Raw genomic sequence first — 56933 nt, 5'->3', positions numbered from 1 at the left:
GCGCCCTATAATATATCCGCCTAAAGGCCGTATTAAAAAACGCAGTGCAAATATCCCCCAAACCATTTCTGTCGCTTGCTCATAACCTAACTTTGTTAGCTCAGCGCTCAAATAAGTTGATATTGCAGCAAAAACAGCAATATCATAGTATTCGAGTGCATTACCTGCGACGGCACCAAACCTGAATTTCCATTTCATCTTTTTATCCTTATCATCCCTAAGATTTCATACATCAGCTATCTTATACATTGAAAATTAAGGATAATTGACTAAATTTTCTAAGCAGGCGAGTGTAATTCCATTTTCTTTTAATGCACTAAATAAGCCACTTGAAGAAGCATGAGGGCAAGAAAGTTTCTCTTTAATCCTTTGAATTCGTTTGTGTTCACACACCTCTGAACATCCCTGCACATAGCTAATTTCTTTTACTTTACAATGAGATAGCAGCATTCTTATTGTAATAATTTCTTTTCGAGTAAAGCGAATATTTCCAAAACGCATATACTGGTGAATATCTAAAATTTCACTTTCTAAGTCATTAATATTGTTCTTACCTTCTATTGGTATATCTAAACGACTTCTTAATGGTAAATAATTTTCATCACTTTGTTTCCATACTCCGTGAGTATAATCAGAAATAATAGGTCGGCATTTATATATTGCCATTATATCTTTTATCGATAACTTTCGTTTAGAATTAATTGACGTAATTTCATATACACTTCCATATTTAGCACAAAAATCCACTTTTAGTTTACACTTATCTGTTCTTAATAAGGTGTTCATATATTCTTTTGAGTAGTTACTCCAATACTGTATCCCTGTCGATAGCCGCTCACCAATCACTTTATCCAAATCCGCATCCCAATACATCAAAACCCAATCATAATTACTCGATGCAGTATAAACCTGCCTATTTAAAATATCTACTTTTGAAAAAGACAAGTCAATATCATTCCAATCAAAATAATTAGAAAAAGTATTTTTTAAACCTGAACATGTTTTTTCCAAGAGTTCACTCTTAACATCCATAATAATTCCTTTTAATATAATTAAATGTTAATAAAAAAATAATAACCAAGGATATATATCACTATCACAGAATAAAAAACATTCAAAGTATAATTTAATAATAGTATTAAAAAAAGAAAATAAAAAATACAGTAATATTATTCTTAAAACTACCAAGCATTATTCAACTAATAACACTGGAGATATTATGAAAAAAGATTGGCACCCTGCTGATATCATTGCGGCAATAAAGAAAAAGGGATCTTCTCTTTCCGAAATATCACGTTCTGTTGGCTTAAATTCATCCACATTGAACAACGCACTTTCAAGACGCTGGCCAAAAGGAGAAAGAATTATTGCTGAATTTTTAGGTATCACGCCGGCTGAAATTTGGCCATCTCGCTATCATGACCGAGACCAAAAGGACTAAAAAATTTATGCCTGATGATGTATCCAAAAAGCAGTAAAGGCGGATGGCTTATTACCTCACCCGCCTGTTTTTATATTAAATCATTAACTCGACACTTTGAGCCCAATTAACCCAGTGATAATCAAGGCAAGGCTTAATAAGCGGAACATATTGGCGGATTCACCAAGGAAAATAATCCCAACAATTGCTGTACCCACTGCACCAATCCCTGTCCAGATTGCGTAAGCCGTTCCGACAGGTAAATCACGCATTGCATAGGCTAATAACCCCATACTGGCGATAATCGCGATAATGGTAATAATACTGGGTGTTAAGCGTGTAAAACCGTGAGTGTATTTTAACCCTACAGCCCAAACCACTTCGAGTAAACCTGCAAATAAAAGGACGATCCATGCCATGGTCGTTGCTCCCATGAATAACTCGGGGCCGTCCCCATAATTGAATGACGTGATTCAGGTCGTCCTGAATACGTGTGATGTGTCTCTCATTATAAACATTCGCCAGCACAGACTCAAGCAACGAAAAATAACAAATAAGCGTAAATTAACAATCTTATTTAACCTGTTTATTCTGTTTTTCGCCAATAAGCATCATTGTCATCGCACTGCGCGCCTAGCAAAGGTAAAGTAGGAAATCTTATCGAGCCTATTCATCGAGAAAATAGAATGAGTTTCAAAGACATATTACTTGCCCTCTGTGTGGTAATCATTTGGGGCGTTAACTTCGTGATTATCAAACTGGGTGTAACCGCGCTTCCCCCATTACTTCTTGGGGCATTACGCTTTGTTTTTGTTGCCTTTCCTGCCATTTTTATTTTCAAGCGGCCTAAAATTCCGTTCAAATTATTATTGCTGTACGGCTTGACCATCAGCTTTGGCCAATTTGCCTTTTTATTCTGCGCTATCCGCGTTGGTATGCCCGCAGGGATCACCTCCGTTATTTTGCAATCTCAAGCCTTTTTCACCTTATTGCTTGGGGCCATGATTTTAAAAGAAACACTACAACCAACGCATTTTATTGGCATGTTTATCGCTATCGCAGGGTTGACCGTGTTAGCCAATGGCGCAACTGCGGGCGGATTAGATGATATCCCAATGCTCGGTTTAGCCTTCACATTAATTGCTGGTTTATCATGGGCTTGTGGGAATATTACCAACAGAATTATCATGCAACACGAAGGCACAGAAAAATGCAGTGCTTTGTCACTCGTGAGCTGGAGCGCATTGATCCCCATTATTCCATTCCTAATTAGTTCATGGATCCTTGAAGGTGAAGATGCCATTGTCGACGGGTTATCTGGCTTTAATTGGTCTGTATTCGGTGTGATTTTGTATTTGGCGTATTTATCCACGTTTGTCGGCTATGGCTTGTGGGGCGTACTGCTCGGGCGCTATGAAGCATGGCGGGTTGCACCATTTTCATTATTGGTGCCCGTGTTCGGTTTAAGCAGCAGCGCATTATTCCTCGGTGAGCACATTAATGGCATACAAGTTGCTGGTTTAATTTTGATCATGTTCGGTCTTATTACGACGCTTTTTGGCAAAAAAATCATCCAACGCTTAAGACACGCCTAAGATAATGCATTTGATTACCGACGGTTTTTCGCTTTCGGTAATCAATGCTCTCACGTATTTTCGCCCGCTGACTTTCTTTTCCCCCTCCAGCATATAATACTAATTAAAAACCAGAACCCAGATAATCAGCCAATCAATTGGCTATTCGCTAGTCGAAAACCAAATAAAATCCAATAAATAATCTTAGATTAGTGATATTCACTGCAATTATCGAATTTATCTCAGATTTCAATTAGGTGTCTCGTTTTAGCTACTTTTTCTTTCACTTAACTATGGCTATATCTTCCTCAGTTTTACTTAAATAACTAATATCATTCATTGAACAGATGGGGATGGCTATGGGTAAACAATTTATTTGGATTGCGCTCGCTCTGCTCGGTGCTTTTTCACTCGGTTACATCGCCTTATATCGTGGCGAGCAGATTAATGCGCTGTGGATTGTGGTAGCAGCCGTGTGTATTTACTTGATTGCATACCGCTATTACGGGCTATTTATTGCAAAAAAAGTTCTGCAAGTTGACGAAACGCGTATGACTCCCGCAATTCGTCATAATGATGGATTAGATTACGTTCCAACAGATAAAAAAGTATTATTTGGTCACCATTTTGCGGCGATTGCAGGTGCAGGCCCTTTAGTTGGCCCTGTGCTTGCTGCGCAAATGGGTTACCTGCCGGGTATGCTGTGGTTACTTGCTGGGGTAGTATTAGCAGGCGCCGTTCAAGACTTTATGGTGCTGTTTGTTTCTACGCGCCGTGATGGTCGTTCGCTTGGCGAGTTAGTCAAAGAAGAAATGGGCAATACTGCTGGTGTGCTGGCGCTAATTGCCTGCTTTATGATCATGGTGATCATCTTAGCGGTACTCGCGATGATCGTGGTAAAAGCCTTAACTCACAGCCCTTGGGGAACCTACACGGTCGCCTTTACCATTCCACTGGCGATTTTTATGGGGATTTATACCCGTTATATTCGCCCAGGTCGCATTGGTGAAGTGTCTATTATCGGGCTTGTGTTCCTTGTGTTTGCGATTATTTCAGGTGGATGGGTTGCTGAAAGTGAAACATGGGCACCCTATTTTGACTATACCGGCGTGCAATTAACGTGGATGTTAGTCGGATATGGCTTCGTCGCTGCCGTTTTACCCGTTTGGTTGCTGCTTGCACCACGTGACTACCTTTCGACATTCTTAAAAATCGGGACCATTATTGGCCTCGCAATTGGTATTTTAATTTTAAATCCGAACCTGCAAATGCCATCACTAACGAAATATATTGATGGTACAGGCCCTGTGTGGGCAGGTGATTTGTTCCCATTCTTATTTATTACGATTGCTTGTGGGGCAGTTTCTGGCTTCCACGCACTGATCTCTTCCGGTACAACGCCGAAAATGTTAGCCAATGAGAATCAAGCTTGCTTCATCGGTTACGGTGGCATGTTAATGGAGTCATTTGTTGCCATCATGGCATTAGTCGCCGCGTGTGTGATTGACCCGGGTGTCTATTTCGCCATGAACAGCCCAATGGCGATGTTAGCACCAGCAGGTACCGAAGATGTGGTCGCATCTGCCGCGCAAGTAGTCAGTAGTTGGGGCTTCCAAATCACCCCTGAGCAACTCAATACCATTGCCAGCGAAGTAGGTGAAACCAGTATTATCTCCCGTGCCGGTGGTGCGCCAACGCTTGCCGTTGGGATGGCCTATATTCTGCATGGGGCGCTTGGTGGGCTGATGAATGTCGCCTTCTGGTATCACTTTGCGATTTTATTTGAAGCCCTGTTTATCTTAACCGCTGTTGATGCAGGAACCCGTGCAGCACGCTTTATGCTGCAAGACTTACTGGGTGTTGTTTCCCCATCGCTAAAACGGACAGATTCCTTACCCGCAAACTTGATTGCAACTGCGCTGTGTGTGCTCGCGTGGGGATATTTCCTTCACCAAGGCGTTGTTGACCCACTCGGCGGTATTAATACCTTGTGGCCGCTGTTTGGTATCGCAAACCAAATGCTGGCAGGTATGGCGTTAATGCTATGTGCTGTGGTACTGTTCAAAATGAAGCGCCAAAAATACGCATGGGTTGCTCTCGTCCCAACGGCTTGGTTACTGATTTGTACCATGACCGCTGGCTGGGAAAAGACCTTCAGTGAAGATGCCCGTGTTGGTTTCTTAGCTGTAGCGAATAAATTCCAAGCGATGATTGATAGCGGTAATATTCCAGCACAATATACGGAATCTCAGCTCACACAGTTGATTTTCAATAACCGTTTAGATGCTGGCTTAACGATTTTCTTTATGATTGTTGTGGTTTTACTGGCTCTGTTCTCCATCCGCACCGCGCTTAAAGCGTTAAAATCAAGCGAACCAACCGCGAATGAAGTGCCATACGAGCCAATGCCAGCCAACTACGAGGAAATCGTGGCCAATACGCGCCATCATTGATTTTTGCGGAAAAGCTTGTCACTGTTTAGGACATATACTCTTTCTCCAAAATAATTCACGTTGGAGCAAGGCGGCAAAGAAGATAATCCCTAGGAGCATACGCCAGTATGTGACTAGGGTTAGCGAATGAAGCCAACGCAGCAACAGCGTGAAGTATGAAGGAGAAACTAGGAGCATACATAACAGTATGTGACTTGGGTAGCCGAGCGCAATCAACAACGCTGTAGCGCGAAATATGAAGGAGAAAAAAATGTTTGGAAACTTAGGAAAAGCCGCAAAATACCTCGGCCAAGCGGCAAAAATGATGGTCGGCGTTCCAGACTATGACAACTACGTCGCCCATATGCAGCGGACTCACCCCGATCAAACTCCGATGACTTACGAGGAGTTTTTTAAAGAACGCCAAGATGCACGTTATGGCGGAAAAGGTGGGTTTAAGTGCTGTTAGGCCTAAAAAAGAGGCAAAAAAAGCCGTGGCACTCGACCACGGCTTTTTATTTTTAACGATCCCGTATAGGATACGCCATTATTTTACGCGTGAAACGTATTCGCCTGAACGAGTATCAACACGGATAACTTCACCGATCTGAACAAACAGTGGAACCTTAACAACTGCGCCAGTGCTCAGTGTTGCAGGTTTTCCGCCGGTACCTGCGGTATCACCTTTCAGGCCTGGGTCAGTATCGGTAATTTCTAACTCAACAAAGTTAGGTGGAGTTACCGCGATAGGACGACCGTCCCACAGTGTTAAAATACATTCTGCTTGGTCAACTAACCATTTCGCGTTATCGCCAACGGTTTTTTCATCCGCTGCTAACTGTTCGAAAGTTTCGTTGTTCATGAAATGCCAGAACTCACCGTCGTTGTACAGGTAAGTTAAGTTCATATCCATGACATCTGCGCCTTCAACAGAATCAGTAGATTTAAAGGTTTTTTCCAACAGTTTGTTAGAAATCAGTTTACGGATGCGCACACGTGCGAACGCTTGACCTTTACCCGGTTTTACGAATTCGCTTTCTAAAACGACACAAGGCTCGCCATCTAACATGATTTTAAGACCTGAGCGGAATTCATTGGTACTATAAGTAGCCATGGTGATCCTCTAATTTATAAACTAAAAATGGCATAGCCAAAAAATGGTCGATATTGTAACTCAAAATACCTCATCCAGAGAAGTCTGGATACAACAACTTGCTGAAGCAATCACTAATCCAGATGAATTGCTGCAAATACTTAACTTGGAAAATCATCTTGCTTCGCAAGAAGGCCGTGAGGCACGCCAATTATTTCCATTGCGTGTCCCTATGCCATTTATCTCACGAATGAAAAAAGGCGATCCACTAGACCCGCTGTTATTACAGGTATTAACTGCAAAAGCTGAGTTTGATGTACATCCTGGTTTTTCTACCGACCCGCTGGAAGAGCAGGATAATGAGATCCCAAGCTTACTGCATAAATACCACAACCGCGCATTACTGCTCGTTAAAGGTGGCTGTGCAGTGAACTGTCGCTACTGTTTTCGCCGGCATTTTCCTTATGAAGATAACAAAGGAAATAAAAATAACTGGTTGATGGCTGTGGATTATATAAAAAACCACACCGAACTCAATGAAATCATCTTCTCTGGTGGTGATCCGTTAATGGCAAAAGACCATGAACTCGATTGGTTGATTAGCCAATTGGAGGATATTCCCCATATCAGCCGGTTGAGAATTCATACGCGTTTGCCTGTTGTCATCCCAGAACGGATCACGGATGCATTATGCGAGAGACTGGCACGCTCGCGCTTGCAAGTCATTATGGTCACGCATATCAACCACGCTAATGAGATTGACGAGGCATTCACCAGATCAATGCAAAAGCTCAAAAAAGCGGGTGTGACATTATTAAATCAAAGCGTTTTACTACGCCAAGTGAATGATAACGTGACGGCGCTGATGAATTTGAGCAATGCCTTATTTGACGCAGGGATTCTGCCTTACTACTTGCATGTACTGGATAAAGTACAAGGTGCTGCCCATTTTTTGGTCAGCGATATCGAAGCGCGCCAATTGATACAACAATTATTGAGTAAGGTATCGGGATATCTCGTACCTAAACTTGCACGGGAAATTGGTGGAGAACCTAGCAAAACGCTGCTTGACCTCAATTTAAGGCAGAGCTAATCAGCAAAACGCCCAAATAATAGTTATTTGGGCGTCGCTAATTCATTTTAGGGGCATTTATAGACTTGGCCAACCATTTTGCTGTCTAGCGGGATAAAGCTAGATAACACGGTTTCACTAGGGCTCGTCGCGCCGAAAATTACATTTCCGCCCATTTCAGCCGCTTTATTGCGTAAATCATTCGCAGCGCTGCGCATGGAGCTAGATTCATTATTTACGCCACTCAACCAGTTGCTTTGTGTCCCTGCAACCTGACCGAGAAGTTGGCAATCACTTCCAGGTTGATTCTCAACAAAACGAACTTGTGAGCCTGCCGCAGTCAAGTTAGTTGACGTTGAACAACCCGCTAAAAGCAGTAATGCAGCAGCACCAAGCAAGACTTTAATTCGCATGTTTTCCCTCATTTTTCATTGTGTTTTTGCAGCTGGTTTGAAAAATTATTAGCCTAATACGGTATTGATAGCAATCTATCATAAATCGCTAGGAGGTGATCCGCATACTGCGTCACAATTGCCGCACATCACCAGCCGAATAGAGTCTACCACAAATTAATCAAGAACCTGCCCTATTCTTTGCTAATTCAAACCACTTACCTTACGTTAAATATAACCCGCTAAGCAACGTTGACGCAAAAATAAATCGCCTATCACATCAAATAGGCATTCATTCTAGGTATTTATTGTTTCCAATAAAAAACCGGCACGACGAGATAAACTCACCGTACCGGTCTTATTCAGGCAATATCACGAATTATCGTGATTGGCGCGTGATGTTTGCCAAATGGCTTACATCATACCGCCCATTCCACCCATGCCGCCCATACCAGCGCCACCTAAGTCAGGTGCATCTGATTTTGGCAGGTCAGTGATCATCGCTTCAGTGGTGATCATCAGGCCTGCGATAGACGCTGCAAATTGCAGAGCAGAACGCGTAACTTTAGTTGGATCCAAGATACCCATGTCGATCATATCGCCATAAGTATCAGTTGCTGCGTTGTAACCTTCGTTACCTTTAGCCGCTTTAACGTTGTTAACCACAACAGAGGCTTCTTCACCTGCGTTAGCAACGATTTGACGCATTGGCGCTTCCATCGCACGCAGAGCAACACGGATACCAACGTTTTGTTCTTCGTTCTCACCAGTCAGAGCTTCCAGTTTCGCTGCAACGCGAACCAGCGCAGTACCACCACCAGCAACAACGCCTTCTTCAACCGCTGCACGAGTTGCGTGCAGAGCATCGTCAACGCGAGCGCGTTTTTCTTTCATTTCAACTTCAGTTGCTGCACCGACTTTAATGACCGCAACACCGCCAGCTAATTTCGCTACGCGCTCTTGCAGTTTTTCACGGTCGTAATCTGAAGAAGATTCTTCGATTTGTTGACGGATTTGAGCAACACGGCCTGCGATCGCCTCTTCTTCACCGATACCATCAATGATAGTCGTGGTGTCTTTGTTGATCACGATACGTTTAGCTTGACCTAAGTCTTCTAATGTCGCTTTTTCTAACTCCATACCGATCTCTTCAGAGATAACAGTACCGTTAGTCAGTGTTGCGATATCTTGCAGCATTGCTTTACGACGGTCACCGAAGCCCGGTGCTTTAACCGCTGCCACTTTGACGATACCACGCATGGTGTTAACAACTAATGTTGCCAGCGCTTCGCCCTCAACATCTTCAGCGATGATCAGCAGTGGTTTGCTTGCTTTCGCAACGCCTTCTAATACTGGCAGTAATTCACGGATGTTAGAAACTTTTTTGTCAACTAACAGGATGAATGGGTTTTCTAACTCAACTGCACCAGTTTCTGGTTTGTTGATGAAATAAGGAGACAGGTAACCGCGGTCAAACTGCATACCTTCAACCACATCCAGCTCATCTTCCAGACCTGTACCTTCTTCAACAGTGATAACGCCTTCTTTGCCGACTTTATCCATTGCTTCTGCGATTAAACGACCAACGGTTTCGTCAGAGTTTGCAGAAATAGTACCTACCTGTGCAATCGCTTTGGTGTCTGAACATGGAACAGACAGTGCTTTCAGCTCTTCAACCGCAGCAACAACCGCTTTATCAATACCACGTTTCAGGTCCATTGGGTTCATACCCGCAGCAACCGCTTTTAAGCCTTCAGTGATGATAGCTTGTGCTAAAACTGTCGCAGTTGTTGTACCGTCACCCGCAGCATCGTTTGCTTTAGAGGCAACTTCTTTAACCATCTGCGCACCCATGTTTTCGAATCTATCTTCTAATTCGATTTCACGTGCAACAGAAACACCGTCTTTAGTGATAACTGGTGAGCCAAATGATTTGTCTAAAACAACATTACGGCCTTTAGGACCTAAAGTTACTTTAACTGCGTCTGCCAGAACATTCACACCACGAAGCATTTTCGTACGTGCATCACTACCAAATTTAACGTCTTTAGCTGCCATTATCTCTTTCCTTCAAATTCTTTTCGTTCGTTGAGAAGTTTTAAGTGAAAATTACGCTTCAACAATTGCCAGGATGTCGCTTTCGGACATAATCAGCACTTCTTCATTGTCGATTTTTTCAGCTTTCACGCCATAACCGTCGTTAAAAATAACGATATCGCCAACTTTCACATCCAGCGCTTTAATTTCGCCATTTTCGAGGATGCGGCCTTGGCCTACTGCCAGAACTTCACCACGCGTTGATTTGCCTGCCGCAGTACCGGTCAGAACAATGCCACCCGCAGATTTAGATTCTACTTCTTTACGTTTAACGATAACACGGTCATGCAATGGACGAATTTTCATTAATAGTTCTCCTATAAATAAAGTCCACACTAGGTAAAAGGACGATACCAGCATGTCTTAAATAAACTAGTACCATGTTTGAGCAGATTGGGGCTAGACCTTAGGACTTCAAGGGGGGAGATAAAAAATTTTTCATTTTCATCTCCCTATAAATATAAAGGATTTACGATTTCGGACGATCGTCTTTATCTGATGAGTCTGATTTATCTGTATTATCAATGGTAAAAGATGGGTCGTCTTGCTTACGTTGGAATTCCCCATCAAACGTATTACCGCTTTGGTATCCACCATTTCTTGGTTGATTAAAGCCCGCACCCGGTTGGTAAAAACGAATATGTGGAATTAGTCGCATCACGATAAGTTTTTGTACTGGTGGAAGTAATAACAATAAACCAATAAAGTCAGTGAAAAACCCTGGCACGATGAGCAAAAAGCCCGCTAGAACGAGCGCAACACTTTTGATCATTTCCGCCGCAGGGCTTTCACCAGACGCTAATTTCTGTTGGATTTGCAGGACATTTTTCATACCTTGGTTTTTCACCAAAGACACCCCTAAACAGGATGTTAAGACCACCAGAATCAGCGTCATCAAAACACCGACTTCAGAAGCCACTCTGACAAAAATGACGGATTCAATGTAAACGAGAATACATATCAGAATTAGTGGTAACCAGCGCACAAGTTCTCCTTTATTTCAATAAGCTATCAACTATTTTACGCCCCTCGGAAAACCTTTGTGAACTGCATCTAAGAGACAACTATCAATATTCGCTTTTTTCTTTAGTATAGCCATAATAATTGGGGCAAAGATAACGCTTTTCAACTCACTATTTTTTTTGATTAACCAGACTTATCTGTGACGAATATCACACAATGAAAAATCTGTTGCATAAATCAAACTATATAGTGATCTAGGTTCAAGGCATTGTTTCATTAAAGGCATATCATCTACCCATAAATCAGTAGATCATAATGCTGATAACGTAGTAGAAGGTGTTAATCGCTTGTAAAGTTTTATTTTACAATATTAATCACCTGTGAAGTTTTGTTTTTACGATATATGGATTTTTAAAAAGCGCATAAACGGACAGTAACTGTAATCTAATTAAGAAGGTTCTCATGTCAAACAATACTCGTATCGAAGAAGACCTGTTAGGTAAAAAAGAAGTTCCAGCCGATGCCTATTATGGTGTTCATACTCTGCGTGCGATTGAAAACTTTTATATCAGCGACCGCACTATTAACGATGTCCCAGAATTTATTCGTGGCATGGTTATGGTTAAAAAAGCGGCGGCTTTAGCCAACAAAGAACAACACACTATTCCACGTAACATCGCGGAAACCATCATCAAAGCATGTGATGTTGTTTTAAATGAAGGCAAATGCATGGACCAGTTCCCTGTTGACGTATTCCAAGGTGGTGCGGGCACATCACTGAATATGAATACCAATGAAGTCCTTGCTAACATCGGTCTTGAGCTGATGGGTCATAAAAAAGGTGAGTATGAATTCTTAAACCCAAATGACCACCTGAACAAAAGCCAATCCACTAACGATGCATACCCTACCGGGTTCCGTATCGCAGTGTATAACTCTGTACTGAAGTTAATTGAATCTGTTGAATACCTGAAAAAAGGCTTTGAAGCTAAAGCTGAAGAATACAAAGACATTCTGAAAATGGGTCGTACCCAGTTACAGGATGCCGTTCCAATGACCGTCGGCCAAGAATTCCATGCTTTCGCTACTCTTCTGAAAGAAGAAGAGAAAAACCTGAAACGCAGCATCGAATTACTGCTCGAAGTTAACTTAGGCGCAACTGCTATCGGTACAGGCCTGAATACCGCACCAGGTTATTCAGAACTGGCAGTGAAAAAATTAGCAGAAGTCACTGGTTTACCATGCGTTCCTGCGGAAGACTTAATTGAAGCAACTTCTGACTGTGGTGCTTACATCACTGTTCACGCGGGCTTAAAACGTCTGGCAATGAAACTGTCTAAAATCTGTAACGACTTACGTCTGTTGTCTTCTGGTCCTCGCGCAGGTCTGAAAGAAATCAACTTACCTGAGTTACAAGCAGGTTCTTCTATCATGCCAGCAAAAGTTAACCCAGTTATCCCTGAAGTGGTTAACCAAGCGTGTTTCAAAGTTATCGGTAACGATATCTGTGTAACAATGGCAGCTGAAGCAGGCCAATTACAGTTAAACGTAATGGAACCTGCAATCGGCCAAGCGATGTTCGAATCTATCTCTCTGATGAGCAACGCATGTCGTAACCTGCAAGAAAAATGCATCAGCGGCATTACTGTGAACAAAGAAATCTGTGAAGCGTTCGTCTTTAACTCAATCGGTATCGTCACTTACTTGAACCCATTCATTGGCCACCATAATGGTGACATCGTGGGTAAAATCTGTGCAGAAACTGGTAAGAGCGTACGCGAAGTTGTTCTTGAACGCGGTTTACTGACTGAAGCTGAGCTGGACGATATTTTCTCTGTTGAGAACTTAAAACACCCAGCTTATAAAGCAAAACGTTTTGATGACTAAAAATTTATGTTTATCATAAATAATACTTAAAAATAAAGGCACGCCTCTCATCAGAAAGCGTGCCTTTTTTGATTAATGCACACACAAATAATTAACATAACAGTTTCATAATTTTAATTTTCATTTTGTCGAGGAGTAAACACTATGTTAGCCGTAGAATTTATTATTGTTCTGCTGGCCATTTTTTTGGGGGCCCGTCTTGGTGGGATAGGTATCGGCTTTGCCGGTGGCCTTGGTGTACTGGTACTCGCTGCAATTGGCGTGAAACCAGGGACCATTCCATTTGACGTTATCTCCATCATCATGGCTGTTATTGCCGCTATCTCTGCAATGCAAATTGCTGGCGGTTTAGATTATTTAGTTGCCCAAACAGAAAAATTACTGCGCCGCAACCCTAAATACATCACCATCCTTGCGCCAATCGTGACTTACTTTCTAACACTTTTTGCTGGTACAGGTAATATCTCTTTAGCAACACTGCCTGTTATCGCAGAGGTCGCGAAAGAACAAGGTGTTAAACCTTGCCGTCCATTATCAACCGCCGTCGTTGCCGCTCAGATTGGTATTACTGCATCACCTATTTCCGCTGCGGTTGTCTATATGGCATCAGTGATGGAAAACCCTGCAATGATGGGCGCTGGCAATACTGTTAGCTACATCACCCTGCTAGGGATTTTACTACCATCAACCTTCCTTGCGATTATGTTGATGTCATTTATTATTTCTTGGACGTTCAACTCTAAACTTTCTGATGACCCAATCTACCAAAAACGTTTAGCAGAAGGCTTAATTGAACTGCGTGGTAGCCAAGTCAAAGAAATCAAACCAGGTGCTAAATCTTCCGTCCTGCTGTTCTTACTCGGTGTTATCGGCGTTGTTTGCTACGCTATCATCAATAGCCCAAGCTTAGGGATTGTCGAAACACCATTAATGAACACCACCAATGCGATTTTGATCATCATGCTGACAGTCGCAACGTTGATTACTATCCTTTGCCGTGTCAATACCGATGCAATCCTGAACTCCAGTACCTTTAAAGCAGGTATGAGTGCATGTATCTGTATCTTAGGTGTTGCTTGGTTAGGTGACACTTTCGTACAGCACAACCTTGAGTGGATCAAAGCCACTGCGGGTGACTTAATCCACGAACATTCTTGGATGCTAGCGGTTATCTTCTTCTTCTGTTCTGCACTTCTGTATTCACAAGCAGCAACAGCAAAAGCATTGATGCCAATGGCGTTGGCTTTAGGTGTTAGCCCACTGACAGCGATTGCATCATTCTCTGCGGTTTCAGGCCTATTTATTCTGCCAACTTACCCAACACTGGTTGCTGCGGTACAAATGGATGATACTGGTACTACACGTATTGGGAAGTTTGTCTTTAACCACCCATTCTTTATCCCAGGTACCATTGCCGTCGCCTTAGCCGTTACGTTCGGCTTCCTGTTCGGTGGAATGATACTCTAGCCCTAATTCATTCGATTGAGTAGACTAAAACCCGTGAAATCGTTCACGGGTTTTTTATTGTCACGTGAATGCCAATAATCAATATAAAACCTGAGAAGAACATTCTTCAATATTATTGAATATTCACATTGCAAATTTAAATTTCAATTCAATAAAATATGTAAATATATAAATCATAGCCATCATATATATATTCAAAATGCCAAATTCAGATATAAAACGTGAATAAAAAAAACAAATCTTTCTAATGAAACATTTATATTAATAACCTCAATATAAGTGTAACAATCAATGAATATATTGATTAAAATTCAGTGTAATCCTGCAAAAATCGCCAAAAAACAACGCAAATTATAAAACCAGAAAATGATAAAATTGAAATATATAAATCCAACAACTTCAAAAAAAACCAGAAACACCAAAATATACCCCCAAAAACCGAATAAATCATACTCTTTTATTGTGTATTGAAAATAGGTGTCATCTATTAATAATCACAAATCCATCCGCCATAAATATTGGTAATACGACACTCACCCTTGTCTAATAGGTATTAGAAAACCATTCAGGTTCTCTTTTAAACCCGTTATACGAGCGCTAAATATAGAATAATTTATTAATTAAAATAATTTATCTCGTCAACATTAATTTATTTGGAGGAGGAATGTTAAGTACTCAACGAAATGATAATACCGATGTTTCCATTTATATTGGAACTTATTTAAAACGCCGTAGAAAAGCCGTTGGTTTAACAGGTGCGCAATTAGCATCACGGTTAAGTATTAGCCAACAGCAAATTTCTCGTTACGAAAGGGGTAAAAATGCCATCACCATACAAGGTTTGTTGGATATTTTACAAGCCCTTGAGCTAAGAAAGCACGATGTCGATGATTTTATGAAGAAAATTTTTCAATTTTATTATATCGATGTTGCACTAGAGGCAAAGTTGATTAACTAAGGCTCCAATCTAAATTTGAAATAGCGCATTAATTTAGGTTCAGGGGGGATAATTCCCCCTCCTGTATTTCATGTTTAATATCATTCTATTTCATAAAAAGTGACAATTCCCCAAGCTACGTACCTTCCCTATTGATATCTTACTCGCAAAGTAAACCGCTATAATTCAGCATTGATCATTGCTATGATGAAAAAAATAGACCTCATGGTGATGGAGTTCACAATGCCTATCCAACGCGAAACGATTTTAAGCCATGCATTAAACCAATTAGAAATTCAGGGTTTATCCGCATCAACAGAAAATTTACTCAGTGAAATTGAATCTGATTTTTCGGCTATTCGCCAATTTTGGCCTGATGATGAAGCACTTGTTTATGATTGCCTACGTTTTCACGGGCAGCAAATTGAAATTTGGCAGCGCCAAACCCTCCTAGATGAAGCACTGAGCCCACATCAGAAGCTAATGGCACGTTACCAACAGCTATCAGAGAAAGTGAGTGAGGGACGTTTCCCAGGCTGTTTATTTATCTCTGCCTGTAATTACTACCCAGATTCAGAGCACCCAATTCATCAGCTTAGTCGTTTGCAAAAAGAAAATTCATTCAACTTCACCAAAGAGCTATTAGATGAGCTCGATATTGAAGACTCCGAACTTGTTGCCAATCAAATGGAGTTGGTACTCGAAGGGTGCTTAAATCGGTTGTTAGTCCAACGTGACATTCAAGATGTTGAAACAGCACAACACCTTTCTGAAGATATTTTGACGATTGCGTTATGCCGGAAAAAAGGTGCGCTAAGCTAAAAAAGCATCATTCGCGCGTTAAACCACCACCTTTTGCTGAAAAAGAAAACACTCAGTAAAAAAATGCGTTTTTTTATGAAAAACTCATTGACGCAAACCGCTGAATACGGTTTAATGCGCCCCGTTGCCCGGATAGCTCAGTCGGTAGAGCAGGGGATTGAAAATCCCCGTGTCCTTGGTTCGATTCCGAGTCCGGGCACCACCTTATTATCAACAGACGTCAACCGACGTCTGTTTTTGTTTGTAAAGCCCGCTAAAATCAACACTCTCCCAAAGTTTCAACTCAACTGAATTCTACTCGATTCTACCCACATCAACCCAATTGCGTGGGTACAATTGCGGGTATACACTAGTTCGATAGAATTTTGTACCCACTTTATCTCTCAGGAAGCTCACTATGGCACTGACTGACGCTAAAATTCGGGCGGCTAAACCCGATGTGAAATCCTATAAATTAACCGATGGTGCAGGTCTGCACTTATTGGTTCACACTAATGGTTCTAAGTACTGGCGATTACGCTACCGCCATTTAGGTAAAGAGAAAACCTTAGCCTTGGGTTTATACCCTGATGTCTCTTTATCAGAGGCGCGTTTAAAACGTGATGAAGCAAGAAAATTGATTGCTGACGGTATTGACCCGTGCGAACAAAAACGTGTGGCTAAAGCAGCTTCTGATGCTAATCTCTCTTTTGAAACCATCGCAAGACAATGGCATGCCAGCAATAAAAAATGGTCTGAATCACACAGTGAAAAGGTTTTAAAGAGTTTGGAGTCGCATGTCTTTCCTTATATTGGATTACGCGATATCACTACCCTCAAAACCCCTGACCTGCTTATTCCTATCCGTGCGGCAGAAAGTAAAGAGATTTATGAGATAGCTGCGCGTTTACAGCAACGTATCGCTGCTGTTATGCGTTATGCGGTGCAATCCGGTATTATTGGTTATAACCCTGCTATTGATACCGCAGGGGCTGTAACGACTGTACAACGCCAACATCGTCCAGCTCTTAACCTTGACCGTCTACCTGAACTCATTGCCCGTATCGATGCTTATAAAGGGCAACCCGTCACTCGCCTAGCCGTGATGTTAAATTTATTAGTGTTTATTAGGTCAAGCGAACTTCGCTATGCGCGTTGGTCTGAAATTGACTTCGATAAAGCCTTATGGACTATTCCTGCTCAGCGAAAGCCTATACCCGGCGTTAAATTCTCATACAGAGGCGCTAAAATGCGCACTCCGCATTTAGTTCCCCTTAGCCACCAAGCCATCACTATACTGAAAGAGATTTGGACATGGACGGGTGAACATGAATTGATCCTAACGGGCGCTCATAATCCCTTTAAGCCTATGAGCGAAAATACGGTCAATAAAGCCTTACGTGTGATGGGCTATGATACGAAGACTGAAATTTGTGGACACGGTTTTAGAACGATGGCGTGTAGTTCATTAGTTGAATCAGGTTTATGGTCGAAAGATGCAGTAGAACGTCAAATGAGCCACCAAGAACGTAACTCAGTGAGGGCTGCTTATATTCATAAGGCAGAACATATTGATCAACGCCGATTAATGGTGCAGTGGTGGGCAGATTACTTGGATGCTAATCGGGAACAAACGATTTCGCCATTCGACTTTGCAAAGTTGAATAATCCAATGAGTCACTAAAACTTTAGCCATGTCATATAGGAGATCCATTTTCAATACGAGGAGTCGAATACTACGGTAGTATGCCGACTATATCGATTCATTGCGAAATGGTGGAAATATTCTTCATGGGAATTTTAATCGCCAAAAAGCATAGTCATTAATCACTATATCGTAATACGTCTTATTCAATATCTATACACCACTAAAAGCCCCTGTCCTCACGGACAGGGGCTTTTTTGCTTTTTAATCAAAATAAAAGGAAATCATGATGGAAAATTACATTTGTTGCCCTGTATGTGACTCAACCCGTATTCGTGAACGTCATATAGGGAAAAAGACAGGAGCTGTTGCTGGTGGCGTATCAGGCGCACTAGCTGGAGCGTCTATCGGCTCTGCTGTTCCTGTTGTAGGGACGATTGCTGGTGCTGCGGTAGGCGCTCTATTTGGACGTTTAGTAGCTGGAGCTACTGCTGGGGCTGTGAGTGGTTCAGCTTTAGATGGCGTGGTATTTGATCGTTATGAATGTATCGAGTGTGAATACACGTTTGATTGATAGCCATAAGTTAACGGAAGCCCCTGATGGGGTTTCATATCTTAGGAGTCTGTGAGTCTGAACTGACCCTAGTTTATTGGACAGGGGCTTTTTTCGTTTTAACTCGCGCAAATTGAGATCATGATAGAAAGCATAACATGTTATCGGGATTGTAAAGCGACTCATTATCCTGCTCTAAAACGTCATTAATCATTTTTAAAGCGAGTTGTCTGTTTTTCAGCTGATTGGCTTTTTATATCAATATTATCTTCTAAAGGGAAATAGATCCCTTTATCAAAATATCACCATTAATTAAATCACAATACATCAATAATAGGACACGAATATGCGTATAACAGCGACGGCTTCCCCATGCCTAAAATCGGGGATTATCTCTGTTTTTATCACGAATTTAGGAAAATATAACGAAGGTGAACTGGTTGGTGAGTGGCTTGAACTTCCGGCAACATCAAAAGAGATCGAATACTGTTTAGCCCGTATTGGTATTGATGGCATTCACTATGAAGAGTATTTCTTGACGGACTATGAGTCCTCAATTGATGGTATTTCTTCCTCAATTTCAGAATACAGCCTTTTAGAAGAGCTGAATGCGTTAGCGACTCAATTAACCATGTTATCGCCTGATGAAATTGACCTTTATCAGGCAGCTATTCAAATCGGTTCTTCAGCGAATTCAATCCATGATTTAATTCATTTAGCGGATAATTTAGATTCTTTCCAGCAATTAGCGGGAGTCAATAATGAATATGATTTAGGTTATTACTGGATAGAAGAAAGTGGTTGTTATGATTTAGCACAACTTGGTCACTTATTACATTATTTTGATTATGAACGCTATGGGCGTGATGTTTGCCTTGAACAAGGGGGGATTTTTCACAGTGGAGGATATGTTTATCATATAGGTGGGTAGATAGGGTAACAGAATGAGAGTCAAGCCGCTTTCATCCCTTAAGGCGGGAAATAAAGAATATCATGGTACCCCAATGAAATCCATAAGCTAGAACGTTAATCAAACTAAACCCTACTTTATGCCATCTTTACGGATATCCGTAAAGATGGCATAAATGTGCTGCACATAATATTTGGGGCTGTCCTAGATAAGGTTTAAATTTTACCTCTAACTATCTGTTTTAGCATAGTTAATTATTGTTTTGCACTAGGTGTGTTAAATCGGAGCCTGTAGATAATTTTGTGTAAGTCACCCAGATGTTATTTACAGGTGGTCATTGATCCGACCATCGAAGTGGATCATAAACCAGTTCATTGCGGAACGCCAATTTTGTATCGGCATAGTCCACTTTTGTGATGCGTTCATGACGGTTAAGTAAATGACTTTTTTTACTGAATCATCTGATGAAAATATTTTCCTTTTTTTCGTTGTATGGCGAATAACGCTATTTAATGATTCTATCGCATTTGTCGTATAAATCGCTTTGCGTATATCAGCTGGATAATCAAACAGGGTTCTTAAATTAGGCCAGTGTTGATGCCAAGACTCTGCTATTTTCGGGTATTTTTGTTTCCATTGTTCAGCAAATTTATCTAAAGCAGCAAGTGCAGATTCTTCTGTTGGTGATTGATAAACTGTTTTTAAACCGGAAGTGACTGCTTTATAGTCCTTCCAACTGACAAAACGTAGGCTATTTCTCACCATGTGCACAATACATAGTTGGATGTTAGTATGAGGAAATACTGACGCAATCGCTTCGGGAAAGCCTTTTAAACCATCCACGCACGTGATTAAAATATCTTGTACACCTCGGTTTTTGAGCTCAGTCATTACGGATAGCCAAAATTTAGCCCCTTCAGTTTGGGCAATCCATAATCCCAATAGCTCTTTTTGACCGTCAAGATTAACGCCTAATGCAAGATAAACTGATTTATTTATTACTGTTGAATGCTGACGTACTTTAACCACAATACAATCGAGATAAACAATCGGATAGAGTGATTCGAGAGGTCTATTTTGCCACTCAATGACTTGGTCAATAACCGCATCTGTCACTTTGCTAATTAAAGATGCGGAAACATCGGCATCATACATCTCTTTGAAAAAAGACACTATTTCTCGGTTGGTCATGCCTTTTGCATACAAGGAGAGTATTTGCTCATCTATATGGGTCATGCGAGTTTAGTGCTTTTTGATAAGCTGAGGTTCAAAGGAAGATTGACGATCTCTGGGAACCTCAATTAATAGGGTACCATTTTCCGTTTTGAGCGTCTTTTGACTAAAGCCATTCCGAGAATTGTCAGCCACAGTTGGGTGATTTTTGTCATATCCAAGATGTTCAGAAAGTTCAGCATTTAATGCAGTTTCGATGGTGAATTTTTTCAGCAGAGATGAAAACTCATTGAGATCCTTCTCATTTTTAATATTTTTAGCCAACTCTGACGCGAGCGCTTTGATAATATTTTTGTCCATTAAAGTACCTTCTTTAGTTTAATCAATAAGATAATATAAAAAGGGTACTTACACAAAAATTAGGACAGTCTCGCTGACAGCTTGCCGTGGATCAAAATACGGAGAGATAACCTCAAATATACTCCACCGATTTGAGCGCTTATAACTCCTCTTCCGAAATTAATGCCTCAAAAAAATCGCCAACGTGAATATTCAGTACATTTAGGCATAAGACTAACGTATCCAGATCAATTTTATTAATCCCACGTTCATAACGGTGTATTTGCTGCGCACTTCTCCCCCCCGATAATTGTGCTAACTCAAGCACCGAATACCCTGCCTTTCGCCTTAAATTCCGAAGTTTTTTTCCCGCAAGTACCGCATATCTATTTTTAGCTATCATCAACGTGACTCCATTCAAAAATGTTCATATTACTGGCTAAAAAGTACTGTTCTGTGAATTAATTACCCTCATGTACGTGCATTTACGAACGCCGCGTAGACGGCTACCCCGAACAACAAGAGAAGAAAAATGAGGAGCCAACACTGAAGCACCTTTAATAAGGCAATAAATCGCTTCTTCAACTTCACCATCGCCTCCTCACAATGGCATTGTCAGGCAAAAATCATCCTCTTAGCTCGCGCCTGATAACATCTCACGGTATCTCCCTGCTAAAAACCCATTTACGCCTGAGCTTTTGGTTTCAAGCCGCGCTAAAATCTTATTTCAACCTTGCAGGTAAGATACCGCACACCCCATATCTGCCGCCTAAAGAATCTGATATTTTATGCTGTGCACTACCGTATCCTCTAGCGACTCTACTGACTACAGAGTTGTACAAGGGATTATCATGCAACATTCGGTGTTAATTTTTGCATTGAATGCCTTTGGTCGCGAGAAAACTAACGTATACCCCAGATTTTAGGCAAACATATTATCAAGCAGGTTTAATCACAAAGGCATACTGCTCAGACGTTTTTTGAGTGAACACTCTTTGTGTTTCATTATCATGAATTGCGAATCCCCTCCCCCCAATAAGGCATGAATAGAAAAGGGGGGAAGAGGTTACAGCCCCCACTTCTCGAATAAAAAGGCGGGAGAAAAATACCCCAGACTCCCACTGACCACTTAATAGGCCCAAATTGCAGCATCCATTGAGAGCGGGTATGTTCCAGGAGAAAGCGTCGTGCCCATCCCACGAAGTCGGATAGAGCCAACAGCGGTCATTAACCCTTGATCACACACACGCCAGCCCCCTTCTGTTGAGGAGGTTGAAAAAGTACATGTCCCCTCTGGATGTGTGACTATTTTTACAGGGATAGTCTGGGCTGAGTTTGTCTTATTGGTCGCAATGCCATGAGTGACTGTTGACTCAACCGGTGATTTCATCGTTGTTGGGTTAAACCTAAATGCTAAGGTACCTACCGTAGTCGATGCATTCCAATTGGCAAGAGTTAACTCAGTGCTATATTTTCCCGCCAAGATAGATGGGCTCGGCTCAAGCGTTAGTGTTGTGACACCGGTCGTGTACACCACAACATTATTCCGTGCCGTCGCCACCAAACTGGACTCGGCAGCCCAGCTTGGCATTGCACTCAGCAAGGCCAAAGCGCCCAACCCTGCCGCAACTACGATTGCCTTAATATTTTGCATACGCCCCCCATTATTTATCTTCATCATGGTATCTGCCCCCATCAGTATAACCAAGCCACAGCATCTATCGCGATGGGGTAAACCCCACTTGAGACGGTCTGAGTTGCGAGTGTAGTTACAGTCCCTTTATATTCCTGGATACCTTCACGAAAAACCTTCCAGCCATTTATAACTTCTGTATTACCTTCTGCCATTATTACAGCCAATGTCTTTGTTGAATCACTCGTATTGACTAGAACTCGTGAAGCTGGAGAGCCTGTTCCATAAATGCGTCCAACAGTAGGATTAAAACGGATTGCCAATGTTCCCCCGGTCACTTTAGCCTCATATGTGCCGACAAGTTGTCTCGCAATGCCGAGATATTCTCCGGCCAAAAGCGTACCGCTGGGCACAAAACTAATGGACGCCTCCGCCGTTCCCTGCACTTCTAAATCCCGTGTCACCGTCCGGGTCGTCCCTGCAACCACGCCCGCTGCTTGCGCCACCTCTGTCACCAATGCCGCCGACAACACAGCAAGCAACGACAGTCCCCCCAAGGCTAACTGCCGCTTCGTTATACGTAAACTCATTGTGTGTTCCCCTTAATGTTCACTAAAACCCCCACACTACCGTATCAATCCCAACCCGATAAGTGCCCGCCAACACCTGTTGACTCTGCCACAAATTCACCACCCCATTGGCCTCGCTGACGCCCTCCGGACACACCATCCACGCATCACTCACCCGAGCATTCGCACACTCACTGCTCACCAAGACCACATGGATACTCTGAGCCGGGTTCGCAATGGCTGGTAACCGCCCCACTGATGGCTGTGCCGGTTCGGCCTGCTCCACTAGCTCCGGTGTTAACCGATACGCCACTGTCCCCGCCGTCACCCCCGCCTGCCACTCCGCAATGGTAAATCCCGCCGGGTGCTGCCCCGCCAATAACCGAGCCTTCGGGTTAACCGACAGATACGCCGTCCCCGATAAGTGCACTTCCAATGGCTCCGTACTCGTCACCGTGGTGCCCTCCAACGTCGCCGCCAGTGCAATCGGGGCTATCAACAACATCCCCGTCAGTATGGCCTCGCTCTTCAATTTCACGTGCCCTCCTGCTTAAAACGCCCACACCACCGCATCGACCGCCACCGCGTAAGTGCCGCTTTGCAATGTCTGGATTTTTCCCGGCTGCGTCACTATCGTTCCACTCGCCGCCGTCACCCCCGCGGGACACACTCGCCACATCCCCGATAACGTCGTTGAACCACAGCTATGCACCATCTCAACTTCAATCACTCGCGTGCGCTCGGGATTCCAAATAAAACCGTTCAAATACGTCGGTGTAGAGTATTGATTAACAATCGACGGGTTTAACCGAAAAGCCAACGTGCCTTCCGTCACCTCCGCCTGCCAGTTCGCCAGCACAAATCCCCCGCTGTACTCCCCCATCAAAATTCCACTACGCGGAGATACCGAAACACTGGCACTGCCCGTGGCGGTGAGCGTCAACGTATCCTGCCCGGTACCAACAGCACTTTGTGTTTCACTCTGTGCCGAAAAGGCCAGACACATCAAGCTCGCCACCATCAGTGGACAACCTAACAACGTGTTGTTGCACATGCGCTCATCTCCTGTCCCTGCCGAGGCAAAATGCGCGCCCTTAATAGGCGCGCAGGGATTACTGCCCTTTTATCTATCCAAGTAACGGATTACTGCATCCAAACAGCCGCATCCAGTGCCACTCGATAAGTGTCTGCGGCGATAACTTGCTCAGTACCCGTAGTACGAATTTCAATGTCTAACGAAGCTGCACCCGCATCAGCAACCCACCAATCTGGGTGAGAAATTGACTGTGTCGCTGTTGCCGTAGACACCACATCCAGTTTGTTAGCCGCAACCTGGGTCCCCGAAATCGTACGCTCCAGTGGCGTTCCACGCTGTACGCTGGCATCCGGCGTCCAACGATACGCAATATTGCCCGCTGTCGCTGTCGCTTGCGCATTCGCAATCACCAAGCTGCTGAATTTACCGGCAACCAAACCCGTCACAGGGGTAACAACGATGGTCGCTGCCCCTGTCCCAGAAAAGACCACATCCCCTGTCCCCGACACAATATCGGATACCGGTGCCGCATTCGCCACACCCATGCTACCCGCCACTAATAAGGCCGCTGCCGAAATACGTACCATCTTTGTCATTTTATTCATGACTAACTCCCATTTATAAATTAAATATGCATCTATTGTTATGCATCGACTATCTGACTCCTTGCCCTCATCCTGAATTTGAAAGGCAAGAAGCAGTCAGAGCTTGTCCCTCGACAAACCGAAGACACACTCTTGTGGAAACCGTATTCTCACGGTGCCCACAACAACCGTCTAAAAAACCCACCAACACAGAGCTTAAACCTCCCGTTGGTGGGAAGAACAACACCATAACGACTGACTTCCCTATCGTGTATATTCCCTATCACTAAGAGAGAGAGTGATAAACACGGTTATCTGCCTGTGTGACTTACAGCGACTTATCCCTTTTGCGCCTAACGAGCGATTACAGGGCTAAACTCAAGGTTCCAACACCACAGCATTAAATTTCAGTACCCACGTATCAACGGGTAGGGTTTGCGCACCATCCACCTCCACTTCAAACGCATGTTCCTGCGCTGTGGTGTGGACTATAACTCCCCGCCCCGTCTGTGTATCCGGTTGCCACCCTTTGCCAGTCAACCGGATATCTAACGGATTACCTCGCGCACTGCGTAACCGATAACGGTGTGCTTGCCCATTCAGTTCCCCGTCATGCCACACCCGGAATCCCTGGTGGCTCTCACTGTAAATGACGCGTCCTTGCGCGATGAGTTTCCCATCCGTTAACGCCCCTGCACTCAAGCCATTAAGCGACTGCACCATGACCTGCGGGCTCTCTGCCGCGTAAGCCATCAAGCTGAGCCCCATCAGCAACAAGCTGGCACAGCAAGCCTTGCGGGTCGTTGATATTATTCTGTTCACGTTATTCACACTGTCCTCTCCCCATTACCGACACATTTGGCGCATTACATACATCCCCACTGCGTCCTTTTCTGCCGGTAAGGTGTAACTCACTCGGCACGACCCATCGGCCCATTTCACCGTTAAATTTCCCTGCTCAGGTAAGCCCGTCAGGTAAACCTGTCCCTGCTCCCCCACCACTCCGGCGCCCACACTGTCTATATCTAAAACTGTCAAGGCGCCATACGGAACGGGACTGCCATCCACGCGGTGTAACGTCATCAATGCCCGCCCCCCAATTCGGGTGGAGAAGACTGCCGGCACAACAGCGCCTTGTGTCGGCACAACGTTGGTGTCCGTTTGGGTCACTTCCGCATCATCGGGTAATTCCGACGGGTTCAGTGACACCCGGTTCTCCTGATACGGTGTCAAATACGACAAGGTGGTGTACCCCCGAGAGTCTGTTTTCACCCCCGGCCAACCGCCGACTGATACCCCCGAGGCCCCCGGGGCTTCCACCAATGCCACGGTATCCCCCAAGCTCTGTCCAAACGTCACGCCTTTAGCATGTGCCACTATCCCACCTGACGCATCGAAAGCCACCTGCTGGCGCGCTTCACTCTGGCTGTAACTGCCTCCCACCTGCCCGTATTTTCCAGTCCAGGCCAACCGGGTGGTCACATTACTGCGGTCATTGCTCGGTGCATCAGGGCGATAACGCTGACTCACATCCCAATAAAGCTGGCGGTCAAAAGCACGACCATTCATCCCCACCTCATGGGTATCACCCCCTTCTGATGGAGCGGTATACTGATACACCACGTTCGTCGAATTCCCGCCCCAGCGGTCTAGTGGAATATTTAGCCACAAACTCATCATTCGGTCGTTTTTCTTCACGCCCGCGCTGTCGGTGTTCTTGGTCTCGGAGTAGTTCACCGAAACGGTTACCCCATCAAAACTGCGACTGTACCCCGCATTCCAACTGTCACTGTGCCCCGGTTTATTCCAATAGTTCTCCCGTGAGCCACTGAGCGTCAGGTAGCCCCACTCACCCAATGCCTGATTAACGGTCAGCGCCGTCCGAGTTCGACGTCGATCATTACTGCTCCAAACACCCGACTCCGACTCCGCAACATTGCCCTGCCAACTATCAAGCACATCCGATAACGTGTGATACCCTTTAGAGGAATACTGATAACTGGCTAACGTAAAGGTGGTGTTAGTAGATATCATCTGTTTACTATAACGCGCGCGCCAAGTGTGCCCTCGCTCACTGTCACTGCCTTCTTTTTGGCCGTGTGACTGCGTGGCATCAAAGGACAAAGCCCCAAAACGACCCAGCGACACCCCGAGCCCCGCGGTGGCGGCGCGGTAATGTGATGCCAATTGCCCGCCGGCATAGGCTGTTAAGTTCCACGGCAGGCCATACATCGCCGTACCTTGATACACCATCGCCTTGTCCACGGCATGATTCGCTGGACGATACTGCCCTACCATGGCGTTGAACTTTAAATACCCTTCTCGCAAAGCAATTGCGGGCATCTGGTACGGCACCGTGAAGGTTTGCTGGCTACCGTCGGCCTCATACACGGTAACGTGTAAATCCCCACCCGACCCCGTCGGCGTTAAATCATTAAGTGCAAATGGCCCAGCCGCCACCATTCCGCTATATAAGGTGTACCCATCCTGCGTTACCTCAACACGTGCTTGGCTACGTGCTATTCCCCTCACGACAGGGGCATACGATGACACCCCACTCGGCACCATGCTTTCATCTGACCCTATCATCACCCCACGAAATGGTACGCTGTCAAAAATCTCTCCAGGCGTACTGCGCTCCCCGAGCGTTATTCGACTTTTGAGAAAATTAATGCCTCGCTCCGCATAGGTGTACACGGACTGCCACTGCCCTGACGCCCCCGATTGATGAGATGACCGCCCCCCAGCGGTGCGCTGCCATGTTGTGGTATTACGCAACCGCCAAGGTCCTAGATTAATGCCCGGCTGCAACTGCGCATACGTCGTGTCCGTTTGCCCCGAGTGTGACCCACTGCCTTTATTCATCATTCGGCTGGTGTTCACCTGCCAATTGAGCAGCACTGCGGCCACGCCATCATCCCACAACGCTTCTGGCGCAATCCCTTTTAACGCCGGACGCAGCGCCACCTGTGGAATTTGCAAATTCAAAATCTGTTGGTTAAAGTTAAATGCAGCATTGGCTTGTGCAATTTGACCAATATCTGCACATTCACCTTGCCCGGCCGATTTGCCGTAGAATTCATCAATCTTCACGCCATACTGTGATAATTGCGCCACACTCAAGCATGGCGTTAACACAGGCTTCCCCTGCTCACTCTGAATTAATGAGAACACCACCTCACGACGGTCAACGCGCTCACCGTTAACTTGCACTTCAACCAAGTAAGTCCCCGGCAACTGCCCACCTTGCTCAAAAAGCGAAACATCCACGGCATCACCCGTACCGTCCAGCATCGCAGCATCAAAGGTATAATCTTTTGCCATTCCAGTCCCGGTCAGGCAGCCGAAGCTGATGGCCAGCGCCAAGCGTGAATAATTCATGGTGTAACTCCTAAAACAACCCACTACAGACCAAACATCATCAAACACCGCGCCGTACCCTTAAGGGATAAGGCAACCAAGCTTTATTTCATTTCCGCTTGATAGCGACGACTATCCCCACCGTAATCGGTCACCAATGTCCACTCCACCGTACCGGTTGCCCCTGGCGGCAACGTGAAGCGACGACTGCTGTTTGGCGAAATATAATCCAACTCATTCACCTGTCTTCCCCCCACGGTGAGCGATTTCAAATTCATGTAAAATGGGGTGGGATTCGACGCGACCAGCGCATTACCGTCTCGCTGCCATGTTACCGAGGTCGCCACATCCGTCGGCTCCCCTTTCAAGCCTTTAGGGCGTATCAGCAACTTGACACAGCTGTTAATCCGCAACTGAACTTCTAACGTTGCCTCTGTCGGCGCAGGGGCTTTCCCTTCACTCCACGCATCATCTGGCTTTGGCGGAATACCCGTCACGCACAACCAATTCAGTGATTCACGATCAGCCGGGTAACCCCCCCCCGTTTGCACAATCCGAATACGGCTTTGCTGTCCCCCATCCAACCGAAAAACAGGAGGAGTCACCACAAACGGCGCATCACTCACCTTATCTTCCCCATGAGCCTTGGATTGCACCAATATCGGGTAGTCTTGAGGGTTAATCACACTCAGCGTACTGCCCACAGAGCCAGGTTGATAGATAACCCGTGTCGCCCCCAGCTTTACCGAGAAAGATTTGGTGGTACTTTTTATTTGGGTTTTCTCCCCCCAAGCTGCACCACTTAATAGTATCGCGGAGGCGCAAAGCACCCCAACACAGGTTATTGATTTCACCGTGACACCTCTATTTCATTATTGACTGTAATGACATCATTGAGAGAAATAAATAAAACCTCAGCCGTTAATCACAAATTCACTTTTGCGATAGTCACGTCATTATTATTTTATTATCTCAATGCAGCTCATGATTATTTAATAAGAAAAATGCGATCTGCACCCTCTTTGAACTCAATCAATCCAATTGTTTTTTATTCTGTATTTTATTAATTCTATTTTGAGTTGATATTACAAACGAAGCAATTTAGCCCAGCACATTAATTAACATCAATCACGCACGCTAACATTTTTAATATCTTCACTCCATGAAACAATTAATTCAAAAAAATAACGCATTTCTTGCTCATCCATATTTAAAGCGGAAAAAAAACGTAACAATATAGGTAAACTGGCATTAGTCACCCCTCGTTCATAACGGGAGATTTGCTGCTGACTTAAATGCATTTTTTTAGCCAACTCCTCACCGGATAAATTCAAATTTCGACGTTGCTCTTTTAAAAACTGCCCCGTCGCTTTAGAGACCCAACGGTAATGATGACAGGAAGAATAACGCTCCATTTTTGACATAACCGCACTCCTAAAATAAAAATCGCTGAAAACCACCCCCTCACCACCAACAATGCAGGAGCAGAATCAATAAGCACGCCTTATTTATGTGGCTAATTTAGCGAGGGAGAATTAAACTTTCCAATTGATTTTTTCGATCAAATTCACACCAACAATAGGCCATATCTATCAAATACTGTAATTTGATCGTCAACACCGATCAAACAACACTTGCAACAAGTTAACAATTTGAATATACACATTATTTTTGTTTTCCATAAAACGACGTTTAAAATTAACAAAATGAGAAATTTTATTAACTTATTTCAGCTCAAAACCAATAAAACACACTTTACGTGTAGCCCTAAAACCAAAACCGAATAAAACACCAAAAAATACAGACAACCCCACGCATTAATAGCAAGAATCAATAACATTAAAATAGAATTGCATTTATTTTCACAATAAGCGTATGCACGTAGAATAAACCCGATACTTTTATCTTATTTCGACTAAAATACATTATGAACTCCCCCTGCCGTTCCAAATATTGAAATTAATCGTACAACAGAAAAATAAAAAATAAGAAACAAAAGAGAATAAACCAAGGCAAAATCAAAAAATCAAAAGACAGAAAATAATCACACGCACCTCATCAACGGCAACCCACCAAACAATATTAAATTAATTAAAATACACATCACCGCCTTAACCCCATCAGAAAAAAATAAAGTAATATGAGAGGCAGCCCTCGAATTGAGAACAATTAAATATCATCAATAAATAAATTCACTTACCTTTTAACATCACATTGCTTTATTTTTCATTTTAATAACAACAATTCTCATATTCTTAAGGAAAGGTATTTATGTATAGCGATAAGTGCTTATTATTTATGTTCATGTTTAGTGCCAACGCATTCACTGATTTGGCTGAGGAAAAAGCGGCTTAGGCTGCCAAATAATAACGCACTAAACAAATAAAAAAATCAACCGGGTATAACGGGAAGTAAGGGGGCACGGCGATCGTTCCCCGCGTTGCTCACCCTTCACCGCATTTGTGGCAATCTCATTGCCCACAGGAAGTCAATATGATGTCAATTCATTGGAATTGGGGGATTTTCCTTCAGGAAGCCCCGTTTGGAAATACCACCTATTTAGGCTGGTTAATATCGGGTCTCGAAGTCACGGTCACACTGTCTATTTGTGCATGGATTATCGCATTCTTAGTCGGCTCATTCTTCGGTATTTTGCGTACCGTTCCTCACCGCTTTTTCGCCTTTTTAGGGACTGCTTACGTGGAGTTATTCCGTAACGTCCCCCTCATCGTGCAATTCTTCACATGGTATTTAGTGATCCCTGAGCTGCTTCCGCGCTCAATTGGTGATTGGTTTAAAATGGAGTTAGCGCCTAACACCCAATTTTTTATCTCCTCAATGTTATGCCTTGGGTTATTTACCGCAGCACGGATGACCGAACAAGTCCGTGCTGCAATCCAATCCCTGCCTAGAGGGCAAAAAAGTGCAGCATTGGCCATGGGGCTAACCTTGCCACAAACTTACCGCTACGTGCTTTTACCCAATGCGTATCGCGTGATTTTGCCACCAATGACCTCAGAAATGTTGAACTTGGTGAAAAACTCCGCCATTGCCTCCACCATCGGCTTAGTCGATATGGCGGCACAAGCGGGTAAGTTGCTCGATTACTCTGCCCACGCCTGGGAATCATTCACTGCAATTACATTAGCTTATGTCGGTATTAACGTCGTCATTATGATTTTGATGGCGCTATTAGAGCGCAAAGTGCGCTTACCTGGCACATTAGGAGGACGATAAGATGATGTATGATTTTGATTGGAGCTCAATTGCCCCAAGCATGCCCTTCTTAATTGATGGCTTTATTGTGACAGCTAAAATCACGGTAACCGCGATTGTCGTTGGGATTTTATGGGGAACCGTATTGGCGGTCATGCGGTTATCGACGTTCAAGCCAATTAGCTGGTTCGCGGCGCTGTACGTGAATACCTTCCGTTCCATTCCACTGGTGATGGTCTTGTTATGGTTCTATTTAATTGTTCCAAGCTTATTACAAAATGGTCTCGGCTTATCACCCAAGCATGACATTCGTTTGATTTCAGCCATGATAGCCTTCTCGCTTTTTGAAGCGGCTTATTACGCCGAAATCATTCGAGCCGGCATTCAAAGTATTTCCAAAGGTCAAGCCGCTGCCGCATTAGCGCTAGGCATGACACACATGCAAACCATGAGGCTCGTCGTATTGCCGCAAGCGTTTAAAGCGATGGTGCCGCTGTTATTAACGCAGGGTATTGTGTTATTTCAGGATTCATCCCTTGTGTATGTCCTGAGTTTAACCGACTTCTTCCGTACCGCCACCAATATTGGCGAGCGAGATGGCACACAGGTAGAGATGGTGCTGTTTGCAGGCCTAGTATACTTTATCATCAGTTTTAGTGCGTCAATGTTAGTAAATTATCTTAAGAAAAGGACAGTTTCATGATCACTTTAAAAAATATCTCTAAATGGTATGGCCAATTTCAGGTGCTGACTGGCTGCACAACGGAAGTTAAAAAAGGCGAAGTGGTGGTCGTGTGCGGGCCATCGGGGTCAGGTAAATCCACATTAATCAAAACAGTAAATGGTCTGGAGCCTATTCAACAGGGTGAGATTTTTGTGAATGATATTCAGGTCAATAGCAAAAAAACAGACCTTGCGAAACTGCGCTCTAAAGTGGGAATGGTATTCCAACATTTTGAATTATTCCCCCATTTGTCCATTATTGAAAATTTAACGCTTGCTCAAGTCAAAGTGCTCAACCGCGATAAAAAAGCCGCGCAAGCAAAAGCATTGAAGCTGTTGGAACGGGTGGGTTTATCCAGCCATGCCAATCAGTTCCCTGCCCAGCTTTCTGGCGGCCAGCAGCAACGTGTTGCCATCGCTCGCGCACTTTGCATGGACCCAATCGCAATGCTATTTGATGAACCCACATCTGCACTTGATCCCGAGATGATCAACGAAGTGCTTGATGTGATGGTGGAACTCGCTAATGACGGTATGACCATGATGGTGGTCACCCACGAAATGGGTTTCGCCAAAAAAGTCGCTCACCGCGTGATTTTTATGGATGAGGGTAAGATTGTTGAAGACCGCAAAAAAGACGATTTTTTTGCCCACCCACAGTCTGAGCGTGCCAAAGAGTTTCTTGCAAAAATTCTACATTAGCACGTCTATTAGTGTTAGTGGCGCTCATCTTGACGAGCGTCACCCTTTTGTGGCAAGGAAAACTCAGGAAGCGGGGCCGTAATAGGCTTATTGAGCAGGCTACGACTTATTATACGGGCGATTTAAACACGATGTTGTATTAATGCTTCAAGACTAAACAGGGACTCCACCGAGAGATATCGATTAAGCCCCTATTAAATACGATGCATTTGAATAAATACACACCTATTTCGTGGTATACCCCCCATTCACTAATATTGTTTGCCCCGTCATCCACCATCCATCAGAAACTAAAAAGCGGATGAACGGAACAATATCAGCTACATCCGTCAACCCTGTTGTTGAAAAAGCCGAAAGTGCCGCAGCCGTTTTATGATAAGCCACCGCCTCTTCACCTTCCGCAGGATAGAAAAATGGCGTATCCATAGGGCCGGGACCTATTGCGGTAACGGAAATACCGCGTTCACCAAATTCTTTTGCAGCTGCCCGTGTAAAATGCTCAACGGGGGATTTTAGCCCCGCATAAGCGGCATAAAAGGGAGTGAATGCACCAAGCAAAGAGGTGACAACTGAGCATATCTTGCCATTATCATTGAGATGCTTACCCGCTTCTTTTAAAAAGAAAAATGCTGATTTGGCATTAATGTCACTCAAGGTGTCATATTCAACTTCTGAGATGTCAATAATTGGTTTTTTCAATACCTTACCAACCGTATTAATCGCAATGTCAAGAGAGCCAAGCTGCTTTATTGTTTCTTGGAACAAACGCTCAATTGCCTCGGCTGTCGCCAAATCATCTTGCAATGCAATTGCAATTGTTCCCTGTTGGCGAATTTCGGCGAGCGTCTCTTCCGCCGCCGCCCGGCTTGCGTCACTGTGGTAATGAATCGCGATAGCTTTAGCGCCTTGTTCTGCAAAATCACGTGCTAAAAGCCCCCCAAGATTTTTAGCACCACCGGTGATTAAAATAACTTTCCCGTGAAGACTATTTCTGAGCATGTTGTTAACCTCATGATGAGAGAAAATCGTATTCTAGTTGCATGCTGGCTGGCTATAAACTATAGTTTCTCGACATTATTTGTCGAAATTTACGAACAATCATGATAGATAGAATACGCCAAGCTGAAATATTTATCCAAGTTGTCGACAGTGGCAATTTTACCCTCGCGGCAGCGGCCTTGAATATTCCCCGTTCGACTATCTCAACCGTCATCCAACATTTAGAAAACCGGTTAGGAACACAATTATTTTATCGCACGACTCGGCAAATTAATCTCACTCACGATGGCTTACGTTATTTAGTCGCCGCACGTGAATTGATCGAGACCTTTGAAGAAACTGAATCACTGTTTTCTCACCATAAGCACCCAATTACTGGGCATTTGCACATTGACTTACCGACACGCATTGGAACACAAATAGTTTTGCCTCAATTAGATACCTTTATTAAGGAATACCCAGGGATCCATTTAACATTAAGTATGAGTGATAAATGGGTTGACCTTCATTCCGAAGGGGTCGATTGTGCATTACGCGTCGGTATATTGCCGAGTTCTCGCTTAGTGTGTCGAAAGTTAGGTGAATTAGAGATCATCAACTGCGCTTCTCCGTCCTATCTAGCCCAGTATGGTATTCCGAAAAGTCTGTCTGATTTAACGGGACACTATATCGTCAATTACGCAGTCCAACGTCCTACAGCAACAGGAATATGGGAATATTTTCATCACAAGAAAAACTACCAGCACCCCATGAAAAGCCTAATCACTGTTGATAATGCCGAAGCGTACCTCTCCGCTGCCGTGTCTCACCTTGGGATCATTCAAGTGCCGGCCTACGATGTTAAAACGTTACTTCAACAAGGAAAACTCCGCGCCATCATGTCAGCATATCGCCCATCCCCGATGCCAATTTCATTGCTGTATACTCAACGACGAAATTTACCTCAACGCATTAAATTGTTTCAAGACTGGTTAGCCTCGTTATTCACCGAAATAGACGGCGTTATTCCCGCCTCTCCCTCATGAACAGTACCGCAACACGCTTACTACCCTCTTAATTTCCAAGCATCACGATGCGCCCTCTCTCTCCAAGTCAAATCTGACAAACAAGTTAGCTATTTTCGATGTTATTTTTGATTTTTGCTGGAGCTAGCTTATGCGCCGAGGTATCATGCGGTTTGACAATCACTTGCCCAGTAGTTAAAGACGTGACTGAGTATTACCTGAAGCTCACATAGTTGCTACCCACATGGAAGCAGTAAACCACTGCCTGGTCACGCGACAGGAAATTTTAGATTATGCATTCGATAACCATATTCAAAATTACGTTTCAGCACCTGATAATGGTGAAATAATTACGTTCTGACGCTAACCTATCACCTTAGGAGTACGATATCAGTGATCTCAGTTGCCATACTTGTCAGTCAGGGCTTCAGCACTTATCACGTATCAGTTCCATTGATCCTTTTTGGTAAGACAGCCACAGAACAACAACTTTTTAACCATCTGATATGCGCTGAAGAGCCAGGCCTCATCTGGTCTGATGAAGGAACAGCAATACAAGCTGATTATGGCTTGGAAGTTCTGGCACAGGTTAATATCGTCATCATCCCCTTCTGGGGAGATGTACGGAAACGACCATCTAAGTCCCTACTTGATGCTTTGATAAAAGCACGCAAAGCAGGGGCTCAAATAGTCGGGTTATGCTTAGGCGCTTTTGTTCTCGCGTATACAGGCTTGCTGGACGGGCATATGGCAGCAACACATTGGGAGTATGAAGATGATTTTCGTGAACTTTTCCCATCAGTTCATTTGAATCTTAATGAACTCTATGTCGATGATGATGGGTTGACAACATCAGCAGGAACGGCCGCTGCAATGGACTGCTGCTTGTATATTATCCGTCAACATTTTGGTAGTCTTATCGTAAACCAGATTGCCCGCAGGATGGTCACCCCACCCCACCGTGAAGGTGGCCAGGCACAGTATATCTACCATCCTGTCTCTCAAAAGACTGACAACTCGAGAATTAATCTGGTGCTTAATTACCTGCTACAGAACCTTCAGGAGCCGCACGATATTAATTCACTGGCAAAATATGCCTCAATGAGTCGCCGAACACTAACGCGGCATTTCATAAAAGCGACTGGCATGTCTGTCGTTGAATGGATTACAGCAGCAAGACTACACAATAGCTTGAAAATATTGGAGAAAACAGATATCCCTATAGAACACGTTGCTGAAAAAGTAGGGTTTCAGTCAACGTCAACGTTCAGGTTGCAGTTTCGGGAAAAATTCGGTGTTAGCCCCAGAGAGTGGCGAAAAATATTCCGTAGTGCATAGCTAATTAATATCATGATTACAACAGCGCTAACCCACTTGTCGTCATTTTCATAAGTCATTAAAAAATAAAAAATATTATCTTATTAGAATAACCGTCATTTGGCGCTTGCTTAATATACAGGAAAAGTAGACGATGTGACTGGTTTGTCACATTTACTATCTTTCCAACCTCACTAACAGAAAAATAATCATAAGTCCAGCCCCTGGGATAAATAAAGTGCTTCCTCTTGCCTTTCAAAAATAATATACCTCGGTAATTCCTCGTTAATTAACCATATTCTAACGCTACAATACGCCTCTGCTATATCGACCTCGAAATGATCAATCTGGCCAATAAGCTGAGGATAATGATATTTAACTAAAGACATCACCTCATTCGTTGATATACTCATTATTTCCCCGAAGAAAATTTACACAAGATAATTTTGTAATTTTATGTTTTAATTATGGAAAAGCAAATAAATTGTTTAAAGGGGAACCTATGTTAGAAAACCACCTAAACATCTTCATTAAAGCCGCTTTTATTGAGAATATGGCATTGGCTTTCTTTCTCGGTATGTGTACCTTTCTAGCTGTATCCAAAGAAGTAAAAACCGCATTTAAGCTCGGAATTACCGTTGTTGTTTTATTAACGATAGCGACACCTATTAATAACCTAATCTATAATTATATTCTCCGTGATGGTGCTATCACTGAAGGTATCGACCTTTCATTTTTGTCTTTTGTCACATTTATTGCTGTTTTAGCCGCTTTAGTGCAAATTTTAGAAATGTTCTTAGATAAATACATTCCATCGCTTTACCACTCTTTGGGGGTTTTCTTGCCATTATTAACAATTCACTGTGCTATTTTTGGCGCAACGATATTTATGGTTGAGAGAAATTATACCTTTAGCGAGTCTATTGTTTACGGTGCTGGGTGTGGTTTTGGTTGGATGCTAGCAATAATCGCATTAGCGGGGTTAAGAGAAAGAATGAAGTATTCTGATATACCTAAAGGATTACGAGGATTAGGGATTACATTCATAACCGTAGGTTTGATGTCTCTTGGTTTTATGTCCTTTTCGGGGATATCTCTTTAAAAGTAGACACGTTACGATAACCATAATAAAACTCAACACTTTGTCATACGACTACTGTTTGTTAATAATGGCAAATGCGCCAACCCATTGACTGAAGGGCAAATTACGGGTTAATAACGTATTCCCTTTCTCGTACCGTTTGACTATTACGTTGAAAAAGAGATCCCCTTCCTCCCGCCCAAAAGGTAAATAACCAATCTCATCAATAATGAGCAGCTTGGGACTCACAACAGGACAAATAATTCAAAAAGGTTGCTCGAGAAACAGGCCTAGAGCGCAATACCATTAATATTTGCAACGCACTGACACGATACCTGTTTATCATCGCGCAGAACTACACACTGAGGATAAATATGCAGCAACATGTATCGTGAAAATCGATATCTTTCATAGCAACTACCGTTGTTATAGCTACGTGGCTTTGTAGTGGATCAGTAATTCAAGACATCTTGAAATCCTGTTAATGTTAAAAACAGCGAATATATGAGGTGTGCATGATCAATATAAATCGAACGAAACGAACATTTTCCCCTGAGTTCAAACTTGAAGTAGTCGAACAAGTTATTAAATACCAGCGTGATACCAGAGAAGTTGCTCAAGCACTTAAACTTCACCCTGACCATTTACGAAAATGGGTAAGGCTATATAAACAAGAAATTTAGGGTATTGAGCCTAATAGGCAAGGCGTTTACACCTGAACAACGTGAAATTCAACAACTCAAAGCCCAGATCAAGCGCCTTGAGATGGAAAAAGAAATCCTAAAGCAAGCGGCCGTGTTGATGAGCGAAGTACCCGGGAAGTTTTCGCGCTGATCACACGGCTAAAAACAACATGGCCAGTTCAGTTTCTTTGTCAATTATTCGGTGTCCATCGTAGTGTTTATTATGCTCATATGAAACGGTCAATTAATAAGCAAAGAATTGAGTTAAGAAGCAAGCTGAGAGCATTTCATACCCTCAGTCGTGGTACGGCAGGTAGCCGTACACTCAGTCAGATGCTATGCCAAAGTGGGCTTCCTGTTGGCCGTTGGTTAGCACGACGATTGATGCAGGAGTGTGGGCTCAAAAGTTGCCAGCCCATTAAACATCGTTATCGGTTAAAAGAAGACAATAGCCCAGCCTTACCCAATTTACTTAATAGGCAGTTCAATCCTGTTGCACCAAATCGTATTTGGTGCGGTGATATCAGCTTTATTCGCTTACAGGATAAATGGTGCTATCTCACGCTTGTCGTTGACTTATATGCCCGCAAAATTATCGGCTCAGCACTTTCATTAACAGCAGATGCGGATTTAGTCTGTAGAGCGATGCAACATGCACTAGACACGCGTTCGCGCAGTAGCCGGATTATGTTCCACTCAGATCAAGGAATTCAATATAAAAGCAATAAATACAGAAGGTTACTTTGGCATCATGGTGTAATTCAAAGCATGAGTCGTAGGGGGAACTGTCTAGATAATTCACCGATGGAAAGGGTCTTTCGTAGTCTTAAAAGTGAATGGCTGCCAAAAGGGGGTTATAATGATTTTAGCCTTGCTGTACGTGATATAAATCAGTGGATAAAAGGGTATTATAATATTTACCGTCCTCATAAAAACAATGGTGGATTACCACCTTGCTTACATGAAGAAAAGTGAAAACAGGCTATTTTAGTGTCCTGATTTTGAGATCCACTACACTTACATGCTGTGCTCAGGCACGAGGGACTGCGACTCTCAGAAAAGATTGTACACAGGCTTATGGTAGGAGAGCAACTTGTGGTAAGTCAAAACCGTCGGCGTCACTACAGCTCTTACTGCGGGGAAATCGGCCCTGTACCTGATCATCTTCTCGCCAGAGATTTTAAAGCGGTTCAGCCTAACCCAAAATGGCTAACAGATATTACGGAGTTCCAACTTCCAGCGGGAAAGATCTGGCTGTCACTGGTGGTGGACTGCTTCGATGGAAAAATTGTGAGCTGGACGCTCAGAACACCTCCAGACGCCGAACTGGCTAATACCATGCTGGAGAATGCAATTAGAACATTAAATACAGATAAACATCCTGTCATACACAGTGACAGAGGTGGCCATTACCGCTGGCCCGGTTGGTTAAAACGTGTGAATACAGCAGGTCTTATCCGTTCAATGTCCCGTAAAGGATGCTCACCAGATAATGCTTCATGCGAGTGTTCTTTGGCTGGTTAAAAACTGAAATGTATTATGACCGTGAATGGCTGGATATAACGCCTGAAAGCTTCATGCAACATGTTGATGCTTACATCAGATGGATTAACGAACGGCGTATTAAATTATCGTTGGGTGCCGTCAGCCCAGAAGTGTAACGACGCCAGCTTGGGATCAGACAATAAAACAGTCTAAGAAAACATCTGCCTCCCAAAGCAGCTATAAACCTTGGCGTTGACACAACTTGTGATTATTAGGTTGATCATGTAGATTTTTTCACCACATTGCACTGCCGTGCTCATCGGCTGAGCAATACATATTCATCCATGATAGTTGTTAATCCCCAATTTTTGGCCTGCCTATCAATCACCCATTCCACGAGTTGTTCTTTGGATTTCAACTTAAATGTATGGTTCCAATCGTCTAACGGTGCCCCCAACAGCAGATCATACCAACATAACCAGACCAATTTAGGTCGTATTTCCGGATCATTAAATTGCTGAAATAAACTGATTAACTTGTTCGCAAAGGAATGCTGTTTAAGGCGTTCACATTCACTGAGCAGTATACCTTCCAGCATAGGATGGTAGCGTAACAGCCGTTCATCGACATGAAAACTCAGGCTTAAATCCTCGTCTTCGGAGAGCTTATTTGGGTAGGTATTGCCATAAACGAGTCGATAGAGACAAGCCGGGATAACCGCCACCTGGCAGGCTTCATGATTCGAAAAACGAATGTGCGCCACCATCAAATAGTGGCTATTTTGAATGAGTGAATGACACATTCCTTGGCAAATGGACAACTTCGTATACCCATTTAACCAACGTTGGTAATAATTCAGCAACTCTTGATAACGAGCGGGCAGCTTTTTCATACTCTCTGTACTCCATAAATGTCCTCATACACAAAGATGTTTTAAATTTAATACGTTGACTTAGAAAGGGTTAACATCGAGACCCCACAAGACGCGCTTGCAGCCATTGCTCCACTTCACTCTTTAACCAGCGAGAACTCCGTCCCAGCTTGATTGGTTTGGGAAACTCCCCCTCTTGGATTAATTTGTAAAACCATTTATCCGTTAATCCCGTTAAACGAGTTATAAATTTCATATCAACGAATTGGTCATCTAGTAAGGGAATAGCTTGGGTAGTCATTATTGAACTCCTGTCTTTAAAGTTAAAAGGCAGAAGGGATATCGATAAATGTTTAGGGATATCTCTCTTGCAAAAGATATCCCCCTCATGTTTTTTATTAGCGACTACATCCAAAAGAACGCTCACCATCACCATAATATTTTGTATGTTCTTTGGCTAAGTAACGACAGCGTTGGTTTAATTCGAATATCGTACTTTCATTGTTGGCATTATTGTTATCTAGCCAAGTAACTGCATTGTCTGGGATATGAACTAAATAACGCTCCGTAGGGTAGTTAACACCAATTGCACTACACCATGCTTGTTGTACTAATGCATAAAGCGTTCCTTCCGTTCTAGTGTAATCACCTAAACTCCAATAGACGTCCTTATTGACTAGTAGCAACAAGTGATAATGTTTCCGACAACTGATCTCACCAAACTCTCTGACCCAAACATAAGATAAGGGGCATGAATAATTACGATCCCATACTTTATTTTTGCGTTTTAGATCAGCATCTATTTTGGCTTTCAGGGATTCAATGAAGCGAGTTATGACTGTTGAGTCCTCATGGTAATAAGTTGTCGATGATGGGAAGCGTAAATCGACGCGAATAGCTGTGACACGATTATTGGTGAGGAGTGATTTACGGATAGTGCTATCTATCTTACGAAGATAGTCCTCATTGTAGGTATAACTAGACATGATTTATTCCTTAAGGTTTTTAAGTCATATCTAGTTCGATGGATGTAAAAAATAGATAAGTTAGTCAAGATTGCTTGAGCGATCTTTAGGTCTATAAAATGCCATTCTTACCCTACTAAATATATAACTATACCAGCACCGTTTTTACACACGGAAGTCCTGTTAGTCAGAGGCCCAGTGACTCATCTCATCAAGAAGTACTCTGATATTAATTTTCTAACGAAAAATGGATAACAGCGTCACTTTCACAACATTAGAATTATTTTTTTAGTATGCTTATCAATAAATACAACATTATTGTACTAGTATAAGCCTAATAATCTATGCATAACCCTTTAAAGATGAGGAATGATAAAGTATGAATATCACGATTAAATCATGAAAAAAAATGTATTTTAATTAGCTATATATTGGTAGTTTTAATAGTATTTTATTATTGTAAAATAAAATAATTATCATGTTTTAATTGATAAAAAAATGAGGCTTTCATGACGATGAATTATTCATATATAGAGAACGAAATTTATGGTTATATGAGAAAGAATAAAGTTTTTTGTTACCTCATATGGCGTGTGTTGAGCAATAGCAAAGACGTTAATTTTTATATGTTTAAAACACGAAACTATTTAAAAGATCTCACGGTTAAGTACGATTTTAGTCGTGTTATAAAAACAGTAACGAATGATTTTTTCGACAAGAAATTTCTTTTTGAGCCGAAGAGCCATGAAGGGCGATATGTTGAAAGTATCGAATATATTAACTTTGTTGTTACAAAACTTAATGCTTATAACTACACGGATTATGTTACTGATATTTATAGAATGCTTGACTATTTGAGAAATGACTTAATCAAAAAGACCTGCCGTTACAGATATTTTGATTGGTTAAAAGCGTCTGATAGTAAAACTTGCGAGTGGGTCTATAACTACCTAATCAAGAGCAGAGTAATAGATAAAACTCAATATCAAGATAATGAAGAGCTGTATCTTTACATTGTGACTGGTTTTTATTTATGGCAATCACCCCAAGATGAAAAAGATAAGCGCTATAAAAAATTACTCCTAGCTCGAAATGAGCGAAAACACAGAACAACTACTCAATCAAAAGGTTCGGTAAGGCCAAAAAAATCACTGAAAGATATTCAACTTTCAGCAGAAGCAAGAACTAAATTGACAGAGTTAGCCCTTAATTATGGTGTACCCGCGTCGGAATGGTTGAATAGCTTCATTATTGATGAATATGAAAAAATGAAATAAATTTCAAATATATATCATCTATGCGAACTTAACATATATTAAGGTTGCAACGATGAATAAACTCGAGAATCATTTTCTTTTCCTCCCTAAAGGGGCTAAGGATGTGTTTTTATCCCATTTGAATAAACTCATCAACTACTCCCCCACCATCGGTCTGATGGGTAAAACAGGGGCTGGAAAATCCAGTTTAATCAACGCCCTATTCCAATCTGCCCTATCGCCCGTCAGTAATGTCTCTGGCTGCACACGGCAAGCCCAGCTCTTCAATATGACCATAAACAACCACACACTCACCTTTATTGATTTACCCGGTGTGGGGGAAAGCCTTGAGCGAGATAAAGAGTACCACCAGCTATATCGTAACTTATTACCAGAACTGGATTTAATCATCTGGGTACTCAAAGCCGATGATAGGGCATGGTCTTCTGATGAACAGTGTTATCGCTTTCTTACTGAGCAATGTGGCTACCAATCTGAACGATTTCTGTTTGTATTGAATCAGGCTGATAAAATAGAGCCTTGTCGCCAGTGGAATGAACACAATCACAAGCCATCCTCAGAGCAGGCCTATAACTTAAAATTAAAGCAACAAGCCGTCATAACCGCCTTTAAGCCGCATCATCCTGTGATAACAGTTTCTGCGGTCGAAAACTATCAACTCACTAAATTAGCAGAGCAACTCATACAGGCGTTACCGGCGCAAGCCAGTAGCGGAGTAGCTAGGCAACTGAACACCCCTTACCGGACGCAATCGGTGGAGAACGCCGCACGTAACGATTTTGGTCAATGTGTCAGTGATATTGTGGATACCTTAATCAATATCATTCCCTTGCCGCCATTGATAAGAAGTACGATTAGCACCGTTAAAAACAGTATCGTCTCCGGCGCTAAATCCCTGTGGAGAATGTTCTTTTAACCTCTTACATTAAACCATTAATTATCACTCTCAGCGCCAGTCCCGTTAAGGACTGGCGCTTTTTTACTTCTTTTTCTTGGAGTATCAACTGATGAATAATTCAACTGAATGTGCAATTACAATGACACTCGTTCCCGATGAGCAACGCCTGGATTTTTGGATCAACCACTTCGAAAGCGTGAAAGGCTGGAGCACCTTTGAAGTGGTCATATTTACCACTATGGGACAGTTTTGTGAGGACTACCACGGCGGGTATTGGGAATATTGTACCTTATCCAATGGTGGCGCCTTTATTTATCCCGATTTACCTCAAGAGACACTGACGCTGTTCAACCCACATAACGGTAACGAAGCCAACGTCAGTTGCGAAGCGGCAGGCATTGCCGTGTGTTTGATGATGTACAGTTTATGGTCATTTCTCCACTGGCATACATCAAACCATTGGGTCTTAACGGAGTTCGGTTTTCATATCTATAACATGAGTAAACGGCGTTGCTTATAAAGCGTTAGCGCTAACATAAAGACTTATCCCGTATTTTGGTACTTGATAATATCGAGCATACCAACCTATTCAAGAAAGGAGAGCATTCTTTAAACATCATTTTATTCCCTTCCATTTTGACTCACTTTCTCATCAACTCTTTTTCTTATTTAAGCACCGAAACAACAGTTGATCGATTACGCCGATCGATAACCGTTTATTGATAGATATGATCGATATCACCGATCGTATTTAAATTATTGATAGGTAAAACAGATCGATTAAGTTAAACTGTCTCACGCTAAATTATCTTTATGTCAGTGATATTAAGGTGATTGAGTCAAATCTCTCATGCCTTCCACTGACATAGCGCGATTCAACCATACTTAATGTGATATTGATTAAAAGGAAATCAATCATGAAAAAAGCGTTTATTGTTCCCGCCCTAATGGGGTGCATTTCATTACCAGCATTCGCTAACACGGATGACAGTAAAACGGGGCTTTATGTCACAGGTAAAATGGGCGCATCCATTGTGCAAATGTCTGGCCAGCAGTTTGTCTACAGCGGCTATGCTGATGCCGGTGATAATGGTACAAAAAATGGAGATAGCCATCGTACTGGCGTATTTGGCGGTGGACTTGCGTTAGGTTATGACTTTTCCAATCAGTTTGATATCCCTGTTCGAGCTGAATTGGAATTTATGGCGCGTGATAAAGCGAATTCAACCTACAACATCCGCGACCGTGTGCGTAATGGCGTACATCAAACTCGTGATATTAAAAACCAAATCAAACTCAATACGTTAATGGTCAATGGGTACTACGACATTAAAAATAGCTCAGATTTCACGCCGTATATCTCTGTCGGGCTAGGCTATGCGGCCGTGGATTTTAAAACCACCCGCGCTGATGCTTATACTCCAGGACTCTCTCTGCATGATACTCACACGCATACCGCCAATAACTTTGCCTGGAGTGTCGGTGCGGGGGTGAACTATGCCATCAATGACGATTGGGATATGGGGCTGAGTTATCGCTATTTAGATGCTGGAAAAGCCGACATCACGACAGCGGTAGGCGATGGGGAAAACACCTCAAAAATCAAAGTGAAGGCCAATGACATCATGCTTGGTTTGACTTACCGATTCTAATCTCTGGCATTCAGCCTTATAGATTACCCTCAACTTACCTAGCCAACATGCCTTTTTGATGTTGGCTATTTTACATCCTAAAAAAGGTGGTTACATGAACTCATCTTATTTTATTAAATACCTGCTAATTGCTTTCGTCATTAGCGCAATTGTCGTTGTTTATAATTGGATTTCGCCTACCGGTCATATCTACGGTGTTTGGGCAGGGATTAAGTTTTTCGTTGTCATGGGCTTAGGAACAGGGCTGGGCATGTTTATCGGCAATGCTATACGACTCGCGATTATGCCAGATTACATCACAACACGCGAAGGTGCGATAGGGCTGATACAAGCCAAGCTCTTTTGGGCTATCGGCCCTCAAGTCATTGGCTGGTTTGTCGGGCTAATCCCTGTGTACTCTTTCTTTTATGGCTGAATATCCAATGAAAAATCGCAACCTATTTCGTTTATATCTGCTTCTTTTAAGCTTATTCCTGATAACCAGTTGTTCAGAGTCGCCCAAAGAGGTTTTTATGCATCAATGTGTTAACAACAGTAATGCCTTTAATAAACAGGAGTGTGAATGCGCATTCACTCTTCTGACTAAAAAATTCCCTGAAGACAAACTCGCCCAATTTATGGCATCAAAAATCAATACAGCACAATCATTAACTGAAGAACAACGCCAATATCTCGGTTATTCCGCCAAAGTGCTTCAATATTGTTCTCGACATCGTAGAGGTTAAATGATGATGAAAAAAATACTATTAGCCTGTGTTCTCATGAGCGGCTCACTAAGTGCATTCGCTATCCCCAATTATTGGTCGGCAACCTTCGCACAAGGCTATATGGAGTACGGCATCAGTAATGATAAACATCTCAGTGTTATTCTTGCCTGTAATATTGCTGCTGATGAGGAATATGATAATGGCGTTTATCTTTATCAAGATGGACATCCTATCGATACAAACAATATCGCCTTTGTTATCGACGATGAAGTCTATTACATTCCTGAGGAAACCAAAACGCGTAGTGAAGGTAATGCCTGGACTCTCTTTACGCAAGCGATAACAAAAGCGAACTCATTTGCAGTGTACGCCAATGATAAACCGATTGGTCAGTTTACCCCCAATCCTAAAAACAGGGCAAAAATTTTTGCCGACTTTGATTGTAATGCCGTATTTTATCGCGATATTGCCCGCTGATCCCCCTTCTATTTTGTTTATCGGCCCATCAAAATTGGGCCATTTTTCATTGATATTAATCATCTCATTCATTATTATTGCAAGAGATCAAATAAACAGGCCTCCATGTGGATCCCTGCCCTTTTCGATATCATGGTGTATCATTATTTCCTAATAGAAATCGAAATCATATTCTCAAAAAAGAGACTATTTTGGTGCTCGGCAAATACTATTTTAGGGACTGAGGGCACAATTGAGGGTATAAATTAAACAAAATTCAATTAATTAATTTAAATACATAACGTTATGATAAAAAGTCGATTCCGAGTCCGGCACCACTATTTAAAGAAACCAGCTTAAGGCTGGTTTTTTGCTTTTTATAACCTTATCAATCCTTTCGCCTGCTTTTTAAAACATAAAAAGCCCACCACGCTAACGTAATGAGCTTTGAACGAATACCAGGCCTGAAACTCGCTAGCGGTAAGTAAATAAAACATTCACCGTGTTACTAAACTGCCCTGATTTAATCGCTTCGTTATCTTTCTTCGATAACTCAACACTATACGGGAAGTAACCTGGGTTTTGTTTACTAATGCTACCTTTATAATAATATTGGTCAAAGGTAACCATTTGATTATTACTTCTATCGGTTATCGCCGCTTGTAGTCCATTGTTAAAGACCATGTATTTTTTATTTATCACACCACTGTTGCTCTGGAATGCGACGCTGATTTCCAATGCGGCATCACAGGTCGAATCTGGCACTAAATCTAAGGAAAAATTTTCTTTAACTGTTTTACCATTTTCAAAATTCTCAACCGTGAGTTCTTTGAAATCAACCACTTTGTTGCTCATATGAACAATTGGCGTTGGACAGTAGTTCACCAGTTTCCCGATGATCCTCGCTTGATAAACATCTCCTAAACTTTTCTTCTGGTAATCACTGTGATAACCAACATTAAAAACCCCAGTATCAAATGATTTTAACTCCCCAGTGCCTCTTACTACTCGGTACGTATAACCAAACATGACATTCATCGAGCCTGCCGCCCAATATCCTACTTCCAAGGCGGGTGTACTAGCTGCCGTAATCTCAACAGAGCCTGAGTATATGTTATCCTGATAAAGTCTAACGCCACTATTTTTAAGTAAGTTTTTTGTATTTGTAGGCGTTTGATTATTAAACCAGATTGTGCGCTCAGCTTTTGAGCCTGAAAATACACAAGCCCACGAGAACCATCCACTACTTGCAGAGCCGAGTAACGTACCTGGAGCAATCGCGCCAGGTGTTGTATTCATATCAATATACACCTCAGGGAGCGGGTTCCATGCATTTCCTCCCGATCCAGGTACCCCAGAATTGGGTTTACACGTCACCCCCGCATAAGCCGCGGAGCCTGATATAAGAAGGAGAAAAATCCCCCCACTTTGACAAAGTCTTTTTTTAAATTTTATTTTGGTGAGATTCAATTTTTGCATTTTTTATTTCGCCTGTGGCAATAACTGGCAAGGCTGCGCAGGTGCACATTGGTATTTATTAAATTTCAACCCACCAAAATCATCAATATAAGCAACTTCAAAACTATTCCATGCTGGATTTTTTAACGTCACCGTGGAATCACTAAACGGTGCAACAAGCACCTCAGGAAAGTTTTTATCCTTGCTTTGGTCGACATTAATATTTGTTATCACGATATTAAACGGCGTTGGATTCGACAACGTAATATTTCCACCTTGTTTTGTCACTTTTAAATCACGTTGAAAATCTTTATCTACGGATATTTTGTAATCAATGCCTTTTGGACGATAAAATAATTTTAAGCGTGATTGAATAGTAAACTGAACTGTATTCGCTTCGTTACCTTGAGGTGGAATGCCTAATACATTAAAATAAAGTAGGCTTTCCCTATCTGTCGGTAATGTATTTTGCCCATCCATATAAGCGATTTTGATTTGTTTTTTCTGTTTAGGCCCAATTTTTTGTAAAAAAGGTAACGCAACTAACGAATTCGTCAGTTTTTCGCCTTTTTGGTTTTCTATCCATGTCTGTGCTAAAAAAGAAGACCCTGCATCTTGGTTTTCAACCACCACGCTGGTTCCACCATCCGCTTCATTAAAAATAATACGGGTTCTATCTAATCCAAGTACCGCATGCGCCTGGCTCATTACACTTGATAGTAAAACAACGGAAAGTATTTTTTTGAATAATGTCATTTTTTCACCCATTTTAATCATATTAGTGACTGCATGTAATTGAATCGCTGCTTTTAGCAAGGAGACTGTCAGCAAGGAATGTACACGCTTGTGCATCCCCCCAATTGACACTAAGTTGATCGCCCATATTCAACCCAGTTAAGTACACAATGCCTGATTCAGCAATAATGCCTGAAACCTTACCCGTTACATTGTTTTTCACTACTGAACCTAATGGCGGGTATTGCCCATTAGCCAGTTTAATTCTTGTTATCAATGACTTACCGATATCCGCATCCATTTTAACGTAACCTATTGCACCATCCGTGAGTGTCGATGCTAAAACGTTATCATCAATATTGACGCTATCTGGCAAATTGTTCACATCAATCTTATATTCCATATTATAGTAGGTTGGTACATTACTGATGGTTGCTAATCCGCGACTATTGGTAGATGCATGACTATTTTCAATAATTACACCTTGTGCATTTGGAACATCAACCACTAAACGAGATTGGTCACGGTACGTCAAACGGTGCGCTGAAATGCCGTGTTGTGTCGCTGTCACTGAACCACTCACTGTCATTCCTAATGAATTGATTGAATCCGATAGCGACCCCGTGACTTGCACTTGCCCTGCCTCACCACTATGTGACACATAAGTGCTGACCATACCTTCAGATAAACCATCCTGTGTTGATGCGGTTAAGTTATAATTTGTATCTTTATCTACATGTCGGCTGTAATTAATGTTATTCGCGTAGCGTTTGTTATTATCACTATAAGAGGCAAAGTAAGATATTGACGCATTTTGGTTCTCAGAACTTAATGGCTTACTGACAGATAAATAAACTTGGTTATCTGTTTTATCATTAGCCCCACGAACTTGGTTTAAAGAAAGTGATATGTTGCCACCTTTCATGAAACCTTCATCAAAAAACTTATTTAACCCCACGCTGAAATAGTTATTTTGCTTGCCATTCCAATAGGTCTTACGTGATGCCGTGATATTCGCACTCGCATTAATGCTTCTTAATTGTTGGGCATAAGATAATGAAAAAACATGCTTATCCTTGTTTATGTCAACGTCTTGTTTATCTGTAAAATTTTGCTCAACAAAATTAGATAATGAATTAAACGTTCTGTCCGCAAAACGATATCCGGTAAGCGTCAGCTGACCATCGATACTTGGTAGATCTTTAGCATAGTTAATACGGTAACTTTTTCCTTTTTCACGCCCCAACACGGTATCAGCATAAGACTGAGTAATATCTAGCGAAAAAGCGCCTAAGAAACCGAGATTTTGACCAATACCTAAGTTAATGGCTTGATATTTATTCCCTGATGTTGCCACTAACCCACCAAAGACGGAGGTATTATTGAATACACCAACAGAGCTTTCGACAGTCATAAAATTATCGTTAGCAAACGTTCCATTTTTAGGGGATAACTGCCCTAAATTCATCGTGTAGCGAGCTTGCCCCTTGCGAGTCAAAAATGGAATATTGGTTGTGGTAAACTGGAATTTAGTTTCTTTACCATTATCTTCAGTCACAGTGACATCAATAGTCCCCATAACTGATTGACTTAAATCTTTAATCACAAAAGGACCTGCGGGAACTTTAACCTGACTAATGATACGGCCATTTTGCGATAATGTGACGGTTGCATTTGATGCCGCAACCCCTGTGATCTGAGGTGCATAACCCCTTAAGCTTGGTGGCAACATACTTTCATCAGTAAAAACGCTCACACCTTTGAAGCGCACACTGTCAAACAGGTCAGATTTAGTAAAAATATCACCGACAAATAGCTTTGCAGATAGGCTAGCAATGTCTCTAAAAGCATACACTTGCTCCCAATCTAAGCTTTTTTTCTGATTTCCACGTCCATCTTTTCCCATTAATTTATTTTCATATTGGTAATTTGCACGCAGGCGCCATTGAGCTAAATTAGCTCCCACATTACCAAAAGCATATAACTGGTTACGTGTCTCTGCGTTTTTGCGAACCAAATGATTATCACTAATGGTGTAATCTAAAATTAAACCTGAAATTCCGTAGTCACGCATCTCAGGGCTAACCCACGAAGAGTAAGTGGACTCCATGTACTTTTGCGGAATCGAAATAACAAGAATTTGTTCACTATCATTGAAATCAATAGCCACACTTTCATCGAGTGATGATAAATTAATACAATTATCTTCTTGTGAAGATATTAGTTTTTCTTTGGCTTCTTCATTTAAAGGAAAACGTTTTATTAACTCTACTGTAATACATGGCTCAACAATTCCATTATTACTAATAAACTTAATTTTTTCTCCACGGATAATTTTTTTGTTATTTAAAACAATATCTGATTCATACAAACCTTCACTTAAACTGTTTTTTTCAAAATAGCTTAGGTCAATATTATCATCTACAGATAAATTAAGTGCATTAATATTAAAAGTTTCAGCGCTAGAATATCCACCACACATAATGAGGGAAATAATATAACCTATATTTTTTTTCTTAAAATACATGATTTCACTCTTATGATCATAGGGAGGATACAAAGCTTTACGCTAATAAGCGTAAAGCTTTAGATTAGGCATAATTGAGATCTTATTCGTAGCTTAATACATAATTTGCTACAGAGCTGATGCTACCTGAAGTTGCTTTACCTGTTGATTCCGCTTGAGCAGATAAAATAATTGTTGTTTCAGAGGCTTTCAGTGTTTGAGTTAAAATATCGCCTGGTTTAATTGTGTTTCCTGCATTATCAAAGAATGCAACTGCAACGTTATCTGCGCTACCTGCATTTGACCATAATGTAGCTTTAGTTGCATCTGGCTGGCCATTAAATTCAATTTTTACTTTAGAGTATGGAGAGCCCGCAGTACCTGAATCTAATTGGCAATCTTGTAATTTTAATTCGAAAGTATTTAATGGACCTGTTTTACCTGCGGTTGATAAATTAGCTGCTGAAATACTTCCTAACTGAACTTCTTTATTAACATCAGAAGGAGCAATCGTACAAGCACCACTATTTACTGTTCCTTTAAATGTAATTTTACCAGAACCTGCATCCGCAGCCATTGCAGAAATAGAAGTAGTTGTTAATGCTAAGCATAGTGCGATTAAAGTTTTATTCATTTTATATACCTTGTATTAATATTTAAAAGTTATTTAATTAAAAAATTTATCTGTTGTTGGGAACGAGGCAAATATTATCCATAAAGTGCGTACGCGGATATATCTAAAGTATGTATTCAGCTTGAAGAATGTAACTAAATATATTTAAATAACCCATTGATTTAAATGAAAATTAAAAAATTTAAAAAATTCGTCATCGCGATAACCGATAATAACCCCTGCCAAACGCAGACTAAAAAACCAAAAAACAAAATTAAATCAACATTAAATTCCAACCATTCCGATATAGGCAACAAAACACACGACAGGAGTAAAATATCAGTAAAATATATTTTAAATACGCCAAATTGGTGTTTTTGAGATATTTATTTACAACCATTCACTGAATTGAAATGAATTTATAGCGTCGAATTATCAGTGGTATAAAAAAACAAACACAATAACTTGATTTTAAAAGAAAAAAATCTCCCCTCATATACATCAATTTTACAATTCCTTCTTAATAAAAGAAACGCACAAAGTAAGAATAATCTATAAATCAATAATTTAAGATTTTTTCTCTCCTGCTTATTGCAGTTTTAACGGTATTATTTGCATTGTGGATTTATTTAAAACAGTAAGGGATAAAAAATGGAACAAAAACAATATTCTAGTAAATGGCAAAAGCGCTTTGATTTCTTTGATACTCACGGAGCACCTGATACACCAGAATTTAAAGCTGCATTAAAAGCAGAGTCTTTCGGTGGACGACTTCTAATTAGTATGAACTTTTTTGCCTTTTTCTTTGGCATTATTTATTTTTTAATTTTAGGTTTATGGAAAAAAGGTTTAGTCCTGTTAGGCATTTCCATTGGCTTAGGTCTGGTGCTTAATATTATCGATTTTATGATTGGCGGTACCATCCCTAATGGAGCATATACTGGGCTATCTGTTGGTATCTCAGCACTTTGGGCGATGATTGCTAACTACGCTTATTATATAAAAGAAACCAAAGGGCTAGATGGCTGGAACCCGTTTGAAGGGATCCGCATGGTGTAACTTTCTGCCCACCAAAATCAGTCGCTCACCTAGCGACTGATTTTACTCTTCGACTCTACCCGCTATAATAATCTCCTCACATCACAACGTTGTTACGATAATGTCGATTATTGATCTCTGGGCTGAACGCCATATTCAGGAATCCTTAAATAAAGGGGAACTGTCACAACTTAATGGCGAAGGCAAACCGCTGCATCTTGAAGATGACAGTTTAGTTCCTCCCGAGTTAAGGGCGGGATATCGCATATTAAAGAATTCGGGGTATTTGCCTGCTGAGTTGCAGCAAAGAAAGGATGCGCTAACACTTAGCCGTATGCTTCAAGGGCTATCAGTTGACGACCCGAATTATGCCAGTGTGAGTAAGCAGCTCGCACTACTTGAATTAAAATTAAGGCAAGCTGGCGTCAATACTGATTTTTTACAGGGTGAGTATTCGCAGGCGATTTCGACACACATGGCGCAGACAGAGAAATAACTTTAACGGGATATTGTTGCTTGTGTTCGGTATTCAAGCGGGGTTTTGCCATAGTATTTTTTAAATGCATGGCTAAATGCAGAGTGGGAATCATACCCCACACAAAGGCCTATCGTTTCTATGCTGCTATTTGTAAGCAACAAACTCCCCGCGGCTTCCATCCTTTTTTGTTGGATAAATTGCATCGCCGTTAAATCTGTTTCGGCCTTAACTCTTCGTTGTAACGTACTGACTGACATACAAAAAGCCAATGCCATATCTTCACAACTAATGGGCAAGTGCAGCCGTGTTTCAACCCACTGAGAAACCGCATCAATCCACTGACTTTCAGGTTTTAATTGCGCCAACAGTAAACGCGCCACGGCAAAATTATTTTCAGGTGCTTGGGGAAAGCTTTGTAGCCAATGAAGTAAACCCATTGCTGATGGCGTAAGTGCAAATTGGGTCATTTTTTCGTCTAGCGCCCACTGCGCGGTGGCAGGCATTTCCAGAACGTAGTTTTGGTTACCGTCTTGGCCGCTAAACGCATGACTCACGCTTGGCGGGATCACGATACCCTTCCCGGCATCTAATTGAAAATGCTGCCGATACATATTGATTTCCATTTGCCCTGATAACGACAATACGACTTGCCACTGCCCATCATGTTGATGAGAAATGACTTCGTCAGAATATTGCCGAAAATGCAGCTCAGGTAATCGCAAAAATGACACTCCTACAGTCAATGAATAGTAAGAGTATACCCTTTGCCATCAAAAAATGTAGATATTGCAACGATTATGCTAAAAGCGCACCGTTCGGAAGAGGCAGGTTAAACTCAGCAAGAACGATTGCCCCCGTTTCATCAGGCGCCCCTGTGATTAATACTTCAGATTTGATGCCTGCTATACGTTTTACTTCAAAGTTACAAACGCAAAGAATACGCTTGCCGATTAGGCTTTCAGGGGTGTAATTGACGGTAATTTGTGCGCTAGAGCGTTTAATACCCAGCTCCCCAAGATCAACTTCCATCACATACGCGGGTTTCTTAGCCTTACTGTTTAGCTCTGCACTAATAATAGTACCAACACGCATTTCAACACGGGTAAAATCATCCCACTCAATAATTGACACTTTCAGCTCCTAACTTAACCCCTTATTAGCCATTAAATTAACATACGATTGTATAAAAGGACTATCGCTAGAACGTCATTTTATATTGCGAAAAAGCCATGTATCGCATCATAAGACTTTACTCGCGATATTATTTTCATTATTGATATTACTGATAATCGAAAATTAAAATTATTATTATTTTTAGTATGTATATTGTCATTTACTTTAACAACATTAAGGAAAACAAAATGCCTTTACGTACTAATCATATTTCAACTAATACTGTATTAAAAATAGGCTCAGTTAACTCAATCACTATCAGTGGTAGACAAGGGGTCCAAATCAGTGGAGTAAATCAACTCTTTGAAAACTTCCATACAAGGGTTAATCCCCAAAACTGTCATGCTAAATTAGAGAAAAGCACATCAATTCTTAAAACTAATATGAAAAACATTTACATTAAAAATGGAGAGGAAATTAATAACGAAATACAAAGTAACATGGGTAAAATAAACATTGGTAACAATTGCAAAATTCGAAACACAACTAACAACATGGGGAGTATACAGTTAGGATCTAAATGCATTGTCACTGGAGTAATAAAGAATAACATGGGTTCAATTGATATCATGGATAAATGCCATATTGATGGTAGCGTCACAAATAACATGGGAAAAACACATATTTCTGAGAGTAAAATTCATGGAAATGTAAATACAAATATCGGAAAGTTATGGTTAGATAATACTGAAGTAACCGGAGCACTATCTACTCATTCAGAAAAAAATGAAATTAACAATTCAACCTTGAATAAAATAATATCCTACAGTAAAAGTTCAACTTTAGGAGAAAATAATAAAATAAAAAAACTAGAGCTAAAAGATGATATTAACTCATCAAAAACCATTAGAAATATAACAGGAAGTAACATTACCATCATCAATGGCGTCATAAAAGTAGATGGTAAAGTGCTCGAATCATCGTCTAATGAGCAAAAAAGCAAAATTAAATATGTTAGTTTAAAAAATAATACCACACTTGACGAGCTTACCTTCACAAGTGAAAAGTGCATTTTAACTTTAGAGGGAAATGCAAAGTACAACGGTAACCCAAATGTTGAAGGACTAATTATTCAACAAGCTTGATTGTATTAAGGTTGCCATAAAAATTGGCAACCTATCTTGCCATTGAAAGCTGACTACATTGTTGAGAAGGTATTCATAATTATCCCACCGGAGATAATTAACCCCATCGCAAATACCGCAGGAAAATCGGGTTTTTGTTTATATAAAATCATGGAAACTAATGTCACACCGACAATACCAAACCCACACCATAATGAATAAGCCACTCCGACAGGGATATACCCCATTGCGCGGGTCAATGCAAAATAACATAAACAATAGGCGATGATCACTAAAATAGACGGACCGAGTTTGCTAAAGCTATTGGTTTTTTTAATCATTGAGGTTCCGGTTATTTCAGAACCAATCGAAAGTGCTAGCCATAAAAATCCAGTAAACATAATCTTTCCCCTTAAATTTTAATTAATGAACGGCTTTATTATTGGTGGATAATAATGACTCTTTCGTTTCTTTATTGGGTTCTTCGGCTTCTTCTTCATCCGCGCCCATTTTGGAGAACAGATTCATGATCACAATCCCACTTGCGATAACCGCCATACCAATCATTGCTGCCGTATCAGGATGTTGCCCATAAAACAACATGCCAAGTGTGGATACCATAAGGATCCCAGTACCTGACCATGTTGCGTAAGCCAAGCCTACAGGGATATATTTAACCGCTCGGGAAAGTGAGTAATAACAGATAACATACAATACAACGATCAGTGCTAATAATAAGGATTTTGTAGTACCTTCACTATTATCAAACATTTTCAATGTAGAGGTTGCTGAGGTTTCTGAAATAATAACCGCCAGCATCCAAAGCCATGATTTTGCTTTAGGGGACATAGATAATACTCCTACAATAAATAGACAAATTAGATTAAATTAATTTTGATATTTTATTTCTTTAAAGATTTCAAATAATCGATAGCTGAATCTGTTAATTTATTATCATTCGCAATATACCCTCCAGGGTTTTTCATTACTTCATTTAAAGTAATATAGCGACTTTCGTAGTGGTTATTTTTAGGCTCTGTAATTTGATTAACATTATTTTTTAAAAGCTTATTTTCAATTTCATTGAATGTATTAAATTGCACGCCCAACGAAATAAGCTTCGTCATATTTTCTTTAATCAAGTTGTTATAGTGTTTATTTTTATCTAAACCTAAAATTTGGCTGAGTTCACTTTCAGGGCAACAATGGTGTTTTAATGCCAATACAGGAATATTTTGAGCAAGGGCATGCAAGACCAGCTGGCTTTCCTCACTGGTAAACAAGCCATTTGCCACTTCCCCTACCACTTTGGCATCAATAAAAGGCAAAAATACGCTGTGATAACGTCCTAATGCATTTAGCTGTAACGTATTTTTATCAAACATTGTTCCCAGCGTTGCCCACTGTTTAAAATACGGTGTTGAGGGCATTAAATCCGTAGCGTAGAGTGAAAAAGAAACCGATGAAAATTGCGTTAGTCTTTGATAAATCGCCTGTTGGTAGCCCTCTACTGGGGATAACACTACAAGAACGCGTTGATTTAACTGCCGTACAATTTGCTCAACTATCTGCTCAATCTGTTTTTCGTTCACCTTGCCACCATCCCTTAACCAACAATAAATACGCTGTCATTATTGCGCAGACCCGCAGCGTTGGCTTCGTCAGTATCAATATGAAATTCAAGGGAAAAGCGCTCATCCACACGGACAACAACTTCATCAAACACTAAGCGGCGCTCACCTTCCGTACGAATATTGACCTTTTGCCCATTCACCACGTTTAACGCTCTGGCATCCATCGTGTTCATATGAATATGACGCTGCGCGCAAATCACTTGAGATTCAAGGTTTGCATGCCCTGCTGGGCCAATTAATAATGCGCTGCCAGAATCCGTT

Annotated in this window: 61 protein-coding genes, 1 tRNA gene and 5 pseudogenes (2 of these 67 running past the window's edge); 32 read left to right on the top strand and 35 right to left on the bottom strand. The window is 41.8% G+C overall.

The window, feature by feature from the left end:
• Positions 1 to 198 carry the beginning of an MFS transporter gene (locus tag AC4IFT_RS08095; RefSeq protein WP_490751045.1) on the bottom strand. It extends 987 nt beyond the left edge of the window, so the window shows 198 of its 1185 coding nt (coding positions 1-198); it begins with the start codon at positions 196 to 198; its stop codon lies off the left edge, out of view.
• Between the two features lie 57 nt (positions 199 to 255).
• The gene (locus AC4IFT_RS08090) at positions 256 to 1032 is read right to left on the bottom strand and encodes a hypothetical protein (protein ID WP_490751044.1); all 777 of its coding nucleotides are present in this window, start codon (positions 1030 to 1032) and stop codon (positions 256 to 258) included.
• A gap of 187 nt (positions 1033 to 1219) precedes the next feature.
• Here AC4IFT_RS08090 and AC4IFT_RS08085 point away from each other — a divergent pair, with 187 nt between their 5' ends.
• A complete protein-coding gene (locus AC4IFT_RS08085) occupies positions 1220 to 1441 on the top strand; it encodes a helix-turn-helix domain-containing protein (protein WP_490751043.1) in 222 nt (73 codons plus the stop codon).
• 83 nt (positions 1442 to 1524) lie between these two features.
• On the opposite strand, the gene sugE is transcribed toward AC4IFT_RS08085, so the two are convergent.
• The gene (gene sugE / locus AC4IFT_RS08080; RefSeq protein WP_004258648.1) at positions 1525 to 1839 is read right to left on the bottom strand and encodes a quaternary ammonium compound efflux SMR transporter SugE; all 315 of its coding nucleotides are present in this window, start codon (positions 1837 to 1839) and stop codon (positions 1525 to 1527) included.
• 267 nt (positions 1840 to 2106) lie between these two features.
• On the opposite strand from sugE, the gene AC4IFT_RS08075 reads away from it, so the two are divergent.
• From AC4IFT_RS08075 to AC4IFT_RS08065, 3 genes are all read left to right on the top strand, one after another.
• A complete protein-coding gene (locus tag AC4IFT_RS08075; RefSeq protein WP_353242592.1) occupies positions 2107 to 3015 on the top strand; it encodes an EamA family transporter in 909 nt (302 codons plus the stop codon).
• A 338-nt stretch (positions 3016 to 3353) separates the two neighbouring features.
• Positions 3354 to 5447: a pyruvate/proton symporter CstA gene (cstA, locus tag AC4IFT_RS08070; RefSeq protein ID WP_219244651.1), complete on the top strand. Its 2094-nt coding sequence runs from the start codon at positions 3354 to 3356 to the stop codon at positions 5445 to 5447.
• Between the two features lie 250 nt (positions 5448 to 5697).
• Positions 5698 to 5895 carry a YbdD/YjiX family protein gene (locus AC4IFT_RS08065; RefSeq protein ID WP_353242593.1) on the top strand — a complete coding sequence of 66 codons (198 nt, stop codon included), beginning with the start codon at positions 5698 to 5700 and terminating at the stop codon, positions 5893 to 5895.
• Between the two features lie 78 nt (positions 5896 to 5973).
• Here the strand turns inward: AC4IFT_RS08065 and efp are convergent, their stop codons facing one another.
• Positions 5974 to 6540 (bottom strand): elongation factor P, encoded by a 567-nt coding sequence (gene efp, locus AC4IFT_RS08060; RefSeq protein ID WP_004258667.1) that lies wholly within the window; start codon positions 6538 to 6540, stop codon positions 5974 to 5976.
• A gap of 43 nt (positions 6541 to 6583) precedes the next feature.
• Between efp and epmB the strand changes: the two genes are divergently transcribed.
• The gene (gene epmB / locus AC4IFT_RS08055) at positions 6584 to 7612 is read left to right on the top strand and encodes an EF-P beta-lysylation protein EpmB (RefSeq protein ID WP_490736345.1); all 1029 of its coding nucleotides are present in this window, start codon (positions 6584 to 6586) and stop codon (positions 7610 to 7612) included.
• A gap of 47 nt (positions 7613 to 7659) precedes the next feature.
• On the opposite strand, the gene AC4IFT_RS08050 is transcribed toward epmB, so the two are convergent.
• From AC4IFT_RS08050 to AC4IFT_RS08035, 4 genes are all read right to left on the bottom strand, one after another.
• Positions 7660 to 8004 carry a DUF4156 domain-containing protein gene (locus AC4IFT_RS08050; protein ID WP_047756639.1) on the bottom strand — a complete coding sequence of 115 codons (345 nt, stop codon included), beginning with the start codon at positions 8002 to 8004 and terminating at the stop codon, positions 7660 to 7662.
• A 393-nt stretch (positions 8005 to 8397) separates the two neighbouring features.
• A complete protein-coding gene (gene groL / locus AC4IFT_RS08045) occupies positions 8398 to 10041 on the bottom strand; it encodes a chaperonin GroEL (RefSeq protein WP_490751042.1) in 1644 nt (547 codons plus the stop codon).
• A 51-nt stretch (positions 10042 to 10092) separates the two neighbouring features.
• Entirely contained in the window at positions 10093 to 10386 is a 294-nt protein-coding gene (locus tag AC4IFT_RS08040) for a co-chaperone GroES (protein ID WP_206083465.1), read from the bottom strand.
• Positions 10387 to 10549: 163 nt separating this feature from the next.
• The gene (locus AC4IFT_RS08035; protein ID WP_490751041.1) at positions 10550 to 11065 is read right to left on the bottom strand and encodes an FxsA family protein; all 516 of its coding nucleotides are present in this window, start codon (positions 11063 to 11065) and stop codon (positions 10550 to 10552) included.
• 440 nt (positions 11066 to 11505) lie between these two features.
• Between AC4IFT_RS08035 and aspA the strand changes: the two genes are divergently transcribed.
• From aspA to AC4IFT_RS07995, 8 genes are all read left to right on the top strand, one after another.
• Complete coding sequence (aspA, locus tag AC4IFT_RS08030) at positions 11506 to 12930, top strand: aspartate ammonia-lyase (protein WP_349424391.1); 1425 nt, start codon at positions 11506 to 11508, stop codon at positions 12928 to 12930.
• Positions 12931 to 13074: 144 nt separating this feature from the next.
• Positions 13075 to 14397: an anaerobic C4-dicarboxylate transporter gene (locus tag AC4IFT_RS08025; protein ID WP_490736337.1), complete on the top strand. Its 1323-nt coding sequence runs from the start codon at positions 13075 to 13077 to the stop codon at positions 14395 to 14397.
• A gap of 664 nt (positions 14398 to 15061) precedes the next feature.
• Positions 15062 to 15355, top strand: coding sequence for a helix-turn-helix domain-containing protein (locus AC4IFT_RS08020; protein WP_490736335.1), 294 nt, complete (start codon positions 15062 to 15064; stop codon positions 15353 to 15355).
• A gap of 228 nt (positions 15356 to 15583) precedes the next feature.
• The gene (gene dicD / locus AC4IFT_RS08015; RefSeq protein ID WP_490736376.1) at positions 15584 to 16156 is read left to right on the top strand and encodes a division control transcriptional repressor DicD; all 573 of its coding nucleotides are present in this window, start codon (positions 15584 to 15586) and stop codon (positions 16154 to 16156) included.
• A gap of 126 nt (positions 16157 to 16282) precedes the next feature.
• Positions 16283 to 16358 (top strand) — tRNA-Phe (locus tag AC4IFT_RS08010).
• Positions 16359 to 16553: 195 nt separating this feature from the next.
• Positions 16554 to 17819: a tyrosine-type recombinase/integrase gene (locus tag AC4IFT_RS08005; RefSeq protein WP_490751040.1), complete on the top strand. Its 1266-nt coding sequence runs from the start codon at positions 16554 to 16556 to the stop codon at positions 17817 to 17819.
• Between the two features lie 250 nt (positions 17820 to 18069).
• Entirely contained in the window at positions 18070 to 18354 is a 285-nt protein-coding gene (locus AC4IFT_RS08000) for a phage tail tape measure protein (protein WP_060560757.1), read from the top strand.
• 325 nt (positions 18355 to 18679) lie between these two features.
• The gene (locus tag AC4IFT_RS07995) at positions 18680 to 19264 is read left to right on the top strand and encodes an antirestriction protein ArdA (protein WP_336194447.1); all 585 of its coding nucleotides are present in this window, start codon (positions 18680 to 18682) and stop codon (positions 19262 to 19264) included.
• A gap of 303 nt (positions 19265 to 19567) precedes the next feature.
• Here AC4IFT_RS07995 and AC4IFT_RS07990 read toward each other — a convergent pair.
• The 12 genes and pseudogenes from AC4IFT_RS07990 to AC4IFT_RS07935 form a co-directional block, all read right to left on the bottom strand.
• Positions 19568 to 20776: pseudogene (locus AC4IFT_RS07990) on the bottom strand (IS256 family transposase).
• Between the two features lie 139 nt (positions 20777 to 20915).
• Complete coding sequence (locus AC4IFT_RS07985; protein ID WP_490751039.1) at positions 20916 to 21158, bottom strand: helix-turn-helix domain-containing protein; 243 nt, start codon at positions 21156 to 21158, stop codon at positions 20916 to 20918.
• Positions 21159 to 21884: 726 nt separating this feature from the next.
• Positions 21885 to 22436, bottom strand: a complete 552-nt coding sequence (locus tag AC4IFT_RS07980; protein ID WP_490751038.1) for a hypothetical protein — start codon at positions 22434 to 22436, stop codon at positions 21885 to 21887.
• A gap of 14 nt (positions 22437 to 22450) precedes the next feature.
• The gene (locus AC4IFT_RS07975) at positions 22451 to 22978 is read right to left on the bottom strand and encodes a hypothetical protein (RefSeq protein ID WP_490751037.1); all 528 of its coding nucleotides are present in this window, start codon (positions 22976 to 22978) and stop codon (positions 22451 to 22453) included.
• A gap of 170 nt (positions 22979 to 23148) precedes the next feature.
• Entirely contained in the window at positions 23149 to 23298 is a 150-nt protein-coding gene (locus tag AC4IFT_RS07970) for a hypothetical protein (RefSeq protein ID WP_490751036.1), read from the bottom strand.
• A 54-nt stretch (positions 23299 to 23352) separates the two neighbouring features.
• Entirely contained in the window at positions 23353 to 23520 is a 168-nt protein-coding gene (locus AC4IFT_RS07965) for a hypothetical protein (protein ID WP_490751035.1), read from the bottom strand.
• Positions 23508 to 23777, bottom strand: coding sequence for a hypothetical protein (locus AC4IFT_RS07960; RefSeq protein ID WP_490751034.1), 270 nt, complete (start codon positions 23775 to 23777; stop codon positions 23508 to 23510). Before AC4IFT_RS07960 ends, AC4IFT_RS07965 begins: the two co-directional genes overlap by 13 nt.
• A gap of 323 nt (positions 23778 to 24100) precedes the next feature.
• Complete coding sequence (locus tag AC4IFT_RS07955) at positions 24101 to 24598, bottom strand: hypothetical protein (protein WP_490751033.1); 498 nt, start codon at positions 24596 to 24598, stop codon at positions 24101 to 24103.
• 357 nt (positions 24599 to 24955) lie between these two features.
• Positions 24956 to 25408 (bottom strand): AfaD family invasin, encoded by a 453-nt coding sequence (gene afaD / locus AC4IFT_RS07950; RefSeq protein WP_490751032.1) that lies wholly within the window; start codon positions 25406 to 25408, stop codon positions 24956 to 24958.
• Positions 25409 to 25423: 15 nt separating this feature from the next.
• Positions 25424 to 27958 (bottom strand): fimbria/pilus outer membrane usher protein, encoded by a 2535-nt coding sequence (locus AC4IFT_RS07945; protein WP_490751067.1) that lies wholly within the window; start codon positions 27956 to 27958, stop codon positions 25424 to 25426.
• Between the two features lie 83 nt (positions 27959 to 28041).
• A complete protein-coding gene (locus AC4IFT_RS07940; protein ID WP_490751031.1) occupies positions 28042 to 28791 on the bottom strand; it encodes a fimbria/pilus periplasmic chaperone in 750 nt (249 codons plus the stop codon).
• Between the two features lie 270 nt (positions 28792 to 29061).
• On the bottom strand, positions 29062 to 29361 hold the full coding sequence (locus tag AC4IFT_RS07935; RefSeq protein WP_490751030.1) for a helix-turn-helix domain-containing protein: 300 nt from the start codon (positions 29359 to 29361) through the stop codon (positions 29062 to 29064).
• Between the two features lie 1072 nt (positions 29362 to 30433).
• On the opposite strand from AC4IFT_RS07935, the gene AC4IFT_RS07930 reads away from it, so the two are divergent.
• Genes AC4IFT_RS07930 through AC4IFT_RS07920 form a run of 3 tightly spaced genes read left to right on the top strand, consistent with a single transcriptional unit; the run spans position 30434 to position 32578 of the window.
• On the top strand, positions 30434 to 31174 hold the full coding sequence (locus AC4IFT_RS07930) for an amino acid ABC transporter permease (RefSeq protein ID WP_490751066.1): 741 nt from the start codon (positions 30434 to 30436) through the stop codon (positions 31172 to 31174).
• Positions 31175 to 31178: 4 nt separating this feature from the next.
• A complete protein-coding gene (gene gltK / locus AC4IFT_RS07925) occupies positions 31179 to 31856 on the top strand; it encodes a glutamate/aspartate ABC transporter permease GltK (RefSeq protein WP_490751065.1) in 678 nt (225 codons plus the stop codon).
• On the top strand, positions 31853 to 32578 hold the full coding sequence (locus tag AC4IFT_RS07920) for an amino acid ABC transporter ATP-binding protein (protein WP_490751029.1): 726 nt from the start codon (positions 31853 to 31855) through the stop codon (positions 32576 to 32578). Before gltK ends, AC4IFT_RS07920 begins: the two co-directional genes overlap by 4 nt.
• A 225-nt stretch (positions 32579 to 32803) precedes the next feature.
• Here AC4IFT_RS07920 and AC4IFT_RS07915 read toward each other — a convergent pair whose 3' ends face one another.
• The gene (locus AC4IFT_RS07915) at positions 32804 to 33577 is read right to left on the bottom strand and encodes an SDR family oxidoreductase (RefSeq protein ID WP_490751028.1); all 774 of its coding nucleotides are present in this window, start codon (positions 33575 to 33577) and stop codon (positions 32804 to 32806) included.
• 101 nt (positions 33578 to 33678) lie between these two features.
• On the opposite strand from AC4IFT_RS07915, the gene AC4IFT_RS07910 reads away from it, so the two are divergent.
• The 4 genes and pseudogenes from AC4IFT_RS07910 (at position 33679) to nqrE (ending at position 37000) form a co-directional block, all read left to right on the top strand.
• Positions 33679 to 34602 carry a LysR family transcriptional regulator gene (locus AC4IFT_RS07910; protein WP_490751027.1) on the top strand — a complete coding sequence of 308 codons (924 nt, stop codon included), beginning with the start codon at positions 33679 to 33681 and terminating at the stop codon, positions 34600 to 34602.
• A gap of 193 nt (positions 34603 to 34795) precedes the next feature.
• A pseudogene (locus AC4IFT_RS07905) lies at positions 34796 to 34942 on the top strand (MBL fold metallo-hydrolase); the annotation flags it as partial.
• A 26-nt stretch (positions 34943 to 34968) separates the two neighbouring features.
• Positions 34969 to 35919: a GlxA family transcriptional regulator gene (locus AC4IFT_RS07900; protein ID WP_490751064.1), complete on the top strand. Its 951-nt coding sequence runs from the start codon at positions 34969 to 34971 to the stop codon at positions 35917 to 35919.
• 481 nt (positions 35920 to 36400) lie between these two features.
• The gene (gene nqrE / locus AC4IFT_RS07895; protein WP_490751026.1) at positions 36401 to 37000 is read left to right on the top strand and encodes an NADH:ubiquinone reductase (Na(+)-transporting) subunit E; all 600 of its coding nucleotides are present in this window, start codon (positions 36401 to 36403) and stop codon (positions 36998 to 37000) included.
• 69 nt (positions 37001 to 37069) lie between these two features.
• On the opposite strand, the pseudogene AC4IFT_RS07890 reads toward nqrE, so the two are convergent.
• Positions 37070 to 37231 (bottom strand): annotated as a pseudogene (locus AC4IFT_RS07890) (ATP-binding protein); the annotation flags it as partial.
• A gap of 263 nt (positions 37232 to 37494) precedes the next feature.
• Here AC4IFT_RS07890 and AC4IFT_RS07885 point away from each other — a divergent pair.
• A pseudogene (locus AC4IFT_RS07885) lies at positions 37495 to 38637 on the top strand (IS3 family transposase).
• A gap of 42 nt (positions 38638 to 38679) precedes the next feature.
• A pseudogene (locus tag AC4IFT_RS07880) lies at positions 38680 to 39323 on the top strand (IS3 family transposase); the annotation flags it as partial.
• A 140-nt stretch (positions 39324 to 39463) separates the two neighbouring features.
• On the opposite strand, the gene AC4IFT_RS07875 reads toward AC4IFT_RS07880, so the two are convergent.
• From AC4IFT_RS07875 to AC4IFT_RS07865, 3 genes are all read right to left on the bottom strand, one after another.
• Complete coding sequence (locus tag AC4IFT_RS07875) at positions 39464 to 40039, bottom strand: hypothetical protein (RefSeq protein ID WP_490751025.1); 576 nt, start codon at positions 40037 to 40039, stop codon at positions 39464 to 39466.
• Positions 40040 to 40109: 70 nt separating this feature from the next.
• Positions 40110 to 40319, bottom strand: coding sequence for a helix-turn-helix transcriptional regulator (locus tag AC4IFT_RS07870; RefSeq protein WP_490751024.1), 210 nt, complete (start codon positions 40317 to 40319; stop codon positions 40110 to 40112).
• Positions 40320 to 40416: 97 nt separating this feature from the next.
• Positions 40417 to 41004, bottom strand: coding sequence for an inovirus Gp2 family protein (locus tag AC4IFT_RS07865; protein WP_115350761.1), 588 nt, complete (start codon positions 41002 to 41004; stop codon positions 40417 to 40419).
• Positions 41005 to 41492: 488 nt separating this feature from the next.
• Between AC4IFT_RS07865 and AC4IFT_RS07860 the strand changes: the two genes are divergently transcribed.
• From AC4IFT_RS07860 to AC4IFT_RS07830, 7 genes are all read left to right on the top strand, one after another.
• Positions 41493 to 42260, top strand: coding sequence for a hypothetical protein (locus tag AC4IFT_RS07860; RefSeq protein ID WP_115350760.1), 768 nt, complete (start codon positions 41493 to 41495; stop codon positions 42258 to 42260).
• 52 nt (positions 42261 to 42312) lie between these two features.
• On the top strand, positions 42313 to 43176 hold the full coding sequence (locus AC4IFT_RS07855) for a GTPase family protein (RefSeq protein ID WP_490751023.1): 864 nt from the start codon (positions 42313 to 42315) through the stop codon (positions 43174 to 43176).
• A 91-nt stretch (positions 43177 to 43267) separates the two neighbouring features.
• On the top strand, positions 43268 to 43678 hold the full coding sequence (locus tag AC4IFT_RS07850) for an antirestriction protein (RefSeq protein WP_490751022.1): 411 nt from the start codon (positions 43268 to 43270) through the stop codon (positions 43676 to 43678).
• Between the two features lie 397 nt (positions 43679 to 44075).
• Entirely contained in the window at positions 44076 to 44810 is a 735-nt protein-coding gene (locus AC4IFT_RS07845) for an outer membrane protein (protein WP_088499149.1), read from the top strand.
• A 94-nt stretch (positions 44811 to 44904) separates the two neighbouring features.
• Positions 44905 to 45225, top strand: a complete 321-nt coding sequence (locus tag AC4IFT_RS07840) for a hypothetical protein (protein WP_040132871.1) — start codon at positions 44905 to 44907, stop codon at positions 45223 to 45225.
• 97 nt (positions 45226 to 45322) lie between these two features.
• Positions 45323 to 45535: a hypothetical protein gene (locus AC4IFT_RS07835; protein WP_230085219.1), complete on the top strand. Its 213-nt coding sequence runs from the start codon at positions 45323 to 45325 to the stop codon at positions 45533 to 45535.
• Positions 45536 to 45538: 3 nt separating this feature from the next.
• Positions 45539 to 45994 carry a YfjT/YkfB family phage-associated protein gene (locus AC4IFT_RS07830; protein WP_239686450.1) on the top strand — a complete coding sequence of 152 codons (456 nt, stop codon included), beginning with the start codon at positions 45539 to 45541 and terminating at the stop codon, positions 45992 to 45994.
• 453 nt (positions 45995 to 46447) lie between these two features.
• Here AC4IFT_RS07830 and AC4IFT_RS07825 read toward each other — a convergent pair whose 3' ends face one another.
• The 4 genes from AC4IFT_RS07825 to AC4IFT_RS07810 all read right to left on the bottom strand — a co-directional run bounded on the left by AC4IFT_RS07825 (position 46448) and on the right by AC4IFT_RS07810 (position 51306).
• Positions 46448 to 47272, bottom strand: a complete 825-nt coding sequence (locus AC4IFT_RS07825) for a hypothetical protein (protein WP_490736333.1) — start codon at positions 47270 to 47272, stop codon at positions 46448 to 46450.
• Positions 47273 to 47455: 183 nt separating this feature from the next.
• Positions 47456 to 48187 (bottom strand): fimbrial biogenesis chaperone, encoded by a 732-nt coding sequence (locus AC4IFT_RS07820; RefSeq protein WP_490751021.1) that lies wholly within the window; start codon positions 48185 to 48187, stop codon positions 47456 to 47458.
• Between the two features lie 22 nt (positions 48188 to 48209).
• A complete protein-coding gene (locus AC4IFT_RS07815; RefSeq protein WP_490751020.1) occupies positions 48210 to 50693 on the bottom strand; it encodes a fimbria/pilus outer membrane usher protein in 2484 nt (827 codons plus the stop codon).
• An 82-nt stretch (positions 50694 to 50775) separates the two neighbouring features.
• A complete protein-coding gene (locus AC4IFT_RS07810; RefSeq protein WP_490751019.1) occupies positions 50776 to 51306 on the bottom strand; it encodes a fimbrial protein in 531 nt (176 codons plus the stop codon).
• Positions 51307 to 51936: 630 nt separating this feature from the next.
• Between AC4IFT_RS07810 and AC4IFT_RS07805 the strand changes: the two genes are divergently transcribed.
• Entirely contained in the window at positions 51937 to 52344 is a 408-nt protein-coding gene (locus AC4IFT_RS07805; protein WP_490736325.1) for a DUF2628 domain-containing protein, read from the top strand.
• A gap of 100 nt (positions 52345 to 52444) precedes the next feature.
• A complete protein-coding gene (locus AC4IFT_RS07800) occupies positions 52445 to 52819 on the top strand; it encodes a DnaJ family domain-containing protein (protein ID WP_490751018.1) in 375 nt (124 codons plus the stop codon).
• Positions 52820 to 52821: 2 nt separating this feature from the next.
• On the opposite strand, the gene AC4IFT_RS07795 is transcribed toward AC4IFT_RS07800, so the two are convergent.
• Both AC4IFT_RS07795 and AC4IFT_RS07790 read right to left on the bottom strand, forming a co-directional pair.
• Positions 52822 to 53523 (bottom strand): helix-turn-helix transcriptional regulator, encoded by a 702-nt coding sequence (locus tag AC4IFT_RS07795; protein ID WP_490751017.1) that lies wholly within the window; start codon positions 53521 to 53523, stop codon positions 52822 to 52824.
• Between the two features lie 73 nt (positions 53524 to 53596).
• On the bottom strand, positions 53597 to 53932 hold the full coding sequence (locus AC4IFT_RS07790; protein ID WP_490751016.1) for a tRNA-binding protein: 336 nt from the start codon (positions 53930 to 53932) through the stop codon (positions 53597 to 53599).
• A 230-nt stretch (positions 53933 to 54162) separates the two neighbouring features.
• On the opposite strand from AC4IFT_RS07790, the gene AC4IFT_RS07785 reads away from it, so the two are divergent.
• The gene (locus tag AC4IFT_RS07785) at positions 54163 to 55059 is read left to right on the top strand and encodes a hypothetical protein (protein ID WP_490751015.1); all 897 of its coding nucleotides are present in this window, start codon (positions 54163 to 54165) and stop codon (positions 55057 to 55059) included.
• 53 nt (positions 55060 to 55112) lie between these two features.
• On the opposite strand, the gene AC4IFT_RS07780 is transcribed toward AC4IFT_RS07785, so the two are convergent.
• The 4 genes in view from AC4IFT_RS07780 to AC4IFT_RS07765 are tightly spaced (at most 53 nt apart) and all read right to left on the bottom strand, a layout consistent with a single transcriptional unit that may run on beyond the window.
• The gene (locus AC4IFT_RS07780; protein ID WP_206083448.1) at positions 55113 to 55439 is read right to left on the bottom strand and encodes a DMT family transporter; all 327 of its coding nucleotides are present in this window, start codon (positions 55437 to 55439) and stop codon (positions 55113 to 55115) included.
• A 22-nt stretch (positions 55440 to 55461) separates the two neighbouring features.
• Positions 55462 to 55887, bottom strand: a complete 426-nt coding sequence (locus AC4IFT_RS07775) for a DMT family transporter (protein ID WP_490751014.1) — start codon at positions 55885 to 55887, stop codon at positions 55462 to 55464.
• A 53-nt stretch (positions 55888 to 55940) separates the two neighbouring features.
• Positions 55941 to 56630 (bottom strand): hypothetical protein, encoded by a 690-nt coding sequence (locus tag AC4IFT_RS07770; protein WP_490736317.1) that lies wholly within the window; start codon positions 56628 to 56630, stop codon positions 55941 to 55943.
• Between the two features lie 14 nt (positions 56631 to 56644).
• Positions 56645 to 56933, bottom strand: the end of a protein-coding gene (locus AC4IFT_RS07765; RefSeq protein ID WP_490736315.1) for a phosphate propanoyltransferase. It continues 356 nt past the right edge of the window; the window shows 289 of its 645 coding nt (coding positions 357-645); its start codon lies beyond the right edge, outside the window; its stop codon occupies positions 56645 to 56647.

Source organism: Providencia sp. UF-183, from assembly GCF_058246155.1.
Note: the sequence above shows the minus strand (reverse complement) of the source record. Positions and strands in the feature narration are given on the sequence as shown.

What these genes read in the sequence shown, in the direction of transcription:
- AC4IFT_RS08090 (WP_490751044.1), bottom strand. Translation starts at nt 1,032, where the DNA reads ATGGATGTTAAGAGTGAACTCTTGGAAAAAACATGTTCAGGTTTAAAA.
- AC4IFT_RS08085 (WP_490751043.1), top strand. Translation starts at nt 1,220, where the DNA reads ATGAAAAAAGATTGGCACCCTGCTGATATCATTGCGGCAATAAAGAAA.
- sugE (WP_004258648.1), bottom strand. Translation starts at nt 1,839, where the DNA reads ATGGCATGGATCGTCCTTTTATTTGCAGGTTTACTCGAAGTGGTTTGG.
- AC4IFT_RS08075 (WP_353242592.1), top strand. Translation starts at nt 2,107, where the DNA reads ATGAGTTTCAAAGACATATTACTTGCCCTCTGTGTGGTAATCATTTGG.
- cstA (WP_219244651.1), top strand. Translation starts at nt 3,354, where the DNA reads ATGGGTAAACAATTTATTTGGATTGCGCTCGCTCTGCTCGGTGCTTTT.
- AC4IFT_RS08065 (WP_353242593.1), top strand. Translation starts at nt 5,698, where the DNA reads ATGTTTGGAAACTTAGGAAAAGCCGCAAAATACCTCGGCCAAGCGGCA.
- efp (WP_004258667.1), bottom strand. Translation starts at nt 6,540, where the DNA reads ATGGCTACTTATAGTACCAATGAATTCCGCTCAGGTCTTAAAATCATG.
- epmB (WP_490736345.1), top strand. Translation starts at nt 6,584, where the DNA reads ATGGTCGATATTGTAACTCAAAATACCTCATCCAGAGAAGTCTGGATA.
- AC4IFT_RS08050 (WP_047756639.1), bottom strand. Translation starts at nt 8,004, where the DNA reads ATGCGAATTAAAGTCTTGCTTGGTGCTGCTGCATTACTGCTTTTAGCG.
- groL (WP_490751042.1), bottom strand. Translation starts at nt 10,041, where the DNA reads ATGGCAGCTAAAGACGTTAAATTTGGTAGTGATGCACGTACGAAAATG.
- AC4IFT_RS08040 (WP_206083465.1), bottom strand. Translation starts at nt 10,386, where the DNA reads ATGAAAATTCGTCCATTGCATGACCGTGTTATCGTTAAACGTAAAGAA.
- aspA (WP_349424391.1), top strand. Translation starts at nt 11,506, where the DNA reads ATGTCAAACAATACTCGTATCGAAGAAGACCTGTTAGGTAAAAAAGAA.
- AC4IFT_RS08025 (WP_490736337.1), top strand. Translation starts at nt 13,075, where the DNA reads ATGTTAGCCGTAGAATTTATTATTGTTCTGCTGGCCATTTTTTTGGGG.
- AC4IFT_RS08020 (WP_490736335.1), top strand. Translation starts at nt 15,062, where the DNA reads ATGTTAAGTACTCAACGAAATGATAATACCGATGTTTCCATTTATATT.
- AC4IFT_RS08005 (WP_490751040.1), top strand. Translation starts at nt 16,554, where the DNA reads ATGGCACTGACTGACGCTAAAATTCGGGCGGCTAAACCCGATGTGAAA.
- AC4IFT_RS08000 (WP_060560757.1), top strand. Translation starts at nt 18,070, where the DNA reads ATGGAAAATTACATTTGTTGCCCTGTATGTGACTCAACCCGTATTCGT.
- AC4IFT_RS07995 (WP_336194447.1), top strand. Translation starts at nt 18,680, where the DNA reads ATGCGTATAACAGCGACGGCTTCCCCATGCCTAAAATCGGGGATTATC.
- AC4IFT_RS07985 (WP_490751039.1), bottom strand. Translation starts at nt 21,158, where the DNA reads ATGATAGCTAAAAATAGATATGCGGTACTTGCGGGAAAAAAACTTCGG.
- AC4IFT_RS07980 (WP_490751038.1), bottom strand. Translation starts at nt 22,436, where the DNA reads ATGATGAAGATAAATAATGGGGGGCGTATGCAAAATATTAAGGCAATC.
- AC4IFT_RS07975 (WP_490751037.1), bottom strand. Translation starts at nt 22,978, where the DNA reads ATGAGTTTACGTATAACGAAGCGGCAGTTAGCCTTGGGGGGACTGTCG.
- AC4IFT_RS07955 (WP_490751033.1), bottom strand. Translation starts at nt 24,598, where the DNA reads ATGAATAAAATGACAAAGATGGTACGTATTTCGGCAGCGGCCTTATTA.
- AC4IFT_RS07945 (WP_490751067.1), bottom strand. Translation starts at nt 27,958, where the DNA reads ATGAATTATTCACGCTTGGCGCTGGCCATCAGCTTCGGCTGCCTGACC.
- AC4IFT_RS07935 (WP_490751030.1), bottom strand. Translation starts at nt 29,361, where the DNA reads ATGTCAAAAATGGAGCGTTATTCTTCCTGTCATCATTACCGTTGGGTC.
- AC4IFT_RS07930 (WP_490751066.1), top strand. Translation starts at nt 30,434, where the DNA reads ATGTCAATTCATTGGAATTGGGGGATTTTCCTTCAGGAAGCCCCGTTT.
- gltK (WP_490751065.1), top strand. Translation starts at nt 31,179, where the DNA reads ATGTATGATTTTGATTGGAGCTCAATTGCCCCAAGCATGCCCTTCTTA.
- AC4IFT_RS07920 (WP_490751029.1), top strand. Translation starts at nt 31,853, where the DNA reads ATGATCACTTTAAAAAATATCTCTAAATGGTATGGCCAATTTCAGGTG.
- AC4IFT_RS07915 (WP_490751028.1), bottom strand. Translation starts at nt 33,577, where the DNA reads ATGCTCAGAAATAGTCTTCACGGGAAAGTTATTTTAATCACCGGTGGT.
- AC4IFT_RS07910 (WP_490751027.1), top strand. Translation starts at nt 33,679, where the DNA reads ATGATAGATAGAATACGCCAAGCTGAAATATTTATCCAAGTTGTCGAC.
- nqrE (WP_490751026.1), top strand. Translation starts at nt 36,401, where the DNA reads ATGTTAGAAAACCACCTAAACATCTTCATTAAAGCCGCTTTTATTGAG.
- AC4IFT_RS07875 (WP_490751025.1), bottom strand. Translation starts at nt 40,039, where the DNA reads ATGAAAAAGCTGCCCGCTCGTTATCAAGAGTTGCTGAATTATTACCAA.
- AC4IFT_RS07870 (WP_490751024.1), bottom strand. Translation starts at nt 40,319, where the DNA reads ATGACTACCCAAGCTATTCCCTTACTAGATGACCAATTCGTTGATATG.
- AC4IFT_RS07865 (WP_115350761.1), bottom strand. Translation starts at nt 41,004, where the DNA reads ATGTCTAGTTATACCTACAATGAGGACTATCTTCGTAAGATAGATAGC.
- AC4IFT_RS07860 (WP_115350760.1), top strand. Translation starts at nt 41,493, where the DNA reads ATGACGATGAATTATTCATATATAGAGAACGAAATTTATGGTTATATG.
- AC4IFT_RS07855 (WP_490751023.1), top strand. Translation starts at nt 42,313, where the DNA reads ATGAATAAACTCGAGAATCATTTTCTTTTCCTCCCTAAAGGGGCTAAG.
- AC4IFT_RS07850 (WP_490751022.1), top strand. Translation starts at nt 43,268, where the DNA reads ATGAATAATTCAACTGAATGTGCAATTACAATGACACTCGTTCCCGAT.
- AC4IFT_RS07845 (WP_088499149.1), top strand. Translation starts at nt 44,076, where the DNA reads ATGAAAAAAGCGTTTATTGTTCCCGCCCTAATGGGGTGCATTTCATTA.
- AC4IFT_RS07840 (WP_040132871.1), top strand. Translation starts at nt 44,905, where the DNA reads ATGAACTCATCTTATTTTATTAAATACCTGCTAATTGCTTTCGTCATT.
- AC4IFT_RS07835 (WP_230085219.1), top strand. Translation starts at nt 45,323, where the DNA reads ATGCATCAATGTGTTAACAACAGTAATGCCTTTAATAAACAGGAGTGT.
- AC4IFT_RS07830 (WP_239686450.1), top strand. Translation starts at nt 45,539, where the DNA reads ATGATGAAAAAAATACTATTAGCCTGTGTTCTCATGAGCGGCTCACTA.
- AC4IFT_RS07825 (WP_490736333.1), bottom strand. Translation starts at nt 47,272, where the DNA reads ATGAATACAACACCTGGCGCGATTGCTCCAGGTACGTTACTCGGCTCT.
- AC4IFT_RS07820 (WP_490751021.1), bottom strand. Translation starts at nt 48,187, where the DNA reads ATGACATTATTCAAAAAAATACTTTCCGTTGTTTTACTATCAAGTGTA.
- AC4IFT_RS07815 (WP_490751020.1), bottom strand. Translation starts at nt 50,693, where the DNA reads ATGTATTTTAAGAAAAAAAATATAGGTTATATTATTTCCCTCATTATG.
- AC4IFT_RS07810 (WP_490751019.1), bottom strand. Translation starts at nt 51,306, where the DNA reads ATGAATAAAACTTTAATCGCACTATGCTTAGCATTAACAACTACTTCT.
- AC4IFT_RS07805 (WP_490736325.1), top strand. Translation starts at nt 51,937, where the DNA reads ATGGAACAAAAACAATATTCTAGTAAATGGCAAAAGCGCTTTGATTTC.
- AC4IFT_RS07800 (WP_490751018.1), top strand. Translation starts at nt 52,445, where the DNA reads ATGTCGATTATTGATCTCTGGGCTGAACGCCATATTCAGGAATCCTTA.
- AC4IFT_RS07785 (WP_490751015.1), top strand. Translation starts at nt 54,163, where the DNA reads ATGCCTTTACGTACTAATCATATTTCAACTAATACTGTATTAAAAATA.
- AC4IFT_RS07780 (WP_206083448.1), bottom strand. Translation starts at nt 55,439, where the DNA reads ATGTTTACTGGATTTTTATGGCTAGCACTTTCGATTGGTTCTGAAATA.
- AC4IFT_RS07775 (WP_490751014.1), bottom strand. Translation starts at nt 55,887, where the DNA reads ATGTCCCCTAAAGCAAAATCATGGCTTTGGATGCTGGCGGTTATTATT.